The sequence below is a fragment of the Microbacterium sp. KR10-403 genome (assembly GCF_040196215.1).
In the GTDB taxonomy this organism is placed as follows: Bacteria; Actinomycetota; Actinomycetes; order Actinomycetales; family Microbacteriaceae; genus Microbacterium.
In genome coordinates, this window is record NZ_JBEGDC010000002.1 from 455918 (window position 1) to 512600 (window position 56683).

Annotated in this window: 50 protein-coding genes and 1 riboswitch (2 of these 51 cut by a window edge); of the genes, 25 read left to right on the plus strand and 25 right to left on the minus strand. The window is 70.4% G+C overall.

Going from position 1 to position 56683, the window contains the following annotated elements:
- Positions 1-469, minus strand: the 5' end (the start) of a protein-coding gene (locus ABMQ42_RS05755) for an aldehyde dehydrogenase family protein (protein WP_349721898.1). The gene continues 956 nt to the left of window position 1, outside the view; the window shows 469 of its 1425 coding nt (coding positions 1-469); its start codon is at positions 467-469; the stop codon falls past the left edge of the window.
- Between the two features lie 187 nt (positions 470-656).
- Here ABMQ42_RS05755 and ABMQ42_RS05760 point away from each other — a divergent pair, with 187 nt between their 5' ends.
- Positions 657-1046, plus strand: a complete 390-nt coding sequence (locus ABMQ42_RS05760; protein ID WP_349721899.1) for a hypothetical protein — start codon at positions 657-659, stop codon at positions 1044-1046.
- A 160-nt stretch (positions 1047-1206) separates the two neighbouring features.
- Here the strand turns inward: ABMQ42_RS05760 and ABMQ42_RS05765 are convergent, their stop codons facing one another.
- Positions 1207-1680: a cupin domain-containing protein gene (locus ABMQ42_RS05765; protein WP_349721900.1), complete on the minus strand. Its 474-nt coding sequence runs from the start codon at positions 1678-1680 to the stop codon at positions 1207-1209.
- A 262-nt stretch (positions 1681-1942) separates the two neighbouring features.
- On the opposite strand from ABMQ42_RS05765, the gene ABMQ42_RS05770 reads away from it, so the two are divergent.
- From ABMQ42_RS05770 to ABMQ42_RS05785, 4 genes are all read left to right on the plus strand, one after another.
- Positions 1943-2788, plus strand: a complete 846-nt coding sequence (locus tag ABMQ42_RS05770) for a helix-turn-helix domain-containing protein (RefSeq protein ID WP_349721901.1) — start codon at positions 1943-1945, stop codon at positions 2786-2788.
- 34 nt (positions 2789-2822) lie between these two features.
- Positions 2823-3473, plus strand: a complete 651-nt coding sequence (locus ABMQ42_RS05775; protein WP_349721902.1) for an HAD-IA family hydrolase — start codon at positions 2823-2825, stop codon at positions 3471-3473.
- A 153-nt stretch (positions 3474-3626) separates the two neighbouring features.
- Positions 3627-5240 carry an ATP-binding protein gene (locus tag ABMQ42_RS05780; RefSeq protein ID WP_349721903.1) on the plus strand — a complete coding sequence of 538 codons (1614 nt, stop codon included), beginning with the start codon at positions 3627-3629 and terminating at the stop codon, positions 5238-5240.
- Positions 5237-5941 carry a response regulator gene (locus ABMQ42_RS05785; RefSeq protein ID WP_349721904.1) on the plus strand — a complete coding sequence of 235 codons (705 nt, stop codon included), beginning with the start codon at positions 5237-5239 and terminating at the stop codon, positions 5939-5941. Before ABMQ42_RS05780 ends, ABMQ42_RS05785 begins: the two co-directional genes overlap by 4 nt.
- A 16-nt stretch (positions 5942-5957) precedes the next feature.
- Here ABMQ42_RS05785 and ABMQ42_RS05790 read toward each other — a convergent pair whose 3' ends face one another.
- Genes ABMQ42_RS05790 through ABMQ42_RS05830 form a run of 9 tightly spaced genes read right to left on the minus strand, consistent with a single transcriptional unit; the run spans position 5958 to position 17101 of the window.
- Positions 5958-7004 carry an Ldh family oxidoreductase gene (locus ABMQ42_RS05790; RefSeq protein WP_349721905.1) on the minus strand — a complete coding sequence of 349 codons (1047 nt, stop codon included), beginning with the start codon at positions 7002-7004 and terminating at the stop codon, positions 5958-5960.
- A 10-nt stretch (positions 7005-7014) separates the two neighbouring features.
- Entirely contained in the window at positions 7015-7734 is a 720-nt protein-coding gene (locus ABMQ42_RS05795) for a cupin domain-containing protein (RefSeq protein WP_349721906.1), read from the minus strand.
- Positions 7731-8927 (minus strand): MFS transporter, encoded by a 1197-nt coding sequence (locus ABMQ42_RS05800; RefSeq protein WP_349721907.1) that lies wholly within the window; start codon positions 8925-8927, stop codon positions 7731-7733. Before ABMQ42_RS05800 ends, ABMQ42_RS05795 begins: the two co-directional genes overlap by 4 nt.
- The gene (gene acnA / locus ABMQ42_RS05805) at positions 8927-11590 is read right to left on the minus strand and encodes an aconitate hydratase AcnA (protein WP_349721908.1); all 2664 of its coding nucleotides are present in this window, start codon (positions 11588-11590) and stop codon (positions 8927-8929) included. The genes ABMQ42_RS05800 and acnA overlap by 1 nt, the downstream gene beginning before the upstream one ends.
- Entirely contained in the window at positions 11583-11906 is a 324-nt protein-coding gene (locus tag ABMQ42_RS05810; protein WP_349721909.1) for a putative quinol monooxygenase, read from the minus strand. The genes acnA and ABMQ42_RS05810 overlap by 8 nt, the downstream gene beginning before the upstream one ends.
- Positions 11903-13009, minus strand: a complete 1107-nt coding sequence (locus tag ABMQ42_RS05815; protein WP_349721910.1) for an isocitrate/isopropylmalate dehydrogenase family protein — start codon at positions 13007-13009, stop codon at positions 11903-11905. The genes ABMQ42_RS05810 and ABMQ42_RS05815 overlap by 4 nt, the downstream gene beginning before the upstream one ends.
- Complete coding sequence (locus ABMQ42_RS05820) at positions 13006-14133, minus strand: ABC transporter ATP-binding protein (RefSeq protein ID WP_349721911.1); 1128 nt, start codon at positions 14131-14133, stop codon at positions 13006-13008. Before ABMQ42_RS05820 ends, ABMQ42_RS05815 begins: the two co-directional genes overlap by 4 nt.
- Positions 14126-15889 (minus strand): ABC transporter permease, encoded by a 1764-nt coding sequence (locus tag ABMQ42_RS05825; RefSeq protein ID WP_349721912.1) that lies wholly within the window; start codon positions 15887-15889, stop codon positions 14126-14128. The genes ABMQ42_RS05820 and ABMQ42_RS05825 overlap by 8 nt, the downstream gene beginning before the upstream one ends.
- A gap of 36 nt (positions 15890-15925) precedes the next feature.
- Complete coding sequence (locus tag ABMQ42_RS05830; RefSeq protein WP_349721913.1) at positions 15926-17101, minus strand: ABC transporter substrate-binding protein; 1176 nt, start codon at positions 17099-17101, stop codon at positions 15926-15928.
- 238 nt (positions 17102-17339) lie between these two features.
- Here ABMQ42_RS05830 and ABMQ42_RS05835 point away from each other — a divergent pair, with 238 nt between their 5' ends.
- The 6 genes from ABMQ42_RS05835 to ABMQ42_RS05860 all read left to right on the plus strand — a co-directional run bounded on the left by ABMQ42_RS05835 (position 17340) and on the right by ABMQ42_RS05860 (position 22951).
- Entirely contained in the window at positions 17340-18011 is a 672-nt protein-coding gene (locus ABMQ42_RS05835; RefSeq protein WP_349721914.1) for a GntR family transcriptional regulator, read from the plus strand.
- 34 nt (positions 18012-18045) lie between these two features.
- Entirely contained in the window at positions 18046-18513 is a 468-nt protein-coding gene (rraA, locus tag ABMQ42_RS05840; protein WP_349721915.1) for a ribonuclease E activity regulator RraA, read from the plus strand.
- Position 18514: 1 nt separating this feature from the next.
- A complete protein-coding gene (locus ABMQ42_RS05845) occupies positions 18515-19186 on the plus strand; it encodes an aspartate/glutamate racemase family protein (protein WP_349721916.1) in 672 nt (223 codons plus the stop codon).
- A complete protein-coding gene (otnK, locus tag ABMQ42_RS05850) occupies positions 19183-20442 on the plus strand; it encodes a 3-oxo-tetronate kinase (protein WP_349721917.1) in 1260 nt (419 codons plus the stop codon). The genes ABMQ42_RS05845 and otnK overlap by 4 nt, the downstream gene beginning before the upstream one ends.
- A complete protein-coding gene (gene otnC / locus ABMQ42_RS05855) occupies positions 20439-21131 on the plus strand; it encodes a 3-oxo-tetronate 4-phosphate decarboxylase (protein ID WP_349721918.1) in 693 nt (230 codons plus the stop codon). The genes otnK and otnC overlap by 4 nt, the downstream gene beginning before the upstream one ends.
- Positions 21132-21301: 170 nt before the next feature.
- On the plus strand, positions 21302-22951 hold the full coding sequence (locus ABMQ42_RS05860; RefSeq protein ID WP_349721919.1) for a thiamine pyrophosphate-binding protein: 1650 nt from the start codon (positions 21302-21304) through the stop codon (positions 22949-22951).
- A 6-nt stretch (positions 22952-22957) separates the two neighbouring features.
- Here ABMQ42_RS05860 and ABMQ42_RS05865 read toward each other — a convergent pair whose 3' ends face one another.
- Together ABMQ42_RS05865 and ABMQ42_RS05870 are read right to left on the minus strand one after the other, a co-directional pair.
- On the minus strand, positions 22958-23377 hold the full coding sequence (locus ABMQ42_RS05865) for a rhodanese-like domain-containing protein (RefSeq protein ID WP_349721920.1): 420 nt from the start codon (positions 23375-23377) through the stop codon (positions 22958-22960).
- A gap of 163 nt (positions 23378-23540) precedes the next feature.
- Positions 23541-25427 carry an FAD-dependent monooxygenase gene (locus tag ABMQ42_RS05870; RefSeq protein ID WP_349721921.1) on the minus strand — a complete coding sequence of 629 codons (1887 nt, stop codon included), beginning with the start codon at positions 25425-25427 and terminating at the stop codon, positions 23541-23543.
- A gap of 127 nt (positions 25428-25554) precedes the next feature.
- Here ABMQ42_RS05870 and ABMQ42_RS05875 point away from each other — a divergent pair, with 127 nt between their 5' ends.
- Positions 25555-26265 (plus strand): IclR family transcriptional regulator, encoded by a 711-nt coding sequence (locus ABMQ42_RS05875; protein ID WP_502884633.1) that lies wholly within the window; start codon positions 25555-25557, stop codon positions 26263-26265.
- A gap of 164 nt (positions 26266-26429) precedes the next feature.
- Here the strand turns inward: ABMQ42_RS05875 and ABMQ42_RS05880 are convergent, their stop codons facing one another.
- Positions 26430-27854, minus strand: coding sequence for an MFS transporter (locus ABMQ42_RS05880; RefSeq protein ID WP_349721923.1), 1425 nt, complete (start codon positions 27852-27854; stop codon positions 26430-26432).
- A gap of 318 nt (positions 27855-28172) precedes the next feature.
- Between ABMQ42_RS05880 and ABMQ42_RS05885 the strand changes: the two genes are divergently transcribed.
- From ABMQ42_RS05885 to ABMQ42_RS05925, 9 genes are all read left to right on the plus strand, one after another.
- The gene (locus ABMQ42_RS05885) at positions 28173-30149 is read left to right on the plus strand and encodes a hypothetical protein (protein WP_349721924.1); all 1977 of its coding nucleotides are present in this window, start codon (positions 28173-28175) and stop codon (positions 30147-30149) included.
- A 194-nt stretch (positions 30150-30343) separates the two neighbouring features.
- Entirely contained in the window at positions 30344-31840 is a 1497-nt protein-coding gene (locus tag ABMQ42_RS05890) for a fumarylacetoacetate hydrolase family protein (RefSeq protein ID WP_349721925.1), read from the plus strand.
- On the plus strand, positions 31833-32501 hold the full coding sequence (locus ABMQ42_RS05895) for a GntR family transcriptional regulator (RefSeq protein ID WP_349721926.1): 669 nt from the start codon (positions 31833-31835) through the stop codon (positions 32499-32501). The genes ABMQ42_RS05890 and ABMQ42_RS05895 overlap by 8 nt, the downstream gene beginning before the upstream one ends.
- Positions 32502-32510: 9 nt before the next feature.
- A complete protein-coding gene (gene hpaE / locus ABMQ42_RS05900) occupies positions 32511-34070 on the plus strand; it encodes a 5-carboxymethyl-2-hydroxymuconate semialdehyde dehydrogenase (protein ID WP_349721927.1) in 1560 nt (519 codons plus the stop codon).
- Between the two features lie 30 nt (positions 34071-34100).
- Complete coding sequence (gene hpaD, locus ABMQ42_RS05905) at positions 34101-35264, plus strand: 3,4-dihydroxyphenylacetate 2,3-dioxygenase (RefSeq protein WP_349721928.1); 1164 nt, start codon at positions 34101-34103, stop codon at positions 35262-35264.
- Between the two features lie 18 nt (positions 35265-35282).
- Positions 35283-36068 (plus strand): 2-oxo-hept-4-ene-1,7-dioate hydratase, encoded by a 786-nt coding sequence (gene hpaH / locus ABMQ42_RS05910; protein WP_349721929.1) that lies wholly within the window; start codon positions 35283-35285, stop codon positions 36066-36068.
- A complete protein-coding gene (locus ABMQ42_RS05915; protein WP_349721930.1) occupies positions 36053-36856 on the plus strand; it encodes an HpcH/HpaI aldolase family protein in 804 nt (267 codons plus the stop codon). The genes hpaH and ABMQ42_RS05915 overlap by 16 nt, the downstream gene beginning before the upstream one ends.
- A 38-nt stretch (positions 36857-36894) precedes the next feature.
- Positions 36895-37431, plus strand: a complete 537-nt coding sequence (locus ABMQ42_RS05920) for a hypothetical protein (RefSeq protein WP_349721931.1) — start codon at positions 36895-36897, stop codon at positions 37429-37431.
- An 80-nt stretch (positions 37432-37511) separates the two neighbouring features.
- On the plus strand, positions 37512-38162 hold the full coding sequence (locus ABMQ42_RS05925; protein WP_349721932.1) for a hypothetical protein: 651 nt from the start codon (positions 37512-37514) through the stop codon (positions 38160-38162).
- Positions 38163-38171: 9 nt separating this feature from the next.
- Here ABMQ42_RS05925 and ABMQ42_RS05930 read toward each other — a convergent pair whose 3' ends face one another.
- Positions 38172-38717 (minus strand): DUF4188 domain-containing protein, encoded by a 546-nt coding sequence (locus ABMQ42_RS05930; RefSeq protein WP_349721933.1) that lies wholly within the window; start codon positions 38715-38717, stop codon positions 38172-38174.
- Positions 38718-38787: 70 nt separating this feature from the next.
- Here ABMQ42_RS05930 and ABMQ42_RS05935 point away from each other — a divergent pair, with 70 nt between their 5' ends.
- Positions 38788-39387: a TetR-like C-terminal domain-containing protein gene (locus ABMQ42_RS05935; protein ID WP_349721934.1), complete on the plus strand. Its 600-nt coding sequence runs from the start codon at positions 38788-38790 to the stop codon at positions 39385-39387.
- Between the two features lie 10 nt (positions 39388-39397).
- Here ABMQ42_RS05935 and ABMQ42_RS05940 read toward each other — a convergent pair whose 3' ends face one another.
- Entirely contained in the window at positions 39398-40279 is an 882-nt protein-coding gene (locus ABMQ42_RS05940) for a bifunctional methylenetetrahydrofolate dehydrogenase/methenyltetrahydrofolate cyclohydrolase (RefSeq protein ID WP_349721935.1), read from the minus strand.
- Positions 40280-40468: 189 nt separating this feature from the next.
- On the minus strand, positions 40469-41743 hold the full coding sequence (gene glyA / locus ABMQ42_RS05945) for a serine hydroxymethyltransferase (protein WP_349721936.1): 1275 nt from the start codon (positions 41741-41743) through the stop codon (positions 40469-40471).
- Between the two features lie 40 nt (positions 41744-41783).
- A riboswitch (ZMP/ZTP riboswitch) is annotated at positions 41784-41866 on the minus strand.
- A 55-nt stretch (positions 41867-41921) separates the two neighbouring features.
- Between glyA and ABMQ42_RS05950 the strand changes: the two genes are divergently transcribed.
- Both ABMQ42_RS05950 and nagA read left to right on the plus strand, forming a co-directional pair.
- The gene (locus ABMQ42_RS05950) at positions 41922-43430 is read left to right on the plus strand and encodes a beta-N-acetylhexosaminidase (protein WP_349721937.1); all 1509 of its coding nucleotides are present in this window, start codon (positions 41922-41924) and stop codon (positions 43428-43430) included.
- Between the two features lie 2 nt (positions 43431-43432).
- Positions 43433-44578 (plus strand): N-acetylglucosamine-6-phosphate deacetylase, encoded by a 1146-nt coding sequence (gene nagA / locus ABMQ42_RS05955; protein ID WP_349721938.1) that lies wholly within the window; start codon positions 43433-43435, stop codon positions 44576-44578.
- A gap of 29 nt (positions 44579-44607) precedes the next feature.
- On the opposite strand, the gene ABMQ42_RS05960 is transcribed toward nagA, so the two are convergent.
- The 7 genes from ABMQ42_RS05960 to ABMQ42_RS05990 all read right to left on the minus strand — a co-directional run bounded on the left by ABMQ42_RS05960 (position 44608) and on the right by ABMQ42_RS05990 (position 54493).
- Positions 44608-46734, minus strand: coding sequence for an alpha-galactosidase (locus tag ABMQ42_RS05960; protein ID WP_349721939.1), 2127 nt, complete (start codon positions 46732-46734; stop codon positions 44608-44610).
- Between the two features lie 225 nt (positions 46735-46959).
- Positions 46960-47895, minus strand: a complete 936-nt coding sequence (locus ABMQ42_RS05965) for an N-acetylglucosamine kinase (protein ID WP_349721940.1) — start codon at positions 47893-47895, stop codon at positions 46960-46962.
- A complete protein-coding gene (locus ABMQ42_RS05970) occupies positions 47892-48848 on the minus strand; it encodes a glycoside hydrolase family 113 (RefSeq protein WP_502884627.1) in 957 nt (318 codons plus the stop codon). The genes ABMQ42_RS05965 and ABMQ42_RS05970 overlap by 4 nt, the downstream gene beginning before the upstream one ends.
- Entirely contained in the window at positions 48845-51304 is a 2460-nt protein-coding gene (locus ABMQ42_RS05975; RefSeq protein WP_349721941.1) for a glycoside hydrolase family 2 protein, read from the minus strand. Before ABMQ42_RS05975 ends, ABMQ42_RS05970 begins: the two co-directional genes overlap by 4 nt.
- Positions 51301-52167, minus strand: coding sequence for a carbohydrate ABC transporter permease (locus tag ABMQ42_RS05980; RefSeq protein ID WP_349721942.1), 867 nt, complete (start codon positions 52165-52167; stop codon positions 51301-51303). Before ABMQ42_RS05980 ends, ABMQ42_RS05975 begins: the two co-directional genes overlap by 4 nt.
- On the minus strand, positions 52164-53144 hold the full coding sequence (locus ABMQ42_RS05985) for a carbohydrate ABC transporter permease (RefSeq protein ID WP_349721943.1): 981 nt from the start codon (positions 53142-53144) through the stop codon (positions 52164-52166). The genes ABMQ42_RS05980 and ABMQ42_RS05985 overlap by 4 nt, the downstream gene beginning before the upstream one ends.
- Before the next feature lie 26 nt (positions 53145-53170).
- Positions 53171-54493, minus strand: a complete 1323-nt coding sequence (locus tag ABMQ42_RS05990; RefSeq protein ID WP_349721944.1) for an ABC transporter substrate-binding protein — start codon at positions 54491-54493, stop codon at positions 53171-53173.
- A gap of 207 nt (positions 54494-54700) precedes the next feature.
- Here ABMQ42_RS05990 and ABMQ42_RS05995 point away from each other — a divergent pair, with 207 nt between their 5' ends.
- On the plus strand, positions 54701-55762 hold the full coding sequence (locus tag ABMQ42_RS05995) for a LacI family DNA-binding transcriptional regulator (RefSeq protein ID WP_349721945.1): 1062 nt from the start codon (positions 54701-54703) through the stop codon (positions 55760-55762).
- Positions 55763-55774: 12 nt separating this feature from the next.
- On the opposite strand, the gene ABMQ42_RS06000 is transcribed toward ABMQ42_RS05995, so the two are convergent.
- A protein-coding gene (locus tag ABMQ42_RS06000) for a LacI family DNA-binding transcriptional regulator (RefSeq protein WP_349721946.1) crosses the window boundary here: on the minus strand, positions 55775-56683 show its 3' portion. The gene runs 132 nt beyond the window's last position; 909 of the gene's 1041 nt are visible here — the last part of the coding sequence; its start codon lies off the right edge, out of view; its stop codon occupies positions 55775-55777.

Consider the following 56683-nt stretch of genomic DNA (forward strand, 5'->3'; position numbering starts at 1 on the left):
TGAGCGGCCAGTTCCACGGACCGATCGCACCGACCACGCCCACCGCGCGGTAGTGCAGCTCGGCGTGGGTCTCGCCGTCGTCGACGAGCACCTCGGGCTCGAGCGGAGTCGTCGCGGCCGACCGCAGCCAACCCGAGCACGCGCCCAGTTCGAAGCGGGCGTTGGGGCCGTTCAGCGGCTTGCCCTGCTCGCGGGAGAGGATGCGCGCCAGCGTCTCGGCGTTCGCGTCGATCGCATCGGCGGCCTTCAGCAGCAGCTCGCGGCGCTCGTCGTGACCGCGGGCCTCCCACGCCGGCTGCGCGGCCTTGGCGCGCGCGATCGCGTCGTCGAGGTCGGCGACGGTCTGCTCAGGGGCGCGGCCGAGCACCTCGCGGGTGGCGGCATCGAGGATCTCACGGCCCGTGCCTTCCGGCGCCTGCACGCGGTCGAGCAGCGCGGTCTCTTCGGGGGTGAGCGGGGAATCGGACATCGGTGTCTCCTTCGTGACGACGTCGTGTGCGCACCGGCGGCGGGCCGCACCTGTTCTCATTGTCCGTCGCCGCAGGGCGGCGAGGTTGACTGCCAGCGCAGGGGCCTCGTCCGCCCGCGAACGGTCGCCCTAGAATGGGCGACGAAACGGGATGCCGTCGCCCGATCCGCTCGGAGGTGCGATGCGTGTGGCTCACCGCTCTGTGAACGCCAAACGTGCCCTGCAGATCGTCGGTGCGGTCCTCGCCGCTGCGGCAAGCATCGTGTCGGGCATTCTCCCGAGCTTCGAGAGTGTCACGACGGATTCCTCAGGCCACGAGACGATCACCACCCAGAGTCTTCTCCAGGTCCAAGGCCCGGCATTCCTGGTCGTGCTCTTGATCCCCGTCGTCGTCACGCTGATCCCGCTGTTCCTGCGCGGGCGCGCGTGGATAGTGGCATCCGTCATCGTGGCGGCCCTGCTCGTCGCATTCGCGATCGCCGGCGCGCTCAGCATCGGCGGGTTCTATCTCCCTGCAGCCGTCATCGAGACCGTGGCGACCTTCTTCCCCGTCCGCGGCAATCGGCGGACGTCATGATCGGATGGCCGAGAACACCACGGGCCCGCCGCTCTTCCGGAACGCCGTCTCACCGAGACAAGGGATTCCCGCCGAACCACGGGGCGACGCCCCAGGTCTCAGCAGAAATCCCCTGTCTCGGCGGCGGCGCAGCCGCCACCGCGGCATACCTGCGAGCCCCTCAGGCCTTCGGCACGTTCTCGTCGGAGTTGTAGTTGCCGTCGCCCGACAGCGAGATCGCGTTGAAGCGGATCGGGCGCGTGATCGTGCCCCAGTCCAGCGGGCAGTGCCGCGTGCCCGCGGGGATGTAGACGGCGCCCGAGCTGTTGATCGTGTACTTCTCGCCCTCGATCCACAGGTAGGCCTCACCGCCGAGGTCGTGCGGGTCGTCGGGGTCGCTGCCGAGGAAGACGAGCACCTCGTCGTAGTCGTGCTGGTGCTCGTTGACCCAGTGGCTGCCCTCTTCGGTGGGCAGGATCCACGAGTAGGTCATGTGCACCTTCGACTGGGGCACGTCTTCGGCGCGCATCAGCGCGAACGCGTCGCCGATGTGCGAGGGCCGGGGCTCTCCCGTGGCGACGGCGCCCTCGTTGACGAGGTCGTCGCTGGTGTCGCCCATGTGCCGCACGATGAGGTGCTCGTATGTGCCGGTCATCCGCTGTCTCCTTCAGAGCTGGTCTGTGTGAGAACCCACGGTAAGAAGAGGCGGGATGCCGCGGCCATGCACTCATGTCGGATGAAATGGCACTTCCACCCGCGAATGGCACTCCCGTACGCGCGACGGGGACTGGCGACGGGCTTGCATCTGCGCGCACGTCGCTCGTCGCAGCGCGCGGCATCCCTCCCACGCGACCGGTCGCTCCCGCAGAGTGGAGTGCGGGGACGTCATCGGCGACGCTCCCGGACGGAGGACCGCCGTGGCCAGGCGCACAGCATTCGCGGAGTACAACATCGAGCACCGCTGGACGACCCTGCGCGGTTCCGCGCTGGTGGGCTCGTTCGTGGAGGACGGGCCGGGTCCCCACACCACCGTGCCGCACCGCCACGATTTCGTGGAGCTCATCTGGCTGTCGTCGGGGTCGGGAACGCACACGATCGACACCTCGGAGTTTCCCGCGCGGCCGCGCACGCTGCACATCGTCGCTCCCGGTCAGGTGCACTTCTGGACGCCCGCGGCGACACCGCTCGACGGCACGCTGGTGCTGTTCCGCGAGGAGTTCCTCACCGGTCCCGGCGGGCTGCCCGCCCGCGTCTGGGACGGAGGGATGGCCGTGCCCGATGCGGCGACCGGCGAGCGGATCGATCGGATGCTCCGCGAGCTGGAGATCGAGCTGGCGGGCGCCGCGTCGGACCGTGACACCGTCGTGCGCTACCAGCTGTCGGCGCTGCTGAGCGTGTGCTCGCGCGCGATGGTGTCGCCCGCACAGCCTCGCCACATGCTGGCGGTCGCCTTCGAGCACCACGTGCATGCGCACCTGAGCGCCGCGCTGACGGTCACCGGCAGCGCGCGTGCGCTGAACGTCACGCCGAACCATCTGACCGAGGTCGTCACCGCCGACACGGGTCGTCCTCCGGGGGCGATCATCCGCGCCGCCGTGCTGCTGGAGGCGCAGCGCCTGCTCACCCGCACGACGATGAGCTGCGCGCAGGTCGCCGCCGCGCTCGCGTTCGACGACCCGTCGTACTTCTCCCGCTTCTTCCGTCGCGAGACCGGCGTGACGCCCTCCGTCTACCGCACCGAGCGCCGACTCACCGCCGCCTGATCGCGCCTTCAGCCCGGCACGAGAGGATGGGGGCATGCCGCAGACCTTCACCGCCCGCGCCGTGCTCCTCGACATGGACGGCACGCTCGTCGACTCCACCGCCGTCGTCGAACGACTCTGGCTCGAGTGGGCCGCCGAGCACGGGCTCGACGACGACCGGGTCCTCAGCGTGATCCACGGCCGGCAGGGCCACGAGAGCATGGCGATCCTGCTGCCCGACCGCGACCCCGCGATCAACCGCGCCGAGAACGCGCGAATGCTCACCGCCGAGGGCGTCGACACCGAGGGCGTGGTCGCTGTGCCCGGGGCATCCACTCTTCTCGACGCTCTTCTGAGCACCCCGCACGCACTGGTGACCTCGGCCGACGAGCGGCTGGCCACGGCGAGGATGGATGCCGCGGCACTGCGCGTGCCGGAGGTGCGCGTGACCGCCGAGCACGTGAGCCGCAGCAAGCCCGATCCCGAGGGCTTCGTGCGCGGAGCGGAGATTCTGGGCGTGGCCCCGCAGGACTGCATCGCGTTCGAGGACTCGGGCGCCGGAATCGCCGCGGCGCTGGCCGCGGGCACGACCGTCATCGGCGTCGGCGAGCGCGCCCGCGGCCTCGGAGCCGCCGCCGTCGTCGCCGACCTGACCGAGGTGCGCGCCCGCCGGGTGGACGGCGGCATCGAGATCTCGGTGGGCTGAGCGCCACAGAGGAACGCGCGTTTCGTGCGTTCTGTGCGCGGGCGCGAACGGGTCGCCGTCCAGCCGCCGGTGCGACAATTGCCCTCGGCGCACACCCGACCGCCGACGACCGGTGTGCACCCGAACCCGCCCGCGACGAAGCAGGAGAGACGGATGGCACGCAGCAGTATTCGCCTGTCGACGAACATCCTCCGCACCCAGATCGCCGTGCTGCTCGGAGCACTGCTGGTCGCGTTCGGGCTGTCGCTGTGGCAGTCGCACGAGCTGCTCGTCCACCAGTTCGAAGAGCGTGCGCTGGCCATCGCCAACACGGTGACCGTCGCCCCCGGCATCGCCGACGCGGTCGTGGCCGGCGATCCGAGCGGCGTCGTCCAGGCGCGCGCCGAGTCGATCCGGCGCTCGACCGGGGCCCTGTTCGTCGTGGTCACCGACGACCACGGCATCCGCTACTCGCACCCAGTGCCCGAACGGATCGGCGAGCACGTCTCCACCGACCCGAGCGGGGCGCTGTCCGGCAAGACGGTGGTCAACATGGAGCACGGCACCCTCGGCCTGTCGGCGCGCGCGAAGGTGCCGCTGCGCACCGACGCGGGCCGGATCGTGGGCGAGGTGTCGGTCGGCATCGACGCCGACGAGATCGCCGCGAGCCTCTGGCGGCTGCTGCCGTCCATCGCCCTGTATTCGGGCATCGCGCTGACGGTGGGGGTCGTCGGCTCGCTCTTCCTGGCACGGCGTCTCAAGCGACAGACGTTCGGTCTCGAACTGAACGAGATCGCGACGCTGCTGCAGGAGCGTGAGGCCATGCTGCACGGTGTCGCCGAGGGGGTGATCGGCATCGGTCCGTCGGGACGGATCGCCCTCATCAACGACGAGGCGAGACACCTTCTCGGCCTCGGCGATGCCGACGTCGGGGCACGCGTGGACGATACGACTCCGGCCGGACGCATCCGCGACATCCTCACCGGGGCGGTGGCCGGCACCGACCTGGTGGTGCTCACCGATGAGCACTGCCTCGTGATGAACCGGATGCCGGTGTCGATGCAGGGACGCGACCTCGGCCACATCGTGACGATCTCGGACCGCACCGAGCAGGAGGGGCTGCTGCGCGAGCTCGACAGCGTCCGCGGACTCACCGACGCCCTCCGCGCGCAGCAGCACGAGTTCGCGAACCGTGTGCACGCCCTCTCTGGCATGCTCGAGCTCGGCCGGTTCGACGAGGCCGTCGACTACGTTGCGGAGCTCTCGGCCACGGCGACCGATCTCGCGACGCGCCTGCAACGGCAGATCGCGAGTCCGCAGCTCGTGGGGCTGCTGGTCGCCAAGTCCGTCGTCGCGTCCGAGCGCGGGGTGATGCTCGTGCTCACCGACGAGTCGGACCTCGCCGAGGGCGAGGCCGACGCGCGGGCACTGCTGACAGTGCTCGGCAACCTCGTCGACAACGCCATCGACGCCGCGGTCACGGGACCCTCCCCGCACCGCGTCGAGGTCGACGTGCGGTGCATCGGCGACAGCGTGCGCGTGCGCGTGCGCGACAGCGGACCGGGAGTCGCGCCCGAGATCGCCGAGGAGGTCTTCGAGGACGGCTTCTCGACGAAGCCCGACGAGGGTCTGCGCCGTCGTGGTCTCGGTCTCGCCCTCGTGCATCGCGTCGTCGCGCAGCATGCCGGCCGGATCGAGGTCTCCTCCGGTCCCGGCGCCGTGTTCACCGTGACACTGCCCCGCGACGGTGCCGCGGGCGCCGCCGTGCCCACGGAGGCGACGGCATGACCGACGACGGCGCCCCCATCCGCACGCTCATCGTCGACGACGACTTCCGTGTCGCCGAGATCCACGCGGGCTTCGTGTGGAAGGTCCCCGGGTTCGAGGTCGTCGGCATCGCGCACTCGGCCGCCGACGCCCTCGAACAGGTGCACACGGCCCATCCCGATCTCGTGCTGCTCGATCTGTACCTGCCCGACGGTTCGGGGCTCGACGTCATACGCCGGCTGGCCGAAGAGCCCTCCCCGCCCGGCGTGATCGTCATCTCCGCCGCGCGCGACCTCGCCCATGTCCGCGCCGCGATCGCCCAGGGGGTGGTGCACTACCTGGTCAAGCCGTTCCGCTTCGCCGCGTTCTCCGAGCGCCTCACCGCCTTCCGCGATCTGCATCGCCGACTCGAAGACCTCGACTCCCGGCGGGCCGAGGCCGACCAGCACGAGGTCGACGGCCTCTTCCAGCTGATGCGCACCGGCACCATCGCCACCCCGCCGAAGGGGCTGTCGGCCGAGACGATGCGCGCGGTGCGCGATCTGCTGCGCACGACCGCCGGCGATGTGTCGGCATCCGATGTCGCGCAGTCCCTCGGCATGAGCCGACCCACCGCACAGCGCTACCTGTCGGCGCTCGCGCAGCAGGGCGTCATCGAGATGCGGTTGCGCTACGGCACCACCGGCCGCCCCGAGCACCGGTACCGCATCGCGGCGAAGTGAACGTCGCGATGCGGTCTCACCACGCGATGTCGACCCCGCAGTCGGTGGCGAGGGAATGCAGGTCCGCGACGGTCTTCTCCGGAAGACGGATGCCGCCGCCCGCCGCCCGATTCCGGTTCTCCAGCTCTCCCGGGTAGAGGATCTCGTCCACGCCCGGCGCGCGGCGCACGTTCTTGACCTGACCGATGAGCACGCCCATCCGGCGGTCGAACTCCGCCGGCGGCTGGAACCCCGCGATGTCGATCGCGATCGCGACGTGGCCGGCCCCGCTGTGCGCATCGGGCTGCCAGGGCCCACCCACGTCGAGCCCGTACGACGAGCCGGTGAGCACTCCCGAGAAGACATCCATCATGAACGAGATCGCGTACCCCTTGTGCCCGCCCATGGGCAGGACGACCCCGCCGTCCAGGGCCGCCGCGGGGTCCGTGGTCGGCCGGCCCGCCGCGTCCAGTGCCCAGCCGTCCGGCAGCTGTTCGCCCTTCTCGGCGGCGGCGTAGATCTTGCCGCGCGCGACACCGGTGTTCGCGATGTCGAGCACCGCGGCATCCCCTCGTCCGTCCGGCGTCGCGAACGACCAGGGATTCGCCCCGACCGCCTTGTCGAGCCCGCCCCAGGGCGCCATCGCGGGCGAGCCGTTGGTCGTGAGGATCGCCGCGCATCCGGCGGCCGCGGCCCGACGGGTGAAGTACGCGGCCGTGCCGAAGTGGTTCGAGTTGCGAACGCCGACCGCGCCGACCCCGTACTCCTTCGCGCGGGCCACCGCCAGGTCCATCGCCCGCGCCGTCACCACCTGGCCGACGCCCGCGTTGCCGTCGACGCTGACCAGCGCGCCGCGGTCGGCGAGCACGGTCAGGCGGGTGACGGGGTCGATGCGGCCGGTGCGAAGCCGCGCGGCGTACCAGGGCAGCCGCAGCAGCCCGTGCGAGGGGTGGCCCCACTCCTCGGCGACGACGAGCGAGTCCGCGACGAGCTCCGCGTCCTCGTCGGGAACGCCGAGTGCGGCCAGGATGCGCGCGGCGAAGTCCCGCAGCCGGTCGGGCGGAACGACGGTGTCGGTGTGCATGGCGTCCTCCTCAGAACCCCTTGATGATGAGACGGTCGTGGGTGACCTCGGGGTCGCCCACGACGAGGTCGTGGATGAGTGCCCGCCACCGCGGGTACGCGGTGCCGGAACGGAAGCCCTCGAGATGGTCGCCCACGCTGTCCCACTCGATGCACACCAGGTACGTCGAGGGGTCCTCGAGCGAGCGCCGCACCTCGAAGGAGCGGCAGCCGCTCGCGTCCTGGAACAGCGCCGCAGCGTCGGTCGCGGCCGCCTCGAAGGCGGGTTCGGCGCCCGCTCGCACGCGCACACGCGCCGTCTCACGACAGGCACGGCCGTCGGCGACGGCGCCCGCCTCGCCGTCGACACGGCGGACCTCACCGGTCGCCGCCACGCGACGGGTCGCGTCGACCGACGCGTACGTCCAGAAGATGGCCATGGGCTCGGTCGTCGAGTCGTTCTCGAAGTGATGGGCGATGTTCGCCGGCACGAAGGTGGTGTCGCGCCGGCCCAGCCGCGTGCGCACCCCGTCGATGTCGACGATGGCGGTGCCCTCGATGATCATCACGCTCTCCACGCAGTTGTGACTGTGGTGGGCGATCGACGCGCCGGGGGCGAACTCGGTGGTGCCGTTGAGGAACGAGGTCGCCCCGATCTCGCGGGTGACGAGCGGGACGGTCCGTGCTCCGCCGCCGCGGTCGATACCGGGCAGATCGGCGGGCACGAGGACGCGCGGCGGCCAGACGGTCATGACGGCTCCTTCTCTGCGACGGCACCGGCCTCGGGATCCGAGGGCACCCCGAGTCCCGAAGCAGCGGCGACGAGCAGCATGATGCTGCTCGCCCCGAGGACGCCCGCCGCTCCCGCGGCGGCGGCGAGCACGCCCAGCGTGGCCGGCAGCACCGTCTGCCCGAGACGGTTCGCGGCGAGCCGCATCGACATCGCAAGGGCGCGGGTGCCGGGCGGGGCGATGAGCGAGATCCACGACATCGTGATGGGCTGGCAGATGCCGATCACGAAGCCGTAGCCGCAGGCGAACGCGATCAGCACGCCGGCCGGCAGATCGAAGACGAACGCGCCGAGCATGAGCGCCGACGCGAGGATGCTGCCCACCAGCAGCCAGCGCCGCCCGAAGGCGTGCGAGAGCACCCCGAGGAACAGCCGCGAGAACATCGAGAAGCCCGACCGGGCGACGAGCATCGCGCTGATCACTATCGCCGGCAGGCCCCGCTCCTGCCCGACCAGCGGGGCGTACGCGATGAAGATGTCGACCGAGGCGAGGACGAGACTGCCCGCGATCAGCGCGTTGGGCAGCCCCTTCGTCGACAGCACCCCGCGGGCCGCGCGCAGCATCCCCTGCCGTTCCGGCGAGAGAGCGCGTGCAGGGCTGCGGATCAGCAGCGAGACGATGAGCATGAGCGCCGCGCATCCCAGGCTCACCGCGAAGATGAGCCCGACCGGCGGCATCTGGGGTGTGCCGCCGGGCAGCACGAGCAGTGCGGGCCCCACGGTCTGCCCGAACGCGACGGCGAAGCCGTAGATGCCGAAGGTCGTGTCCGAGCGCCCCGCGGTGGAGATCGCGCCGACGTACGACTGCTCGCCGAGCACCGTGAACATCTGCCCGCAGCCCAGCAACACCGAGGCCGCGATCAGGAACGCCAGCGATCCGTGGCCCGCGACCGCGACCCCCGCGGCGGCCGCGACGGTGACCGCGCCGATCACCATGCCGCGTCGCTCGCCGATGAGGTCGACCACGCGCCCGGCGGGCAGGGCGAGGAACAGCGCGGGGAGCGCGTAGAACGCGGAGAGCACACCGAGCGCGGCCGGCGACGCACCGAGCCCGAGGGCCGCGTACGACAGCGACGGACGCATGCCGAAGATGATGATCTGCATGAGGGCGGCATGGATCAGCAGCAGCACCAGACCACGCCGCCCGGGAGCCATCAGCGGCTCTCCGTCGCGACACCCGCGCGCGCCCGCTGGTGGCGCAGCACGAACGTCATCACTCCGCCGTGCCGGTACAGCTCGCGCTCTCTCGGGGTGTCCAGGCGCACGTCGACGTCGAAGGCACGCCCGTCGGCGCGGATCGTCACCCGTTCGGCGGCGGGGTCGGCCAGTCCGACCACGTCGATCGTCTCGTCGCCGGCCAGTCCGAGCGACTCGGCGGTGTCGCCCGGACGGAACTGCAGGGGCAGAATGCCCATTCCGATGAGGTTCGCCCGGTGGATGCGCTCGAACGACTCGGCGAGCACGACCCGCACGCCCAGGAGGGCGGGGGCCTTCGCGGCCCAGTCGCGCGACGAGCCGGTGCCGTATTCCTTGCCCCCGATCACGACGAGCGGGACACCGGCGGCCCGGTAGTCCTGCGCGGCGTCGAAGATCGTCTGCTGCGCTCCGCCCGCGAGGAAGTTGCGCGTGTATCCGCCCTCGACGCCCGGCAGCAGCCGGTTGCGCAGGCGCACGTTGGCGAAGCAGCCGCGCATCATCACCTCGTGGTTGCCGCGTCGTGACGCGTAGGTGTTCAGCGCCGCCGGTGCGACGCCCTGCCCGGCGAGGTACCGGCCGGCCACCGATGCCGCCGGGATGGCGCCGGCGGGCGAGATGTGGTCGGTGGTGATCGAGTCGCCGAGCAGCGCGAGCACCCGCGCCCCGCGGATGTCGCCGGGCTCCTGGGCGTCGGCGCCCATTCCGTCGAAGAACGGGGGATGCCGGATGTAGGTGCTGCCCGGATCCCAGTCGAAGACCGCCCCGTTGGGCGCATCGAGCCCCTTCCAGCGCTCGTCCCCGGCGAAGACGTCGCGGTAGGCGGTGGCGAACATCTCCGGGCTCAGCGCCTGCTCGACGAGGCGCGCGACCTCGTCCTCGCCCGGCCAGAGATCGGCCATCCGCACCGGCCGGCCCGCGGCATCCACCCCCAGCGGCTCGGTCGCGAGGTCGATGTCCATGGTGCCGGCGAGCGCGTAGGCGATCACCAGCGGCGGGGAGGCGAGGTAGTTCATCCGCACGTCGGGGTTGATGCGTCCATCGAAGTTGCGGTTGCCCGAGAGCACGGCGGCCACCGCGATGCCCTCGGCGCGCACGGCGTCCTGCACCGCGGGGATGAGCGGCCCGGACGCCCCGATGCACGTCATGCAGCCGTAGCCCGCGGTGGTGAACCCGAGCGCATCCAGCGGAGCGGAGAGCCCCGCCCGGTCGAGGTAGTCGGTGACCACGAGCGATCCCGGTGAGAGCGTCGTCTTCACCCACGGCCTGCTGCGCAGGCCGGCGGCGACCGCGTTGCGCGCGAACAGCCCCGCCGCGATCATCACCGCAGGGTTCGAGGTGTTCGTGCACGAGGTGATCGCGGCGATCGCGACGGCCCCATGGCCGAGGTCGACCGGCCCGCCCGGCAGCCCGACGGTGAAGCGCTGCGCCGGGTCGGTCGGTCCGTCGGGCACCGCCGGCAGCAGATCGGGCAGCGTGCGGCGGTGCGACGCGCGCGCCTCGCTGAGCGGCACCCGGTCCTGCGGGCGGCGCGGCCCCGCCAGCGACGGCGTCACCGTGCCCAGGTCGAGCTCGATGACCTCGGTGTAGGCGGCCTCGTGCTCGGGCCGATGCCAGAGACCCTGCCGCTTCGCGTACGCCTCGACGAGCGCGACGCGCTCGGGCGGGCGCCCGGTGAAGCGCAGATAGCGGATCGTCTCGTCGTCGATCGGGAAGTAGATGCACGTCGCCCCCGACTCGGGGCTCATGTTCGCGATCGTCGCGCGGTCGGCCAGCGAGAGGTGCGAGACTCCCTCGCCGAAGAACTCGACGAACGACCCCACGACCCCGTGCGCGCGCAGCATCTGGGTGACCGTGAGCACGAGGTCGGTGGCGGTCACCGCCGGTGGCAGCGCACCTGTCAGACGGAAGCCGACGACGCGGGGCACCAGCATCCCGAACGTCTCCCCCAGCATCACCGCCTCGGCGTCGATGCCGCCGATGCCCCAGCCCAGCACGCCCAGCCCGTTGATCATCGTGGTGTGCGAGTCGGTGCCCAGGCATACGTCGGGGAACGCCCGGCCGTCCCGGACCTCGACGACCCGGCCCAGGCGCTCCAGATTGACCTGGTGCATGATGCCCGAGCCGGGCGGCACGACCTCGAAGCCGTCGAGCGCGCGCTGCCCCCACTTCAAGAAGCGGTAGCGCTCGGCGTTGCGCTCGTACTCGCGCTCCACATTGCGCTCGCGCGCGTCGGCGGTGCCGAAGAAGTCGGCGATCACCGAGTGGTCGACGACGAGCTCGGCCGGGATCGACGGGTTCACCGTCGTGGGGTCGCCGCCGAGCGCCGCCATCGCGTCGCGCATCGCGGCGAGGTCGACGAGCGCCGGCACGCCGTTCGTGTCGTGCAGGAACGCCCGCGTCGGAGTGAGCTCCATCGCCGTGCGGAACGACCCCGGCGACCCCCACCCGACCAGCGCCTCGAGCTGCTGCGCGGTGACCCGGTGCCCATCCTGGTTGCGCAGGACGTTCTCCAGCAGGATGCGGATCGAGTACGGCAGATGATCGGGCGCGATGCCGTCGATCGGTGTGATCCGGTACGCGCCGAACGTGGTGGTCAGCAGCTCCTCCTGCACCTCAGGCATCGGGCACGTCCTCGGCGAAGGCGGGGACCGCATACGTGTTGCGCCGCCCGCCCGGGACGACGCATCGCTCGCACAGCGCCGTCCAGGCCGGGTAGTGCGCGGCGGCGCGGTGACCGGTGAAGAAGGCGTCCTCGTCCGTGTACAGCTCGTACAGCACGAACCGGCTCGCGTCGTCGCGCTCGCGCAGCACGTCGAACCGCAGGCACCCCGGCTCGGCCCGGGTCGCGGCCGCGTTGGCGCGCAGCCCCGCTTCGAACTCGGCGAGCGCCTCGGGGCGGACGTCGATCGTCACCAGCACCGCGAACACGCCGTTCACCGCGCGGCGTCTGAGGCGAGCGAGGCCGTGTCGATGGTGGATGCCACGGCCGCCGCGAACCCGCTCGTCGAGGCCGTGCCACCCAGGTCTCCGGTGGCGACGCCGCCGGCCACCGTCTCGTTCACCGCCTGGTCGATGAGGCGCGCGGCGCGCACGAGGCGCTCGTCGTCGTGCCGGGCGCCGAGCCACTCGAGCATCATCGCCGCCGACAGGATCATCGCGATCGGATTGGCGATGTCGCGCCCAGCGATGTCGGGGGCCGACCCGTGAGCGGCCTGCGCCATCGCCTGGGTGAGCGAGCTGTTCACCGAGGGCGCGATCCCCAGCGAGCCGGCGAGCTCGCCCGACAGATCGGAGAGGATGTCGCCGAACATGTTCTCGGTCACGATGACGTCGAAATCGGGCGCGCGGCGCACCAGATGCACGGTCATCGCATCGATGTGGAAGTCGTCGATCCTGACCTCGGGGTACTCCTGACCGATCTCGCGGCACACGTCGCGGAACAGGCCCGTCGTCACCGCGAGCACGTTCGCCTTGTGCACGATCGTGACGTGCTTGCGGCGCTGCATGGCCAGTTCGAACGCCGCCCGCGCGATCTTCTCGGTCGCCTGGCGGGTGATGATGCCGTGCGCGATGGCCACGTCGGGCGTCGGCATGAACTCGCCGGTGCCCAGGTACGTGTTGCGGTCCGCGTAGAACCCTTCGGTGTTCTCGCGGACGATCACGAGGTCGGTGCCCGGCACGAGCGCCGGAGAGCCTGCGAACGACTTGGCCGGCCGGATGTTCGCGAACAGGCCCGCGTGCTTGCGGATCGTGCCGCTCGGGTTCAGCGTCGACTTGTGCGGCTCGGGGTACGAGACGCTGTCGTGCGGGCCGAGCATCCACGCCTCGAGGCCGTCGAGGGCCGCCAGCGTCTCGTCGGGCACCGCTGCCCCGTGCGTGTCGATGGCGCTGCGGCCCAGCGGCAGCTCGACCCAGTCGATCGGTGCGAGTCCCACGGCGCGGGCCGCGGCATCCACGCACCGCACGGCGGCGGGGACGATCTCGGGGCCGATGCCGTCGCCGGCGAGCAGGCCGATGCGGTACGTGTCGTGGGTTGTCATGCTGTCACCTTCATCAGATCGAGGGCTTCGGTTCCGGGTCCGGACTCGCCGGGGAAGACGTGCGCGTCGTCGGGCCCGAAGACCAGGCGCACCGCGCCGGTCAGCGACCCGTCGGGCGAGACCACCTGCACCGCGACGTCACCCAGGCGCAGGATGTACTCGTAGCGCGAGCCGACATACGCCGTGGTGACGACCTCGGTGTCGAGCACGTTGAGGTCGCGACTGCCCGGCTCGTCGACGACGATCGCCAGACGCTCGGGCCGCACGGCGACGGTCACCGGGGCCCCTGGCAGCCAGTCGGTGTCGGTCGCGACCGTGACCGTGGTGCCGGTGGCCTGCAGACGCACCTGCACGTGATCGGTCAGCATCTGCTCGACGGTGCCGAGCATGAAGTTGCAGCTGCCGACGAAGGCCGCCACCGCGGCGGTGGCCGGGTGCTCGTAGATGTCCTTCGGCGACCCGATCTGGGTCATCACTCCGTCGAACATGACGGCGATCCGATCGCTCAGGGTCAGCGCCTCGTCCTGGTCGTGCGTGACGTACAGGGTCGTGATCCCGAGGTCGGACTGCAGTCGCTTGAGCCACGCCCGCGCCTGCTCGCGCAGCTTGGCGTCGAGGTTGGAGAGCGGCTCGTCCAGCAGCAGCACGGTCGGCGAGTACACGAGGGCGCGCGCCAGCGCGACGCGCTGCTGCTGCCCACCCGACAGCTGATGCGGGTAGCGGTCCTCCAGATGGGCGAGGCCGACCTTGTCGAGGGCCTCGTGGATGCGCCGGTCGCGATCAGCGCGGTCGGCGTGCCGGATGTTCAACGGGAACGCGAGGTTCTTCTTGATCGTCATGTGCGGCCAGAGCGCGTACGACTGGAACACCATGCCGAGATTGCGCTCCTCGGTGGGCACGTAGATCCGCTTCGAACGGTCCACGAGCGCGCGGTCGCCGATCGCGATGGCGCCCTCGGTGGGGTCCTCGAGACCTGCGATGCAGTTGAGGGTCGTCGACTTGCCGCAGCCGCTGGGGCCGAGGAGCGTGAAGAACTCGCCGTCCTTCACGTCGAAGTCGATGTCGTGCAGGACCGAGACGTCTCCGAACGTCTTGGCCATATGGGAGACACGGATTTCAGGCATCCTTCTTCTCTTTCATGAGGAGGTTCGCGAGACCGACGACGACGGCGGTGATCGCGATCTGAATGGTGGCGAGGGCGGCGACCGAGCCGGTGTTGCCCTGCACCCAGAGCTCGAGCATCGTGGTGCCGATGACGTTCGAGTCCGCGGACGACAGGAACAGCGCGGCCGAGTACTCCTTGAGCATCGTGACGAACACGAGCAGCATGGCCCCCGCGAACGCGGGCACGAGCAGCTTGCGCAGGATCCGCACGAATACGCCGACCCAGTCGGCGCCGACCACGCGCCCGGCGTTGTCGAGCTCGGTCGCTATCTGCATGAGCGCCGGCGAGATCGACCCGAACGCCGTCGGCAGCGCACGGAGACCGAACGCGATGATGACGGCCGTCAGCGTGCCCTGGATGAGATTGCCGCCGGGCATGATCGCGAAGGCCCAGAAGAATCCGATGCCGACGATGATCCCGGGGATCGCCTGCGGCGCGAGAGCGAGGTACTCCACGGCCCGCGCGAAGCGGAACGTCGATCTCTTGGCCACCACGACCGCGATCATCGCGAGGGCACTGACCAGGATCGCGCCGATGACCGCGATGATCACGCTGTTCCAGATCGACTGGATGTACGACTGGTAGGTGAACACGGTCTGGTAGTTCTGCAGCGTCAGGGTCTTGAACGGGCTCTGCAGCGGCGTGAAGATCAGCGTGAAGGACCGCAGCACGAGGCCGAGGATCGGGAGCGCGGCGCCGAAGACCACGTAGATGACGATGAGCGCCGTCGCGATCCACTTGAGCCAGCCCAGGTCGAGCTTGCGGGGCCGGGTCGCCTTGCCGCGCACCGACACGAAGCGCTGCGAGTTCTTCAGCACCTTCGCCTGGAGCGCGACCGTCGCGATCGTGACGCACAGGATGATGGTCGACGCCGACGCGAGGACGCCGTAGTCGGGATGGATGGACTGCAGCCCGTGCGTATAGAGGAACGTCGAGAACACCTCGATGCGCACCGGCGTGCCGTACAGCAGCGGAACGCTGAGGGTCTCAATCGACATGCTGAAGATCAGCACCGACGCGTAGACGATCGGCGGCCGCAGCAGCGGGACGATGATCCGGAAAAGGATGCGCAGCGGGCCCGATCCGCACACCTGCGCGGCGCTCTCCAGCGACGCGTCGGACTGCCGCAGGGCGTTGGCGCAGAAGACGTAGGCGATGGGAGCGAGGCCGACGGCCTCGGTCAGCGCCATGCCTGGGATCGAGTACAGGTTCCACGGCACGAAGCCGATCCACCGCTGCACCTCGACGCTGATGAAGCCGGCGGGGCCGTAGAGGGCGATCCAGCCGAAGCCCAGCAGCAGCGACGAGACGAAGAACGGCCATTGCATCGAGCCCGCCAGGATCCGCCCGAACGGCAGCTTCGTGCGGACCACGAGCACGGCCATCGGAATGGCGAACAGCAGCGTCAGGAAGGTGGTCAACACCGCGAAGATCGCCGTGTTGAGGATCACCTGGCCGAAGCCCGCCTCGGTGAACAGCTTCACGTACGCGTCGAACGAGAAGACACCGGTCGCGTCGTACAGCGGCTTGCTGCGCACGGATTGGTAGAGGATCGGGGCGATCGGGGCCACCACGAACAGCGCGACGATGACGAGCACCGCGTACTGCACGAGGCGGTCCCGCCCGACGCCGAAGACCCGGGGGTACTTCGGCGCCGGGAAGCCCGCCGTCCGATCTGACGCCGCCGTGTCGCGGGCGTTTGTCAGAGTTGTCATGACGTCAGTTCCGTTTCGGGATGTCGGTGACCGGGGTCACTTGCCGAGCAGGCCGTTCCACTTGTCGGTGAAGGCCTTCACGTCGGCGTCCGCGGTGATCTCGTACGGCACGCGGATGATGGCGTCCTCACCCGCCTTGTCGACGATCTCCTGGTAGGTGTGCCGCCCCTCGACCTGCTTGACGCTGTCGCGGTATGCGGTCAGTCCGCCCTCGGCGACCGCGTTCTGGCCCTCCTCCGAGAGCACGAAGTCGAGGAAGAGCTTCGCCGTGTTCGCGTGCGGCGCCTTCGGCGCGATGCCGATGCCGCGGCCGAGCACCACGGTGCCGTCCTTGGGGAAGATGAACTTGAAGATGCCCGAGGCCTTCTCCTCCTGCGGGAACGCCACGGCGCTGGAGATGAAGAAGCCGGCGAGGTACTCCCCCGAGGTGATCTTGTCGATCTGCGTGCCCGACGAGGTCTCGGGGCGGGCGGACGGCAGGATCTTCTCGAGCGTGGTCCACGCGTCGGGGTCTCCGTCCACGAATCCCTTCGAGACGGTGAAACCGAACGACCCGCTGACGTCACGCGTGGTGATCTTGTTCTTGAACTTCGCGGGGTCTGCCTGCACGAGCTTGGCGAGGTCGGCGACGCTGGTCAGGTCGCTGCCCAGCAGCGAGGAGTTGTACGCGAGGCCCACCGGGTCCATCGACATGGCGGCGACGCCGGGCATCAGCTGCGCGTAGTCGGGCAGCTTCGCCATCTCGGGCGAGGTGTAGTCCAGCACGCGATCGGGCTCGCTGGCGTACTTCGCCCAGGCCTGCACAGCGTTGGTCACGAGGATGTCGGCCGGGGCGTTGCCCGTCGACATCTCGCTGAGCTGCTTCTGGAAGACCTCGTCGCTGTCGAGGTTGTTCGCCGAGATCTTCGTGACGAACGGATACTTCTTCTGGAAGTCGCGGAAGATCGGCGCCCAGTTCTCCTGGTCGGTGTTCGAGTAGATCGTCAGCTCGCCGCCCTCCTTCTTGGCGGCGTCGACGATGGTGCCGTAGTCCGACGGGTAGTAGCTCGGCCACGTGCCCTGCTCGATCTTGTTCACCGGCGCCTTCGAGCCGGAATCTCCGGAGCATGCGCTCAGCGAGGCTGCGAGCCCGAAGACCGCCACCGAGGCGACGGCGAGCGTGGACCAGCGGCGCACGCGGTTCGGCTGTGACGAACGCGACAGACGGTTCATGGTTTCACTCCCTTGTGATGCACGGTCGGGGCGACGGTCACCGCCCCGGAACGCGAACAGACTACGGTTATAACTAAACCTCGTCAACAGCCTCCAGAGTTTCGTGTATTTTCCGCTACTTTCGTGCGTTTTGCTCACGACCCCCGGGAAATCAACGATCTTGAGCACTCACTCGTTATAACCAAGCTCCATCGTATGTTATAACGGAGGAACAACTTCTCCCGACGATGGGCCCCCGATGAGCGCACTCACCTCCGACTACTCGGTCAAGAGCGACTTCGCGTACGCGGTCGTGCGCGACCGCATCCTGACGCATGAGTACCCTCCGGGGGGCACCTTCAACCAGGCGAGCCTGGCCCTCGAACTCGGCATCAGCACGACCCCGCTGCGCGAGGCCCTGCGCAAGCTGCAGTCCGAGGGCCTGGTCGAACTGGGCGCGCATCGGGATGCCGTCGTGACCCGCCTCAGCGTCGAAGAGGCCCGCGATCTGCTCGAGATGCGCCTGGCCCTCGATCCGCTGGCGGCGGGCCTCGCGGCCGAGCGCCGCACCCGCGACGACATCGCCGCGATCCGCGCCGCCGCCGACATCCACGCCCTCCCCGGTCATCCCTCGATCGATCAGCTCGTCCGGCACCGCCGGTTCCACCAGGCGATCTACCGTGCGTCGCACAACGACGTGCTCGTCTCGACGCTCGATTCCCTGTGGGACAAGTCCGACCGCTATCGCCTGGCGGGTCTGCGGCGCGATCGCAGCGACGACGAGCTCCATCAGAAGGACGCCGAGCACCACCGCATGATGATGTGCGTCATCGCCGGCGACACCGCCGGCGCCACCGAGGTGATGCGGCTGCACATCGAATCCAGCCTCGCGGTGACCGCTGCGCAGCTGCTCAGTGACGACGATGCATGAGACGACGAGACCCGAACCGACGAAGGGGAACGACATGACGACATCCACGGCCGATCTGTGGGACGAGCGCGGAGCCGAGCTGGCCTCTCTGACCACCCAGTTCCGCGACTTCGGGGCGCAGCCCCGTTTCTCGGGTCCCGCCCGCACGGTGCGCTGCCTGGAAGACAACGTGGTCCTCGCGAATCTGCTCGAGACGCCCGGCGACGGTGCGGTGCTGGTCGTCGACGGCGCGGGGTCGCTCAGCTGCGCGCTGATGGGCGACCGCATCGCGGGGCTCGCTGTCGCCAACGGATGGAACGGCGTGATCATCAACGGTGCGGTGCGCGACAGCGTTGCTCTGGTCGCGCTGCCGATCGGCATCAAGGCGCTGGGCACGAACCCGCGCAAGAGCGGCAAGGGCGGCGTGGGCGAACTCGACGTCGAGGTGCGCATCGGCGGTGCGGCCATCCGGCCGGGGGCGATGGTGCACGCCGACGAAGACGGCGTCGTCGTCGAGCTCTGACATGACCGCGTCGGCACCCCAGATCGCCCTCGTGGGCGCCGTGGCGGCCGCCGCGCCGCCGGCGCAGGCCGCCTTCTCCACGGCGTTCCCCGAGGCGCGCACCTGGAACATCCTCGACGACCGCCTCATCGCCGACGCGCTCGACGCGGGCGGCGTGACCGACGAGCTGGCCGGTGACATGGCGTCGCTCATCGACTACGCGGTGTCGCGCGGCGCCGACGGCGTCCTGCTGACGTGCTCGATGTACGGCCCGGTCGCGCACGCCGCGGCGGCGCGCCTGCCCGTGCCGGTGCTGGCCTCCGACGACGCCGCGTTCGCCGACGCCGCCCACGGCGGCTTCTCGCGCATCGCCCTGGTGGCCTCGCTGCCGCTGCCCCTCGCCGATGCCCGCACGCGGTTCGACGCCTTCCTCGCCGAGCGCGGCGTACGTCTCGACATCGTCGACGTGCTGGCCGAGAGGGCTGCGGAAGTGAGGGGGGATGCCGCGGCCCTGACCGCTGCCGTCGAGGCCGCCGTCCGCGGCATCCCGAACCTCGATGCCGTACTGCTCGCGCAGTACTCCGTCTCGCCGGCCGCCGAAGCGCTGGGCGAACGGCTGGGGATCCCGGTGCTCGCCGGCCCCGTCCGCGCCGCCGCGCGGCTGCGCGAAGCACTGCTGCCGGAGGCATCGTGATCGGAGCGATCGCCGACGACCTCACCGGGGCGACCGACATCGCCGCCGCCTTCCGCTCGGCAGGGCTCCGTGTCGGGCTGTACTTCGACGGCATCGACGCCGACGCCGACGTCGCGGGACTCGACGCTGCGGTGGTGGGCCTCAAGACCCGTACCGTGCCCGCGGCCGATGCCGTCGCACAGTCGTCGCGGGCGGCCCGGGCGCTGCGCGCACACGGCTGCGGCCAGATCTACTTCAAGTTCTGCTCGACGTTCGACTCGTCGCCGGCCGGCAACATCGGGCCGGTGTCCGACGCCCTCGCCGACGACCTCTCGGCCGGACCGGTCGTGTTCGCCCCGACCACGCCGGTGCAGCGTCGCACGGTCTACCAGGGGCACCTCTTCGTCGGCGACATGCTGCTCTCGAACTCGCCGATGCGCGACCACCCGCTCACCCCGATGACCGACCCCGATCTGCGGCGTGTGCTGCAGGCGCAGACGGCACGGCGCGTGGGGTCGATCCCGCTGCAGACCGTCCGCGAGGGCGGGTCAGCAGTCGCCGCCGAGCTGGCCAGGCTCGATGCGCTCGGCATCGACGATGTGATCGTGGACGCCGTGGACGACCGCGACCTCGACGCGATCGCCGCCGCCGTGCGCACGAGCCCGCTCGTCACCGGCGCCGCCGGACTCGCCTGCGCGCTGGGCCGCGCGCATGCCTCCGCCGCGACGAGGGCCGACGACGATCTCGACACCGACGCGCGGCTGAGCACCGCCCGCACCGTCGCCGCGCTCGCCGGCAGCTGCTCGGCGCGCACCCGCGAGCAGGTCGCCCGCTGGCGGGAGTCGCGGCCGGCGTTCTGGCTCGACCCGGTGGCCACGCCCGACAGTGCCGCGCTCGCCGACGGCGCGCTGGCCTGGTTCGACGCGGTGCCCGACGGCGGCGCGCTGATCTACTCCACCACCGACCCTGAGACGCTCCACCGCGCTCAGGCCGCGCTCGGCACCGCGCGCGCCGCCCAGATCGTCGAGACGGCTCTCGGACTCGTCGCGGTCGGCCTCGTGCGCCGAGGCGTCGATCGGCTGATCGTGGCGGGCGGCGAGACGTCGGGCGAGGTCGTGCGCGCACTCGGCATCGGCCAGGGCCGGGTCGGAGCCGAGGCGGCCCCCGGCGTGCCGTGGATCTTCACCGATGCGCCCGCTCCTCTCGCCGTGCTGCTGAAGTCGGGCAACTACGGCGACGCCGATCTGCTGGTGCGGGCCGCCCAGGTGCAGCCATGAGCACGGATCCGATGAGCCCGGACCCGACGAGCCCGGACCCGATGAGCCCGGATCCGATGGGCGAAGAAGACGCGATCCGCCACACGCTCGTCGCGGCCGCGCACGCCGCGTTCGCCCGCGGCCTCACGCACGGGTCCACCGGCAACATCAGCGTGCGGGTCGGGGACCGTGTGCTCATGACACCGACCGGCGTGAGCCTGGGCACGGTCGCCCCCGACCACTTGTCGGTGGTCGACCTGTCCGGCCGGCACCTCGGCGGCCCGCCGCCCACGAAGGAGTCGTTCCTGCACCTCGCGATGCTGCGCGCACGGCCCGGCGCCGGCGCGATCGTGCACACGCATTCCACGCACGCGGCCGCCGTGTCGTGCCTGGCCGATCTGGACCCGGCCGACGCGCTGCCGCCGTACACGGCCTACTACGCGATGCGTGTGGGCACCATGCCGCTGATCCCCTACTTCCCGCCCGGCGACCGCGGCCTCGGCGACGCGGCGGAGCAGCTCGCGCGCGACCATCGCGCGCTGCTGCTGGCCAATCACGGGCCGATCGTGGCGGCCGCGGGGATCGGAGCGGCGATGGACGCCGCGGAGGAGATCGAGGAGAACGCCCGCCTCTTCTTCCTCCTCGCCGGCCACCGCACCCGCCCGCTTTCGCCGGAACAGGTGGCCGCGCTGGCGCCGATCGGGCACTGACCGCGACGTCAGACCGTCCCCGGCGCCGATATACTCGCACTGTCCGGCCGGCCCGCGCGATCGCGCGGCCCACGCCCGGCCGGTGCTCGAAAAAGGGGCACGAAGCGCGCGACGCCGCGGGCGAGACACATACGGATCCTGAAATCTCCGTGTCTCGAAAGGCCTTCGCCATGCCCACCGTCTCCGCCCACGTCGCCGCGACCCTCGCCCGCCACATCGACCACGTCTTCGGGGTGATGGGCAACGGCAACGCCTACTTCCTGGATGCACTCGAGCACCAGACCGAAGCGACCTACACGGCCGTGCGCCATGAGGCCGGCGGGGTCGTCGCCGCCGACGCGCACTTCCGTGCCTCGGGCCGCATCGCGGCCGCCACCGCGACCTACGGCGCCGGCTTCACGAACACCCTCACGGCCCTCGCCGAGGCGGTGCAGGCACACGTGCCGCTCGTGCTCGTCGTCGGCGACGAGCCGACGAGCGGCCCGCGCCCCTGGGACGTCGACCAGATCGCGATGGCCTCAGCGGTCGGCGCCCGCACTTACACCGTCGGACGGTCGGATGCCGCGGCCACGACCGTCATCGCGATCGAGCACGCTCTCGCCTACCGGGTCCCGACAGTGCTCGCGATCCCCTACGACGTCGCCGCCCTCGAGGCGGGTCCCGTGCCGGCGGCCCCCGAGCCGGTGCTGCCCGCTCCCCTGCGACCCTCGCCGTTCGCCGCCGCCGAGATCCGAGCGCTCGCGCGGACGCTCGCCGGGGCCGAGCGACCCTTCCTGCTCGCGGGTCGCGGGGCGTGGCTGGCCGGCGCCGGTGAGGCGCTCGGTGTTCTCGCCGAGCGGACCGGCGCGGTCACGGCATCCACCGCCCTCGGCCGGGGCGTCTTCCCCGACGCGCGCTACGACCTGGGCGTGACCGGCGGCTTCGGCGCCGACGGCGCGATGGCCCTCGTGCGCGAGGCCGATGTCGCCGTCGTGTTCGGGGCATCCCTCAACCAGTTCACGATGCGGTTCGGCGACCTGTTCGCGCCGGGCACGCGCGTCGTGCAGGTCGACACCGCGCCGACCGCCACGCATCCGCACGTGGGCACGTTCATCCGCGGCGATGCGGCGGTCGTGGCATCCACCCTCGTCGACGAGCTCGACGCGCTCGGTGCCGCACCCAGCGGATGGCGCGAGCAGATCGACCTCGCGGCGCTCACGACGCGCGAGAGCGGCGACGATCTCGCCGCCGACGGACGCCTCGACCCCCGCTCGGTGGCCCGCCGCATCGGCGAGCTGCTGCCGGAGGACCGGGTCGTCGTCTCCGACGGCGGGCACTTCATCGGCTGGGCGAACATGTACTGGCCGGTCGCCGCACCCGACCGCATGATGATGGTCGGCACGGCGTTCCAGTCGATCGGGCTGGGCTTCCCGTCGGTGGCGGGCGCCGCAGCCGCGAAGCCCGACTCGACGGTCGTGCTCACCACCGGCGACGGCGGTGGGCTCATGGCGGTCGCCGACCTCGAGACCGCCGTGCGCACGGCCGGCGGGCGGGGCATGGCCGTCGTCTGGAACGACGGCGCCTACGGCGCCGAGATCAACCTCTACGGGCTGAAGGGGCTGGCCACCGGTCCCATGCTGATCCCCGACGTCGACTTCGCCGGCCTCGCGAGCGCACTGGGCGCCGAGGGCGTCGTGGTGCGGGAACTCGCCGATCTCGACCGGCTGGCCGCGTGGGCCGCACGACCGGCGGCCGAGCGCCCCTTCCTGCTGCTGGACTGTCGCGTCTCACCGCACGTGATCGCGCCGTACCAGCAGGAGGTCATCCGCGTGAACTCGTGACCTCGGTCACCCTGCCGGCACCGTCAGCGGGTCGGGCGCGCGGCGCGTGCGCCCGTCATCCGTGACGACGGCCAAGCCCTCGCGCGCCCAGTACTCGAAGCCGCCGATCATCTCGCGCACGCGCGTGTAGCCGAGGCGGGCGAGGGTCAGCGCGCCGCGCGTGGCGCCGTTGCAGGCGGGACCCCAGCAGTACACGACGATCTCGGTGTCGAGCGCCGGAGCGACCTCGGCGATGCGGTCGGGCAACTGCGGGTGGGGAATGTGCACGGCCCCGGGAATGCGTCCTTGGCCCCAGGAGGCGGCGTCGCGCACGTCGATCACCACAGGTGCGGCACCCGCGGCGCGGGCTGCCGCCAGGTCGGAGGGGTCGGTCTCGAAGGCGAGCTTGGCCGCGAAGAAGTCGGCGGCAGAGAGGGGCGGTGTCATGCCCCCAGCCAACCGCAGCACGTGCCGTCAGCAGAAGGGTCGACCCCACCGCGAGACCGGGGATTCCCCGCGAGCCACAGGGCGACGCCCTCGGTCTCACGGAGAATCCCCGGTCTCGACGAATGCGCGGTGCGCACACGCACCGGCGCCGACACGAGCCGGGTCAGGATGCCGCGGGCACCATGTTCTGCGCGAAGAAGGCCGCGAGCTCGTCGGTGGCCTGCAGCGGCAGCACCGCGGCCACATACTGGTCGGGGCGCACGACGACCACGACGCCGTCACGCGAAAGCCCGCGCTCGGCGAAGATGTCGGTGCCGGAGCCTCCGGCGTAGACCTTCTCCCAGTTCATGAGCCCGAGCGAGCCGCAGCGCGGGCGGAAGACCTCGGGCGCGGCCAGCGCGTCGATCTCCTCGAACGACTGCGGGTAGACGACCTTCACGTCGAAGACGGCGTCCTCATCCGCCCCGGCCGGCGTGTACCGCACGATCGGCGAATCGGGCGAGCTCTGCATCCACTCCGCCCAGTCGGAGAGCGCCGAGGCCTCACCCTGCGCCGCCGCGTCGGCGAACGCGTAGACGCGCCAACGTCCGTCGGCGAGGTGATGGTGGCCGAGGTGCTCGATGTTGCCGTCGGCGACGCGCACGACCTCGGCCGACTTGAACCGCTTGCCGATCGGGAATCCCACCGCGAGGTCCTGGTGCGCAGCATCCCCCGTGATCATCGACGGGGTGTACTGGGTCATGAATCCCGACGGGAACTCGCTGGTGGCCATGTAGAAGTTCGCCAGCTCCTGCGGGTCGTCGATCTCCTCGGGCTTGCGGGCCATCAGCGACGACCACTGCCGGTCGAAGTCGATGAGCTGCTGGGCGACCGGCTGCCGCTCGGCCGAGTACGTCGACAGCAGCGACTCGGGGCTGCGGCCGGTCAGGACAGACCCGAGCTTCCAGCCCAGGTTGAAGCCGTCCTGCATCGACACGTTCATGCCCTGACCCGCTTTGGCCGAGTGCGTGTGGCAGGCGTCGCCCATGAGGAACACGTGCGGCGCGTGATCGGCGTCGACGTCCACGTCGTCGAACTTGTCGGTGACCCGGTGGCCGACCTCGTAGACGCTGTACCAGGCGGCCTGCTTCACCTCGAGCGTGTACGGGTGCAGGATCTCGTTGGCCTTGGCGACGGTCGTCTCCAGCGGCGTCTGGCGCACCTGGTGATGGTCGTCCTCGGGCACCTCGCCGAGGTCGACGTACACGCGGCACAGGTACCCGCCCTCACGCGGGATGTGCAGGATGTTGCCGGCCTCGGAGTTGATCGCGCACTTGGTGCGCCAGTCGGGGAAGTCGGTCTCGACCGTCACGTCCATGACGCCCCAGGCGTGGGCGGCGAACTTGCCGATGTGCTTGCGGCCGATCGACTCGCGCACCTGGCTGCGGGCGCCGTCGGCGCCGCCGACGTACTTCGCGCGGATCGTGCGCTCCTCGCCCTCGCGCGCGCCCGCGACGTAGCGCAGCTTCACCTCGACGGGGTACTCCCCCGTCTCGTGCACGGTCAGGTCCACGAACTCGATGCCGAAATCGGGCGTGATGCGGCCGGGGCCGCGAACCGCTGCCTCGGCGAAGTAGTCGAGCACGCGCGCCTGGTTCACGATCAGGTGCGGGAACTCGCTGATGTCCTTGGCATAGTCGGCCTGCCGGGTGGTGCGGATGATGTTCTCGGGATGCTGCGGGTCGGGCGTCCAGTAGTTCATCCAGGCGATGTTGTATGCCTCGGCGACGATGTGCGGACCGAAGCCGAACGCCTGGAACGTCTCGACGCTGCGGGGCTGGATGCCGTCGGCCTGCCCCAGTGCGAGGCGCCCGTCGCGCCGCTCGATCATGCGCGTCGTGACGGTCGGGAACTGCGACATCTGGGCGGCCAGGAGCATTCCCGCGGGACCCGAGCCGACGATGAGCACGTCGACCTCGTCGGGCAGATCGGCAGGGCGGTCGATGCCGGTGCCGGCGGCGGGGAGCACGCGAGGCTCGCCGGAGACGTAACCGTTGTGATGGAACTGCATGGATTCTCCTCGGCGTTGAGGGTGTCGCCGCTGACATCGGTGTTCTATATTGGAACGCGACACTCTACTATTGAACACGATCGTATACGAACGGCGGGCATCGGGCAAGACCCGCGATCGGAGGAGCATGGCCGGCACCACCACGGACGCCCCCGCCAGCCAGACGCTGAGCCGCGGCATCCGCATTCTCGAGATCCTCAGCGACGCGGGCGAGCCCCTCGCGATCGACGAGGTCGCGCACCGTCTCGGCGTGCACCGCTCGGTCGCCTACCGTCTGGTGCGCACCCTCGAGCACCACGGGCTGACCTCGCGCACCGACGCCGGACGCATCGAGCTCGGCGCACGCCTTGCGGCCCTTGCCGCCGGGGTCGCGCGCGACCTGCAGTCCGAGGCCCTGCCCGAGCTCACCGCCGTCGCCAACGACGTCGGGCTCACCTGCTTCCTCGTGGTGCTCGACCGCGACGAGTGCGTGACCCTGACCAGCATCGAGCCCCGGCACGCCGGGGCATCGGTCGCGCAGCGACCCGGGTCGCGGCATCCCCTCGGCATCGGCGCACCGGGCCGCGCGGTGCTGAGCCTGCTCCCCCGCGCGCAGTGGCCCGACACGATCACCCCGCAGATCGAGCAGCAGCTGCGCACGGCCGAGGCCGTCGGCTACATGGTCAGCAACGACGAGGTCATCCCGCACCTGCACGCGGTCGCGGTGCCGCTGCCGCTGCGCGGCCACGCGCCCGCGGCGATCGCCGTGGTGTCGCTGGGCGACCAGCGCCGCGCGGCCGATCTCGCGGCGCGCCTGCAGCAGGCGGCCGACGCGATCCGCACCTCGATCGGCGGCTGAGCGCCGCCCCGCGCGCTCCCCGGTGAGACCGCATCTGACGGACGAGGCAGCGGTTGCTTCCCGCACTCTCACCCACCCGTTGCAGTCTCACGGCTCGGGAAGGGTGAGGGGCGGGATGCCGCGGCCGGCCCGGCCCGCGGCATCCCGCCCCTTCACCTCTCGCGTCAGGCGCGCTTCATGCCGTAGATCTGCCCGCGGGCCTGCTCTTCCTCGTGCTCGGGGTCGAGTGGGATGCCCGTGCGGTCACGCAGCAGCAGCGTCGCGATGAACGCCAGGACGACGACACCCGCCAGATACCAAGTGATGCCCATCGTCGACCCGGTCGCCTGGAAGATCGCCTGCGCGATCAGCGGCGAGAACGCGCCGCCGAGCACAGCGCCCAGTGCGTACGAGATCGACACCCCCGAGAACCGGATCGAGGCCGGGAACAGCTCGGCGTACAGCGCCGCCTGCGGTCCATAGGTGAGCCCCAGCCCGACGGTGAGGATCACGAGCGCCGCCAGCAGCGACCAGAGCGTGCCGATGTTGGTCAGCGGGAACAGCAGGAAGACCCCGATGAACAGCGAGATCCAACCGACGATGTAGGTGTTGCGGCGGCCGATCTTGTCGGAGAGCCATCCGCCGAACCAGGTGAACACGAGCCAGGTCACTCCCGACACGGCGACGATCCAGAAGACGGGGCCCGGGTCGAGCTGGAGCGGACCCTTGGGGTCGGTCGCGTAGTGCTGCACGTAGCCGCCGGTGGTCATGTAGCCGACGGCGTTGTTGCCCGCGAAGACGAGGGCTGCGACGACGACGAGCAGCAGGTGGTGACGCAGCAGCTTCACGATGGGCATGCGCGTCTCGGCCTTGCGCTCGGCGATCTCCTCGAACACCGGGCTCTCTTCGACGCGACGACGGACCCAGTAGCCGACGCCGATCAGCACGATCGACAGCAGGAACGGGATGCGCCAGCCCCACTGCCCGAAGGCCGTGTCGGCGAGCGGGATGTCGCTGCCCGCGGGCACGCCCGGGAAGATCGCCTCGACGACCGCGAGCACCATCGAGGCCAGCAGCAGACCGATCGGCACGCCGATCTGCGGCGACGCGCCGAACAGGCCGCGCTTCTTCTTCGGAGCGTGTTCGACGGCCATCAGGACCGCGCCGCCCCACTCGCCGCCGGCGGAGATGCCCTGCACGACGCGGAGGAAGATGAGCAGGATCGGCGCCCACACCCCGATCGCCGCGTGCGTGGGCAGCAGGCCGACGAGGGTCGTGGCCGCACCCATGAGCAGCAGGGTGAGCACGAGCATCGGCCGGCGGCCGATCTTGTCGCCGAAGTGCCCGGCCAGGAACGCGCCGAGAGGCCGGAAGAGGAAGCTGACTCCGACGCTGAAGAACGAGACGATCTGCGCGAACTCCTCGCCCATCGGCTCGAAGAACAGTGCGGCGAACACGGTGGCGGCCGCGAACGCATAGATGAAGAAGTCGTACCACTCGACGGTGGTGCCGATGACGGTGGCGAAGACGACTCTGCGACGATCTGCCGGCGACGCGATCGTGCCGGTGGGGGTCAGGCCCGGGGACTGATCCGGTGAGGGTGCACTCATTGGAGACTCCTGTGTCTGGTGGGACCACTTTGTCCTACAGGTGGAGAAACACCGCCCATAGTAACAGGATTATATACGATTTCAGATACAACGCAAGGGCCGCGACCTCCTTCGCCGCGCCCGCGATGCCCGCGGCATCCCCTCCCCTACAGCTCTCGCGGTCAGCGTGCCGGCTCTTCCTGCCACGAACCGGGTATCCGCCGCGGCGATCCCTCGCATCGGCCCGCATCCCTTCCTGCCGCTGCGCCGCGGTTGATTGACTCCCACCCGCACGGGCGACGACGCCCGTGCGCGGATCAAAGGAGACATGTGATCGTCATGACACGCACCGAACAGCCCTTCGCCGCGGCATCCCCCGCCGCGCCCGCATCCTTCCTCCGGCGCCCGCGCACGGCCGCGACGCTCGCCGGCGTGCTGGCCCTCGGCCTGTGCGCGCCGGCGATGGCGGCGCAGGCCGCTCCCCTGACGGCCACGCACCGGCACGCCGTGACGAAGGTCGTGGCCGCGGGAACGACCTGGACCGTCGAGCAGACCACCACCCTGTCGAAGCTCGTCGTCGAGGACGGCGCCCAGGTCGTGGCCCCCGACGGCAAGAGCATCACGCTCACCGTCGACGGCGTCGAGACCGGGCAGAAGCTCGTGACCACCGCGGGCGTCGACACCGCGATCCAGCCGGGTACATATCGCGGCGACGTCGTGCTGACGATCGCGACGGCGACTTCGACCGAGTGGTTCGGCACCGTCTTCCCGCTCCGGCAGGCGCTGTACGTGGACGACGGCGTGGTCGCCGACAAGTCGGCGACGGCGGCGGTGAAGGGCGGGAAGGTGACGGATGCCGCGGCCCGCGGCATCCACCTGCTGTCCACCGGTGAGGACTTCAACGGCGTCTGGGCCGCGGGCGGCGACTACACGATCGCGGACGCGGTCGTGCGCATGACCGGCAACGGCCGCTACGACTTCGCCGGCGCGGGCGCCTCGATCGTCGGTACCGGCGACGACACCCGCCTCGTCGTCGACCACGCCGACATCAGGAACACCGGCGCCGTGCGCACCGCCGTGATCGCGACCGACGGCGCGAACGTGATCGTGAAGGACTCGACGATCGCCACGCACGACGGCACGCTGCCCAGCGACTTCACGCCCACGCTCTTCCCGGGGCAGATGCGCACCGCGCCGTGGATGCTGGGCGTGACCGGCAATGTGCGCGCGACCAACCTCGTCGGGCCGAACACGACGGCGACGTACATCGACTCGTCCGTGTACTCGACCGGGTGGGGCGTGCTCTCGACCGACTCGACGCAGAACGGCAAGCTCACCGCGATCAACACCAAGGTCAAGACCGGCTCGACCGGGTACGGCACCTATGCCGACGGGCAGACCGTGCTCGACCGGTTCCTCGGCACGAGCTTCGACGTGGCCGACTACGGCGCGATCTCGACCGGGGGCACCATCGAGTTCGGCGACTCGACCCGCTCGGCGGTGGCGGCGCTCGATGACGAGCTCGACCTCGGCCTGACCGCGCGCGAGCTGCGCGCGATCCGCACGCAGCGCACGACCATCGACTCCGACCGGTTCGGCGTCATGTGGCACGGCGGCGGGCAGCCGAACATCGACGCGGGCACGGTCAGCATCGACGGCGGCACGCAGATCCGCACCGGCGAGACGACGTTCGTCGACAAGGGCCTGCAGGTCGTGGTGAACGTCGACGGGTCCGACGGCGCGAGCCTGAAGACCGGCAACGGCGTGCTGTTCCAGCTCATGGAGAGCGACGACCCGGGCCCCGTCATGGTCGACGGTGCGCTGGTCAACAAGGGCGTGTACCACGAGCCGACCGCCGCGATCGAGAAGAACGCGTCGTTCGACACGACGGTCGCGCACGAGACCGATGCGGTCACGAACTTCTCCGACATCGCGCTGCGCGGCGACTTCTACAACGGCATGCGCGACGGGCGCAACCTCGTCGTGAACCTCGACCACTCCTCGTTGCGCGGCGTGGTCAGCTCGTCGACGACCAAGCACGCGATCGACACGATCACCGACGCCGACTGGAAGCAGATCAGCGAGGTCACCAACACCGTGAGCCCGGCGGTCAACAACGGCGCGATCCTGGCGCTCACCGACGGCGCGAGCTGGACCCCGACCGGCACGTCGTACCTGACGAGCCTGTCGATCGACGCAACCTCGCACGTGGCGGCCGCGCGCGGCCGGCACCTGACGGTCACCGTCGACGGTGTGCCCACGACGCTGCGGGCCGGACACACCTACACCGGCCAGATCACGGTGCAGGTGCGCTGAGCCGCGGCATCCCTCTCCCCCTCGCCGCCCCGGCGAGAGTACATCTGACGGACGAGAGTGCGGGTATTCCCCGTGCTCTCGTCCGTCCGTTGTTCTCTCGCGACCAGAGCGACGCGAAGGAGCGGGCGAATGCCCCTTGCCAAGTCGTCTGGGATTGTATACGATTTCAGATATCTCACCAGGCGAGGGAGCTCATGAGCACTGACAGTACACCGACGACGGATGCCGCAGACCCGCGTTTCGCCGGCCTTCCGGGCCGACCGGGCAAGATCGTCGCGATCCACCTGAGCTACGCGTCGCGTGCTGACCAGCGGGGCCGGCGCCCGGCATCCCCCTCGTACTTCTTCAAGCCGTCGAGCTCGGTCTCGGCCACCGGCGCGCAGATCGAGCGCCCCGCGGGCACCGAGCTGCTCGCCTTCGAGGGCGAGATCGCCCTCGTCATCGGCACCCCCGCGCGCCGCGTGCCGCTCGCGCAGGCCTGGGACCACGTCGCCTACGTCACCGCCGCGAACGACTTCGGCGTGTACGACCTGCGGGCGAACGACAAGGGATCGAACGTGCGGTCCAAGGGCGGCGACGGCTACACGCCGATCGGCGCGCACCTCATCGACGCCCGCACGGTCGACCCGTCGGCGCTGCGCCTGCGCACCTGGGTCAACGGCGCGCTCGCGCAGGACGACACGACCGGCGGCCTCATCTTCCCGCTCGCGCAGTTCGTCGCCGACCTCTCGCAGCACTTCACGCTCGAGCCCGGCGACGTGATCCTCACCGGCACACCCGCCGGCTCGTCGGTGGTCGTGCCCGGCGACGTCGTCGAGGTGGAGGTGGATGCCCCCTCCGCCGCGGGCGCGCCGAGCTCGGGGCGTCTTGTGACCACCGTGGTGCAGGGCGCGCACGGCTTCGACGCCGCGCTCGGCTCACTGCCCGCCGCCGACGACGCGCAGCGCGAGGACGCCTGGGGCTCCCGCGAGGCGGCCGGCCTCGCACCGGCGTTCACGCTGACGCCCGAGCTGCGGGCGAAGCTCGAGAAGGCCCCGGTCGCCGGCCTGTCCGCGCAGCTGCGCAAACGCGGGCTGAACACCGTGCTCATCGACGGGCTGCAGCCCATGCACCCCGAGGCCAAGCTGATCGGCACCGCGAAGACGCTGCGCTTCGTCCCCGGCCGCGAAGACCTGTTCACGGCCCACGGCGGCGGCTACAACCCGCAGAAGCAGGCCTTCGACGCGGTGAAGGAGGGCGAGGTCATCGTCATCGAGGCCCGCGGAGACGCCACCGCCGGCACGCTCGGCGACGTGCTCGCGATCCGCGCGAACGCCGCGGGCGCCGCGGGGATCGTCACCGACGGCGCCGTCCGCGACTACGACGCGGTCTCGGCCGTCGGCCTGCCGGTCTTCTCGAAGGGCTCGCACCCCGCCGTCCTCGGCCGGCGTCATGTCGCCTGGGACCGCGATCTGACCATCGGCTGCGGCGGCGCGACCGTGCAGCCGGGCGATGTGATCGTCGGCGACGGCGACGGCGTCATCGTGATCCCACCGGCGCTGGTCGAAGAGGTCGTGGACGCCACCCTCGCCCAGGAGGACAAGGATGCCTGGATCGCCGACCGGGTCGCCGAGGGCAACCGCATCGAGGGCCTGTTCCCGATGAACGCCGAGTGGGCACGGCGCTATGCGCAGGAGACCGAGCATGAGTGACACCGCGATCGCCAGCAAGTCCGAGCGCGCGTACGACTACATCCACGAGCGCATCACGCGCCACCAGTACTCCCCCGGGTACCGGCTGGTGCTCGGCACCATCGCCGACGAGCTCGACATGAGCGTCGTGCCCGTGCGCGAGGCCATCCGCCGCCTCGAGGCCGAGGGATACGTCACGTTCGAGCGCAATGTCGGCGCGCGCGTCGCGGTGCCCGACGAGAGCGAGTACGTCAACACCATGGAGGTGCTGAGCCTCGTCGAGGGATCCGCGATCTCTTCCGCCGCGCCGCTGCTGACCGGCAGTGATCTGGCCGAGGCCCGGCAGGTGAACACGCAGATGCGGCAGCTCATCGAGCACTTCGACCCGCACGAGTTCACGCGCCTGAACCAGCGCTTCCACACGATCCTGTTCGAGCGCTGCCCCAACCCGCACCTGCTCGAGCTCGTGCACCGCGGCTGGCGGCGCCTGCCCGGCGTGCGCGACTCGACCTTCACGTTCATCCCCGAGCGCGCCGGCCATTCGGTCGACGAGCACGACGAGATCGTGCGGCTCATCGAAGACGGCGCCGACCCGCTCGAGATCGAGCTGGCCGCGCGCAACCACCGCCTGCGGACCCTGGACCAGTTCCTCGAGGCCCGCCACCCCGACACCCACCACTAGGGAGAACCCATGACCGACACCGCTGTCACCGCCCGGCACGTCCCCGCGGACCTGCCCACCCGCCTGCAGCACTACATCGACGGCGAGTTCGTCGACTCGCTCGACGGCGACACCTTCGACGTGCTCGACCCCGTGTCGAACGATGTCTATCTGAAGGCGGCCTCCGGCAAGAAGGCCGACATCGACCGCGCCGTCGCCGCCGCCAAGAAGGCGTTCGACGAGGGCCCGTGGCCGCGCATGCTGCCGCGTGAGCGCTCGCGCGTGCTGCACAAGATCGCGGACATCGTCGAGTCGCGCGACGCACGCCTCGCCGAGCTCGAGTCGTTCGACTCGGGTCTGCCGATCACCCAGGCGCTCGGCCAGGCGCGGCGGGCGGCCGAGAACTTCCGCTTCTTCGCCGACCTGATCGTCGCCCAGGCCGACGACACCTTCAAGGTGCCCGGCCGCCAGATCAACTACGTCAACCGCAAGCCCATCGGCGTCGCGGGTCTGATCACGCCGTGGAACACGCCGTTCATGCTCGAGTCGTGGAAGCTGGGGCCGGCGCTGGCCACCGGCAACACGGTCGTGCTCAAGCCGGCCGAGTTCACGCCGCTGTCGGCGTCGCTGTGGGCCGGCATCTTCGAAGAGGCGGGGCTTCCCCGCGGCGTCTTCAACCTGGTCAACGGCTACGGCGAAGAGGGCTTCGCCGGCGACTCGCTCGTCAAGCATCCCGATGTGCCGCTCATCTCGTTCACGGGTGAGAGCCGCACCGGACAGATCATCTTCGGCAACGCCGCACCGTTCCTCAAGGGCCTGTCGATGGAGCTGGGCGGCAAGTCGCCGGCCGTCGTCTTCGCCGACGCCGACCTCGACGCCGCCATCGACGCGACGATCTTCGGCGTGTTCTCGCTGAACGGCGAGCGCTGCACGGCCGGCAGCCGCATCCTCGTCGAGCGCTCGGTCTACGACGAGTTCGTCGAGCGGTACGCCGCGCAGGCGAAGCGCGTCAAGGTGGGCTACCCGCACGAGTCAGACACCGAGGTGGGCGCGCTCGTGCACCCCGAGCACTACGACAAGGTCATGAGCTACGTCGAGATCGGCAAGCAGGAGGCACGTCTGGTCGCCGGTGGCGGACGCCCCAAGGGCTTCCCCGAGGGCAACTTCATCGCCCCGACCGTGTTCGCCGACGTCAAGCCCGATGCCCGGATCTTCCAGGAGGAGATCTTCGGCCCGGTCGTGGCAATCACCCCGTTCGACACCGATGAAGAGGCGCTCGAACTGGCCAACGGCGTCAAGTACGGCCTGGCCGCCTACGTCTGGACCAACGACCTCAAGCGTGCCCACAACTTCGCGCAGGCGATCGACGCCGGCATGGTGTGGCTCAACTCGAACAACGTGCGCGACCTGCGCACCCCGTTCGGCGGCGTGAAGGCCTCGGGCCTCGGGCACGAGGGCGGCTACCGCTCGATCGACTTCTACACCGAACAGCAGGCCGTGCACATCACGCTGGGCAAGGTGCACAACCCGACCTTCGGCAAGCAGGAGCACCACACCGAGGTCGACCTCGACGACCCCGACCCCCGCTGAACTCATCCCTCCCAAGGCAAGGACGCTGAAATGACCGACCGCAAAGACATGACCCTGACCTCCTCGGGCTTCTACGTATCCCAAGAGGCCCCGATCAGCTGTGACAACCCCACTCCCACACCGTCGGCCCCGGCCCCCGACATCCTGCGCTGCGCGTACATGGAGCTCGTGGTCACCGACCTGAAGCGCTCGCGTGACTTCTACGTCGACGTGCTGGGCCTGACGGTGACCGAGGAGGACGAGAGCACCGTCTACCTCCGCTCGCTCGAGGAGTTCATCCACCACAACCTGGTGCTGCGCCAGGGCCCCGTCGCGGCGGTGGCCGCGTTCAGCTACCGCGTGCGCACGCCCGAGGACCTCGACCGCGCCGTCGCGTTCTACGAGGAGCTGGGATGCCGCGTCGAGCGCCGCGCGGAGGGCTACACGAAGGGCATCGGCGACTCGGTCCGCGTGACCGACCCGCTCGGCTTCCCCTACGAGTTCTTCCACGACGTCGAGCACGTCGAGCGCCTCGCCTGGCGCTACGACCTGTACACGCCGGGCGCCCTGGTGCGTCTGGACCACTTCAACCAGGTCACCCCCGACGTGCCGCGCGCGACGAAGTTCATGCAGGACCTCGGCTTCCGCGTCACGGAGGACATCCAGAACGAGCAGGGCACCGTCTACGCCGCCTGGATGCGCCGCAAGCCCACCGTGCACGACACCGCCATGACCGGCGGCGACGGCCCGCGCATGCACCACGTCGCCTTCTCGACGCACGAGAAGCACAACATCCTCGCGATCTGCGACAAGCTCGGCGCGCTCCGCCTGTCGGACTGCATCGAGCGGGGACCGGGCCGCCACGGCGTCTCGAACGCGTTCTACCTCTACCTGCGCGACCCCGACGGGCACCGCGTCGAGATCTACACGCAGGACTACTACACCGGCGACCCCGACAACCCGGTCGTCACCTGGGACGTGCACGACAACCAGCGCCGCGACTGGTGGGGCAACCCGGTCGTGCCCTCGTGGTACACCGACGCCTCGCTGGTGCTCGACCTCGACGGCAACCCGCAGCCGGTCGTCGCCCGCACCGACGCGAGCGAGCTCGAGGCCACCATCGGCGCCGACGGCTTCTCGTACACCCGCAGCAAGGACGACGAGTCGATGCCGGAGTGGAAGCAGGGCGAGTACAAGCTCGGCCACCAGCTGTAGGCGAAGAGGGAGAACAGGATGCTGGACCCCGAGACCATCGCCCGGATCGCCGATGAGCTGGCCGAAGCCGATCGCGCGAAGAGCGTCATCCCCCGGATCACCGCGCGCTACCCCGATGCCACCATCGAGGACTCGTACGCGATCCAGGGCGTGTGGCGCGACACCATGCTCGAGAGCGGCCGGCGCCTGGTCGGCCGCAAGATCGGCCTGACCTCCAAGGCCATGCAGCAGGCCACCGGCATCACCGAGCCCGACTACGGCGTGATGTTCGACGACACGGTGTACAGCACGGGGTCGGTGATCGAGTTCGATCAGTTCTCGAACGTGCGCATCGAGGTCGAGCTGGCGTTCGTGCTCAAGGATCCGCTCGAGGGTCCGCACTGCACGCTGTTCGATGTGCTGCGCGCGACCGAGTACGTGACTCCCGCGCTCGAGGTGCTGAACTCGCACATCGAGCTGGAGGGGCGCACGATCGTCGACACCATCAGCGACAACGCCGCCTACGGCGGAATGGTGCTGGGCGGCATCCCGATGCGTCCCGATCAGATCGATCTGCGCTGGGTCTCGGCGATGCTGTACCGCAACGAGCAGATCGAGGAGACCGGCGTGGCCGCAGGGGTGCTCAATCACCCGGCGACCGGCGTCGCCTGGCTCGCCAACAAGTTCCACCAGCACGACGCACGGCTCGAGGCCGGCGAGATCATCCTGGCTGGGTCGTTCACCCGCCCGATGTGGGTCTCGAAGGGCGACAGCGTGCTGTGCGACTACCGAGAGATGGGGACCATCACATGTCGCTTCGTCTGACCGGAACCTTCCGCGATGCGCTGGCCGCGGCATCCCGCCCCCTCGTGGGCATGTGGGCGTGCACGGGCAGCCCCGTGCTCGCCGAGGTCGACGCGGGTTCGGGCCTGGACTGGCTGCTCATCGACGGCGAGCACGGGCCCAACACGCTCGAGTCGATCCTCGTGCAGCTGCAGGTCGTGGCCGCGTACCCGATCTCGCCGCTCGTGCGCGTTCCGTGGAACGAGCCCGTGTTCATCAAGCAGGTGCTCGACATCGGCGCGCAGAACATCATCGTGCCGATGATCTCGTCGGCCGCCGAGGCCGAGGCCGCGGTGGCGGCGACGCGGTATCCCCCGGCGGGAGTGCGCGGCGTCGGCAGCGCGCTGGCGCGCAGCGCCCGCTGGAACCGCGTCGACGGCTACCTCGGCGACGGATCGTCGCACGTGTCGCTGACCGTCCAGATCGAGAACGGCGCGGGGGTGGATGCCGCGGCCGAGATCGCCGCGGTCGACGGCGTCGACCAGGTCTTCGTGGGACCCTCCGACCTGGCCGCCTCGATGGGACTGCTCGGGCAGCAGACGCATCCCGACGTGGTGGATGCCGTGCACCGCACCTTCGCGGCGGTGAAGGCCGCCGGCAAGAAGGTGGGGGTGAACGCGTTCGACCCGGCCGCGGCCGAGGCCTACGTCCAGGCGGGTGCCGACTTCATCGCGGTCGGTGCCGACGTCGCGATGCTCGCCCGCGCGTCCGAGGGCCTCGCGGCACGGTTCATCCCCGCGGCAGACCGCACCGAGCGCGCGTCGTACTGACGGGTGCGCGCCCGGGGCACGCGTGTCATCCTGAAGCCATGAAGAAATGGATCGTGCGGTTCGTCACGCTGCTGGTGTTCAACATCGTGGTGCTGCTGATCATCGGCTGGCTCACGCCCGCGCACGTGGGCTGGGCGGCGCTGTGGGCGGGCGTCATCATGACGGTGCTCGTGATCTGGGTGAAACCGCTCGTCTCGCGCTGGTTCCGCTCGATGGCGGCGAAGTCCGCGAGCGAGCGGACCAAGCTCGGCGAGAAGCTCGTACAGGCGCTGCTGGCGATCGCGGTCGCCTTCATCGTCTGGATCGGGACGGTGCTGTTCTCGGGCGTCTCCGTGTCGGGGTGGTTCTGGGGCTGGATCGCGCCGCCGATCATCCTGCTGATCGGATGGGCGGTGTATGACGTCATCGACGACCGGGTCGAGGCCGGCGCCGGGGCACTGTACGACCGGGCCACCGGCGGCGAGGCCGTGGATGCCGAACCCGCGGCGCCGACCGAGGCGGAGAAGCTCGGGCGCCGCGAACTCGACGACGGCCTGACCGACGAGCAGCGCAAGCTGTTCGACGACCTGGGCTAGCCAGCGCTCGCGGCGCGCTTCACGACGCGCGAACGGGCGGTGGTGCTGCCGAACGGCCCCTTCGGCACGAAGATGGACAGATGACCACCGACAGCCGAGATCCCGCGGCACCGGTCGCGCCGACCGCACCTGCGGCATACGCACCGGAGTCGATCCGCACCGGGGCCGTGATCGGCTTCCGCGGTGACACGCTCGTGATCGAAAGCCGCGACATCGTCGAGGCCGTCGAGAAGACGCTGGTGAATCCGGTATCCGCTGTTCCCCGGCGCGACCACTGGCTGCTCGACGGGGTGCCGGCGCTCTCCCGCGGCGAAGCGTGGATCGTCCCGCTTGCCGGGACCGCAGACCCGGACGGGGACTCCGCCGACGCTGATGCGCTGCGCTCCCGCATCCACCACATCTGGTCGAACGTGCGCAGCGACGGCGAGTACCGGCACGGGTCACCGCTCGGCGTCGACCTCGAGGAACCAACCGGCGAGCGGACGCCCTATGCCTCCGAACTCCTGCGCACGGGCGCTCGAGCCGCCTCGTGGTGGGGATCGGGCGGCTCCGCCGTCGTCCAGGTCGTCTACGGCGATCCGCTCCCCTCGCCAGTGACCCTGATGGCCCTCCACGTCGTCCCGATCGGCTGGGTGTCGACGGTCACCCCCGCGAAGAAGTGGCCACCGCTGGACCTGAGCTGGTCATGGTCGGACGTCGTGGCCTTCGCGGAGCGCGCGCAGACCGGCTGAGGGCACCGGTCAGGGCCGCTGCTGCGCCGCGGTCGCCGCGGTGCAGGCGCTTCCCGCTCCCCCACGCTGAGAGCTCGTCCGGTCACGGCCCAGCCGCTGCCGCGCCGTGCGCTCCCCCGCACCGACCGGGTGGTGCCCGGTCGCGGCGGCGAGTCCGAAGTCGGGCATGTCGACGTAGACGGCCTCCATATCGCGCACCGGCACCTGGTACGTCTCGTGCCACACGCCGACCGCGCCGTCGCCGGCACGTCGCGCGTAGTCGCGCCACGCTTTCAGGTGCGGGGCATCGGGGTCGGCGGCGAACCGCTGCAGATGCTCGGGGCTCTCCCAGTACGAGAGCAGGATCGTCGTACGTCCCACCCATGACTCGAAGCCCAGCATCCCGCTCTCCGGATGCCGGCTGAGATGGCGCAGCATCCGCGGCATCTCCTTGGCCACCCGGCTCACCCGCCGTGTCTGCCACCACTTGTTCGCGCGCATGCCGATCAGGAAGACCGTCACGCTCTCGCCCTCGGGCCGCGCGGTGTAGCGCCCGGGAAAGACCTCTCGCTCCATGCTGTCCACTCCAATCGAAACCACGTTATGTAACGTTGTTACGCAACGACGTTACGGTATTCTCGGACACATGGCAAGACCTCCGCTCTATGACGACGCCCTGCGGTCCCGGCTGCTCGCGGCCGCGACCGATCTCGTCGAGCACAACGGTGTGGCAGCCATCGCGCTCCGCGAGGTCGCGGCCGCGGCCGACACGTCGACGTCGGCCGTCTACACGCTGTTCGGAGGCAAGACGCAACTCGTCGCGGCGGTCATGGATGCCGCATTCGCATCGTTCGGCGCGGCGCAGCGCGCAGCCGCACCCGACGGGCTGCGGGCGCTCGGCATCGCGTACCGCACGTGGGCGCTCGCGCATCCGGAGCTGTACCGGATGATGTTCTCGGCGCCCGGCGCGTCGGCCCCCGACGAGGGGTCCGGGGGTGCCGATCGCGAGCCCGACGCGAGCGACCTCGCGATGGCGCCGTTGCAGGAGGCCATCGCACGCGCGCAGCGTGCCGGCGGCATGGCCGACGTTCCCGTCGGCATCGCCGCGACCGCGATCTGGGGTCAGGTGCACGGCATCGTCAGCCTGCAGCTGGCGGGGCTCGGCCCGGCCGGACTCGACTGGGACGCCGCCTACACGACGGTGCTCGACACCATCACGCGCGCGTGGTCGCCCCCGACGCCGTGACGGCGAGACGTCAGCCGGCGGCGCGCTCGGCGGCCTCGACGACGTTGGTCATCAACAGCGCGACGGTCATGGGCCCCACGCCGCCCGGATTCGGCGAGAGGTAGCCGGCGACCTCGGCGACGGCCGGGTCGACGTCGCCGTAGACCTTGCTCTTGCCGGTCTCGGGGTCGTTCTCACGCGTCACGCCGACATCGAGCACCGCGGCGCCCGGCTTGACGTCCTCGGCGCGCACGATGTGCTTGACACCGGCCGCCGCCACGATCACGTCGGCCTGCCGCAGGTACGACGGCAGGTCCACTGTGCCGGTGTGCGTGAGCGTCACCGTCGCGTTGATCTCACGACGGGTGAGCAGCAGCCCGATCGAGCGGCCGATCGTCACACCGCGCCCGACGACGACGACGTGCTTGCCCTTCAGATCGTAGTCGTTGCGCAGGAGCAGCTCGATGACGCCGCGCGGCGTGCACGGCAGCGGTGTCGTGATGGGACCGTTGACGTTGAGCACCAGACGGCCCAGGTTCGTCGGGTGCAGGCCGTCGGCGTCCTTCGCGGGATCGATCCGCTCGAGGATCGCGTCGGTGTCCAGGTGCTTGGGCAGCGGCAGCTGCACGATGTAGCCGTGGCACGCGGGGTCGGCATTGAGCCGATCGATGGCCGCCTCGACCTCTTCCTGCGTCGATTCGGCCGGCAGCTCGACCTGGATCGAGTTCATCCCGATCGCCTCGGACTGCCGATGCTTCATGCCCACGTACAGCTGCGACGCGGGGTCGGCGCCCACGAGCACCGTCGCGATGCCGGGCGTGACGCCGCGGGCCTTCAGCGCCGCGACCCGCTCGGCCAGTTCGTCCTTGATTGCCGCGGACGCGGCCTTTCCGTCCAGCTTCACTGCCGTCATCGTCGTCTCCTCGAGTACGCGTTCGTGTTCGTCGTCCTCCCCCACCGTGAGAGTGCACCTGGTGGACGAGAGATAGGGAAGCAACCGCTCCTTCGTCCACCAGCTGCACTCTCACCGAGAGAGGACGGAAGGGGGTGGATGCCGCGGCCGCGGCGCGAGCGCCGGGTGCCGGCCGCGGCATCCGGAGTGCTACTGCTGCAGGTCGGGGTACAGCGGGAACGCCGCCGTCAGCGCCGCCACGCGGGTGCGCAGCGCGGCGATGTCTGGGTTGGGCTTGAGTGCCTGTGCGATGACGTCGGCCACCTCGGTGAACTCGGCGTCGCCGAAACCACGGGTCGCCAGCGCCGGGGTGCCGATGCGCAGGCCGCTGGTCACCATCGGGGGCCGCGGATCGTTCGGCACCGCGTTGCGGTTCACGGTGATGTGGATCTCGTGCAGCAGGTCTTCGGCCTGCTTGCCGTCGATGGGCGCATCGCGCAGGTCGACCAGCACGAGGTGCACGTCGGTGCCACCCGAGCGGACGGCGACACCGGCATCCTTCACATCCTGCTGCGACAGCCGGTCGGCGATGATGGCGGCGCCCGAGAGCACGCGCTCCTGGCGCTCCTTGAACTCCGGCGTGCCGGCGATCTTGAACGCGGTGGCCTTCGCGGCGATCACGTGCATGAGCGGGCCGCCCTGCTGCCCCGGGAACACGGCGCTGTTGATCTTCTTGGCGATGTCGGCGTCGTTGGTGAGGATGAAGCCCGAGCGGGGGCCGCCGATCGTCTTGTGCACGGTCGACGAGACCACGTGCGCGTGCGGCACCGGGCTCGGGTGCACACCCGCGGCCACGAGACCCGCGAAGTGCGCCATGTCGACCCACAGGTAGGCGCCGACCTCGTCGGCGATCTCGCGGAAGCGGGCGAAGTCGAGGTGGCGGGGGTACGCCGACCAGCCCGCGATGATCACCTTGGGCTTGTGCTCGACGGCGAGGCGGTGCACCTCGTCCATGTCGATGAGGCTGGTGGCGGGGTCGACGCCGTAGGCGACGATGTCGTACAGCCGGCCCGAGAAGTTGATCTTCATGCCGTGCGTGAGGTGGCCGCCCTGGTCGAGCGAGAGGCCCAGCAGCGTGTCGCCGGGGCGGGCGATCGCGTGCAGCACCGCGGCGTTGGCGGTGGCGCCGGAGTGGGGCTGGACGTTGGCGAACCCGGCACCGAACAGCTCCTTGGCGCGGGCGATGGCCAGCTCCTCGGCCACGTCGACCTCTTCGCAGCCGCCGTAGTAGCGGCGGCCCGGGTAGCCCTCGGCGTACTTGTTGGTGAGCACCGAGCCCTGCGACTGCAGGACAGACACGGGCACGAAGTTCTCCGAGGCGATCATCTCGAGGTAGCCGCGCTGACGCTCGAGCTCACGCTCGAGCACCTGGGCGATCTCGGGATCGACCTCGGACAGGGGTGCGTTGAAGTAGCGGTCGGTCATGGCGTCTCCTCGACTCGGCAATGCACAGCGGATCGGAAATCACATCGGCCCAGGCGTGCGGTCGAATGCCGGTCGGTCGCTCCCCGGTGGTGGTCCACCTCAACGCCAGTCGCGACCATCCGAGCATACCCGATCCCACCCCTGGCACACCGCCCGGGAGTTTGTTAGCGTTCCTTACATGACAACCCTGGTCCCGGCCCCGGCCGCACAGACGGTGGATGCCGCCGCCACGCCGTTCACCCTCTCCGAGACGTCGCGCATCGTGGCCGGCCCCGACGCCCGGGCCACCGCGGGGCTCGCGGTGACGGCACTGTCTCCGGTCGCCGGCCGCGCGCTGGAGATCGCCGCCGAAGGCCGGACCGGCGCTGATGTCGTGCTGGAGATCACCGGCACCGGCGCCGCGGAGTCGTACCGGCTGACCGTCGGCGCCGACGGCGTTCTGATCGCCGGCGCCGATGCGGCCGGGGTCTTCTACGGCATCCAGACACTCGTGCAGCTGTTGGCGACATCCCGCACCGTCCCCGCGCAGGTCATCGACGATGCACCGCGGTTCGCCTACCGCGGGGTCATGCTTGACGTCGCACGTCATTTCTTCCCCGTGGAGGTCGTCGAGGACTACATCGACCGGGCCGCATCCCTCAAGTTCAACGCACTGCACCTGCACCTGACCGACGATCAGGGCTGGCGCATCCGCATCGACGCGCGCCCCGCGCTCACCGACGCGGCCGCGGGCACCGCGGTGTTCGGCGACGCCGGCGGGTTCTACTCGAAGGACGACTACGCGCGGATCGTCGAGCATGCGGCGGCCCGAGGCATGACCGTCGTGCCCGAGATCGACGCCCCCAGCCACACCCACGCGATCAGCCTGGCCTACCCCGAGCTGATGGAGCCTGTCGTGATCTCCGACCGTGTGCGCGAGGTCGTCGACATGTTCGGCGGCGGACTGCCCCAGCAGGGACGCCCGTACACCGGCTTCGCCGTGGGCTTCTCGGCGCTGAAGGCGCACGACGAGGCGACCTATGCGTTCCTCGCCGACGTGTACGGCGAGCTGGCGGCGATGACCCCCGGCCCGTACCTTCACGTGGGCGGCGACGAGGCCCTGGGCATGTCCGACGACGACTTCGCCACGTTCATGGACCGCGCGACGGCGCTGGTCGCCGACCTCGGCAAGATCCCGATCGCATGGCACGAGGCCGGGTCGTCACGCGGGCTCGCGCCGACCACCGTCGGGCAGTACTGGGGCTTCGTCACACCCACCGACGGCATGGACGAGAAGACCCGCACCTTCGTGCGCGCCGGGGCGCAGGTCATCCTCTCCCCCGCCGACGCGATCTACCTCGACATGAAGCTCACCGCCGACAGCCCGACCGGGCTGACCTGGGCCAATGGCCCGACCAGCGTGCACGACGCCTATGCATGGGAGCCGACACAGATCATCGACGGCATCGGCGAGGCCGACATCCTCGGCATCGAGGCGCCGCTGTGGACCGAGACCGTGCGCACGCCGGCCGACATCGACTCGCAGGCCTTCCCGCGCATCGCCGCGGCCGCCGAGACCGCATGGTCGCCGGCCGACTCTGACGTGCGCACCTGGGAATCGTTCCGCTCCCGGGTCGGCGCCCTCGGCCCGCTGTGGCGCGCTCAGGGCATCGCGTACGCACCCGCCGCCGAGATCGACTGGGCCTGACCATGGGCGTCGATCGCGTCATCCACTCCGCCCGGCTCGTCGACGAGGGCCAGACCACCGACGACGCGTGGATCGCGTTCGACGGAGCCCTCGTGGCCGGTCTGGGCACCGGGGACGACTGGCGCGAGCTGGCGCCGCGTGATGCCGAGGACGCCGGCGGCACGTGGCTGACGCCCGGCTTCGTCGACATCCACGGGCACGGCGGCGGCGCGGCCGCGTACGACGACGGCGTCGAGGCGATCGCGACGGCGCGTGCCGTCCACCGCGCCCACGGCACGACCCGCGCGGTGCTCTCACTGGTCACGGCCTCGATCGACGACCTGGTGACGCGGGTGACGACGATCGCGCAGCTCGCGGCGGATGATGCGACGATCCTCGGCACGCACCTCGAGGGCCCGTTCCTCGACATCGGGCACAAGGGCGCCCACACCCCGTCGCTGCTGCGGACGCCGGATGCGGCATCCATCGACCGCCTGCTCGACGCCGGCGCCGGCACGATCCGGCAGATCACCCTCGCGCCCGAATTGCCGGGCGGACTCGAGGCGGTACGGCGCTTCACGACCGCCGGCGTCGCCGCGGCGGTCGGGCACACCGATGCCGACGAGGCCACGGCTCAGGCGGCGTTCGACGCCGGGGCGACCATCCTCACGCACGCGTTCAATGCGATGAACGACATCCACCACCGTGCCCCCGGCCCCGTCCTCGCGGCACTGGGCGACGACCGCGTCACGCTCGAGGTCATCGCCGACGGGGTGCACGTGCATCCCGATGTGATCCGGCTGCTGACGACGGGCGCGCCGGGCCGGGTCGCCCTCATCACCGACGCGATGGCCGCGGCCGGCGCCCCCGACGGCGCATACTCGCTCGGTGGACTCGCCGTGACCGTGATCGACGGCGTCGCGCGGCTCACCGAGGGCGGGACGATCGCGGGTTCCACCCTCACGCAGGACGCCGCCATCCGCCTCATGGTGCACGAGGTCGGGATGCCGCTGCCCGCCGCCGTCGCCGCCGCCACCGCCGTGCCGGCACGGGCCGTGGGCGTCGCCGACCGGTTCGGTTCGCTCACCCCCGGGCACGCGGCCGACGCCGTGCTGCTCGACGAGCATCTGACCGTGCAGCGGGTCTGGGTGGACGGCGCACCGGCCTAGCCGCGCACGCCGCCCGCGCCGCCCGCGCGTCAGATCGCGGTCACCTCGAGCACGAACGCCTGCACCGGCCACAGCGTGGGCAGCTGCAGGCCGATCTCGCGCAGCACCGCGCCGGGCAGCTCGATCTCGCCCGCCGAGAACCACGGCGGGGTGATCCACCCGTGCTGCGCCGGGCCGATCTCGTCGCACACGCGCACGCGATAGACCCGTTCGGCCGACAGCTCCGGCAGCCGCAGCCGCTCCGCGCGGGCGTCCTCGAGAGAGGAGACCGTCGCCGCCACGACCACGGCGGCCGCGGCATCCGGCGCCGTGAACGCCGTCACCCGCCACGCCGGGTCGCGCAGCACGGGGTGCGAGGTGCGCGCGGTGTGCACGACGGCCCGCAGCCGCTTGTACAGCGCGGCGAACGCGGCCACCCGCTCGCTCTCGGCCTCCTCGAGCGCGAACAGATCGGACTCGAAGCCGGCCGACCCCATGAGGCTCGTCGCCATCCGGTACGACAGGTCGGTGGCACGCCCCGAGCTGTGCGACACCGCCGGACCCACGTGCGCGCCGACGAGCTCGGGCGGGAGCAGCAGCCCCGTCCAGCGCTGGATGTCCTGCCGCTCGACGGGGTCGTTCGAGTCACTGGCCCAGACCCGGTCGCACACCGAGAGCGCGCCCAGGTCGGTACGGGCGCCGCCCGACGAGCACGACTCGATCTCCAGGCCCGGGTGCCGCCCCTTCAGCTCCGCCACCATCCGCTCGAACGCGAGAGTCTGCTCGTGCACCCCGGGCCGGCCGTCGTGCACGCTCTCGACCAGGTCGCGGTTGTGATCCCACTTGATCGCGTCGATGTCGAGCTCGCCCACCAGGGCGTCGATCTGGCCGAAGACGTGCGCGTAGGCATCGGGGTTCGCCAGGTCCATCACGTACTGCGTGCGCCACGACAGCTCGGCCGGGTGGTCGAGGTGCCGCGGATCGTGCAGCAGCCAGTCCGGGTGCGCCCGCGCGACGTCGGAGTCGAGACTGACCATCTCGGGCTCGAACCACAGCCCGAACTGCATGCCGAGTCCGTGCACCCGATCGGCCAGGGGCGTGAGCCCCTCGGGCCAGACGGTGCGGTCGACGACCCAGTCGCCGAGGCTCGTGGTGTCGTCGCGGCGACCGGCGAACCAGCCGTCGTCGAGCACGAACCGCTCGAATCCGAGCGACGCCGCCCGCTCGGCGAGCGCCAGGAGCCGGGCCGGGTCGTGGTCGAAGTACACGGCTTCCCAGGTGTTCAGCGTGAGGGGTCGCGGAGAGGCGGGATGCTGCGCCCGCGCCCGCAGCATGGTGTGCGTGCGGGCGGCCAGGCCGTCCATGCCGTCTGCGGAATACACGAACGCGACCGGTGGCGCGGTGTACTCGTCCCCCGCCGCCAGCGTGATCTCACCCGGTCGCAGCAGCTCGCCGGCGCCGATCCGCGTGAGCTGGTCGGTGATGCGGTCGAGCCGGTACGACGTGTCGGCCGGCCACGCGGCGTGCACGCCCCACACCGACCCCGAGGCCCACTGCGGCTCGCCGATGCCTGCGACCAGCATCGTGGTCGCGTCGTGACCGGGCCGTCCGCGCCGGGTCTGGCGCACCGTCGCGCCGGGAGGCATGACGGTGACCACCGGGCGCTTCTCGCGCGTCCACCGGCCGTCGAAGGTGAGCGTGTGGGAGGTCGTCGTGGGCACCGGGAGGCTCGGTTCGAGCCAGTCGACGTCGACCGGGGCATCACCGTCGTTGCGCAGCGCGGTGCGCACCCACACCAGCCCGCCCGCGGCGATCTCGATCACGACGCGCAGCCGCAGTCGGGCGGCGTCGTCGACGGCCTCGACCGTGCACTGCTCCGCATCGTGCGACAGCGCGTCGAGTCGCCAGCGTGTGCGCAGCAGCACGCCGTCGCGGCGCAGCTGCAGCCCTGGCCGCCCGCTGAACCCGTCGCCCTCGTCGGGCAGGATCGTCGCGTCCCAGGCGGCGTCGAGCGTGCCGGGCGCGGTCTGTCGATCCAGCGCGACGTCGAGTGCACTCAGCGCGCCCTCCGCCCCGAGCGCGGCACCCCAGTGCACAATGCGCGGCAGGCCGTCATGGGTGGTGTCCACCACCACTCCGACACCGTCGCGCTGCAGCTGGAAGGGGGTCGTGTCCATGTCTCTCCTCGGTGGATGAGGGCGGATGCCGACCGGGCGGTGCCGGCATCCGCCCTCGGCTCAGTGAACGGTCAGATCGTCGATCGCGAACGACCCGGCGTTCAGGTATACCAGCACATCATGCACTGATGTCTGCGCGGTCGCGTCGCGCCCGAACGTGTCGAGCGGCCGCCACGGTCGCGTCGGAAGGCGATCCCGGCAGCCCGATCCGGGATCCGCCGTCGCCTACGCAATCTGCTCCTGCACAGCCGCGGCGACGGAGACACGGCCGTACAGCGGGTGCTCGCGGCGGAGCCCCAGCAGCGTGACGGCGCCGTCGAGCCCGTCGCCCGCCGGCGCCCACAGGTCGATTCCGGGACGGGCTTCGGCCATCAGCTCGGTGAACCGCGTGAGGATCAGGTCCGATCGGAACACGCCGCCGACGGCGCTCACAGGGCGCGTCGCATCGTCGCCCGGATCGGCCACATTCGCCAGCGCGGCCGTGACCGAGTGCGCGAGCTCGCGCGCCGCCGCCAGACAGATGCGTGCGGCGACCGCGTCATCGGCGGCGGCATCGCTGACCGCCTCCGCGAATCCGGCGACGACCCGCACCCGGTCGGGGTCGGCCTGCAGCTGCGTGTACGCCTGAGACGGGTCGGGCCAGCGCTCGCGCATGAGGTCGGTGAGAAGTGTGGGGGTGCTGCGTCCGTCGAACGCCCTCATGGCGGCATCCAGTCCTTCACGACCGATCCAGTACGCGCTGCCCGCGTCGCCCATGATGTTGCCCCAGCCGTCCACGCGCGAGACCCTCGTGCGCCCGACGGCGAGGGTGACCACGCCGGTGCCCGCGGCGACCACCGCCCCGCGCCGCTCGCCCAGCGCCCCGAGGTACGCGGTGACCGAGTCGTGCGCGAGCAGCACGCGCGCGTGCCCGCCCAGCGCCCGCTGCAGCGGTGCGGCATCGGCTTCGTGCGCGGTGAGCCCCGACACCCCCGCGGCGAGCGCCAGGAGCGGTTCGCCCTGCGGCGTCAGAGCGCGCACGAGGGCGGCGATCTGCGGCACGACCGGCCGGTCGGTCCGCACGCCCGGCAGCGTCTCATCGCGCACGCCGTCGCGCGTGCGGACCTGGACCTTCACACCGGTCTGCCCGGCGTCGAGGGCGATGACCGTCCCCCTGCTCATGCGCTCTCCTTCGCCCAGGCCGTGTACTGCGCGGTGAGGTGATCGCCCGCCGGCTTGCCGTACGGGCAGTAGTCGTCGTTCTCGGCCGCGTCGGCGAGGGGATACAGCCGTGCCGGCCAGTCCCACAGCATGAGTCCGCGCACCCACGTGCGGGCGCGCACGGCGTCGAACATCGCACGGTAGTACCGCAGCTGCTCGTCGCCCGACGGAGCGCCCACGAGGCTCCAGTCGTTGGGCCTGGCGGGCGACCCCTCGCGAGACGGGCAGCCCGCCTCCATGAAGAAGAAGGGCATGCCGGTGGATGCCACGGCCCGCTCGATCCGGTCGAGCTGGGTCTCCCACTCGTCGATCGGGTAGTACCCGCTGGACGACATGATGTCGACGGCGTCCCACCAGGTGACACGGTCCTCCTGATACTTGTCGCAGTTGTAGGTGATCGGCCCCCGGTACACCGCACGGACCTCGGCGATGAGCCGCCGCCAGTGGGCTTCCTGCCCGTCAGCGCGCACCATCTCGCAGCCGATGCAGAGCATCTCGCAGCCTTCGGCCTCGGCGATGCGGGCGGCATGCACGATGAAGCGGTGGTACGAGGCGAACCACTGCGACCACGTCGGTTCGCCGGGCACATCCTGGTCGAAGAAGCCGATGTGGGCGCGCCAGGTGCCGTCGGCGACGTTCACCACCGGCTTCAGGCACACCTTCAGCCCCAGGTCGTGCGCCGCGCCGATCGCCCGGACGATCTCGGCGTCGGTGACGGTCGGCTCGCTCTCAAACGGGATCTCGGTCGAGAACGGCGTCGCCTGCTCGGCCGCGTACGCCAGGGCCGTCCAGGTCACGCCGTGCGCGGCCATCGCCCGCATCGACGCGTCGGCCTCGGGCGTGTCCCAGGTGCCGCGGGTGCCGACCCATCCCCACGTCATGCCGCAGACGGGCTCGCTCAACAGTCCGCTCACCGCAGCTCGTTCCCACTGCGCAGCACGCGCGCGGCCGCGGTCGCGTCAAGGGCGTCGACGCCGCGCACGCGGAAGACGGCCTGCTCCTCCGGCAGCAGCGTGACCAGCCCGCGGTCGACCGTGGCGGTCGGCGCGAGCGTGTCGACGAGCAGCGTGGCGTCGCGCAGCAGCGCGTCGGCGGTGACCGTCACGTCGAATCCGTCGTCGGCGGACGCCACCGCGACCCGCGTGCGCGGGGCCTCCAGTGCACTGTCACGCGGCTCGGCGAAGAACCACACGCCGCGGGTGTCGAGCGCTTCGGCGACGATGAGCTCGGCCGCGGCATCCCCCGCCGTCCCCACCGTGGCCGAGATCGGCAGCGTCAGCGAGGTGCGGGGGGCGAGGGATGCCGCCACCCGCATCTGCGCGAGCAGGCTGCCGTCGAAGCCGCGTCGGGTGATGACGACGTCACCCTCCCAGGGCTCGTCGGTGTCGTTGCCGAGCACGGCGACCAGGCCGGAGCCATCGGGTTCGACGACGACGACGCGCGGCGCGAACGCGTTCTGCAGGGCGAAGAACAGGGGCTTCTCGTGCCCGTCGCCGTCGATCGCGGCCCACGAGGTGACCGGCCAGCAGTCGTTGAGCTGCCAGACGATCGCACCCGAGGTGTGCGGGGCGTGGGCGCGGAACCAGTCGAGGGCCGCGGTGACCGCGTTCGCCTGGTTCAGCTGCATCGCCCAGTGCCAGCGCTCCATCTCCACCGGCACCCGGTGGTGCGCGACCAGTCCGCGGCTGAGCTTCGTGTTGCCCTCGAGCGCCTTCTGGTGCACGATCATGCCCGGCGACTCGGGGGTGAGCGGGTCGTCGCTCAACGATCGGGTGAGGGTCGACCAGGCGGGCGGGCCCTGCCAGCCGAACTCCGCGACGAAACGCGGCGTGTGCTCGCGGTACGTCGGCCAGTCGCGCTGATTCCACTGCTCCCAGAGGTGCACCGATCCGTGCGCCTCGTCGTTGGGGTGCACCGTCTCGTCGGGGCTGAACGGGCTGGCGGGGATGTACGGCACGTGCGGCGCACGCTCGGCGACGACCGCGGGCAGCAGCTCGCGGTAGTAGTGCTCACCCCAGGTGCGCCCGTCGAGCAGCTCCTTCCAGCCCCAGTCCTCGTGCCCCCAGATGTTCTCGTTGTTACCGCAGAACAGCGCCAGCGAGGCGTGGTGGGCGATGCGTGCGACGTTCTGCCGCGCCTCTGCCTCGACCTCGCCGCGCAGCGGCTCCTCCTCGGGGTACGCCGCGCACGCGAACAGGAAGTCCTGCCAGGTCAGCAGCCCCAGCTCGTCGCAGACGTCGTAGAAGTCGTCGGACTCGTAGACGCCGCCGCCCCACACCCGGATGAGGTTCACGTGGGCGGCGCGCGCCTGCGACAGACGGCGCGCGTACCGCTCGCGGTCGACGCGGCTCGGGAACGCGTCATCGGGGATCCAGTTCACGCCCTTCACGAACACCGCACGGTCGTTGACGACCAGCTGGAACGGGGTGCCCGCGGCATCCGGCGTCGTGTCCCACCGCAGCGTGCGGAAGCCGACCCGTCGCACGGTCTCGTCGACCGTGTCGGCGCCCGCCTGCAGCGCCACCTGCACGTCGTAGAGCGGCTGGCCCCCGTGGCCGGCGGGCCACCAGCGCTCGACATGGTCGAGCTCGACGACCGCGCGCGCATCGGTGCCGTCGGTCGGAACGTCGACGGCGAGGGATGCCCCGGCCACATCGACAACGAGCCGCAGCGGCGCCTGGTCGGCCCGGGTGACGGACGCGGTGACCTCGACCCGCCCGCCGGCGCCGTCGGGCGTGGCGACCACACGCACGTCGTCCAGGCGCGCGGTCGCCCACGACTCCAGCCGCACCGGGCGCCAGATGCCGCTGGTCGCGGTGGCGATGCCCCAGTCCCAACCGAAGCTGCACGCGGACTTGCGGATCGCCTCGTACGGGGTCGGGTACGGCCGCGGTCGCGGACCGTAGACGAGACTCTGCGCGTCGGCGAACCTCACCGGGCTGCGGAAGGCGACCCTCAGGCCGTTCGCGCCCGCCGTCAGCACGTCGGTGATGTCGATGCGGTGGGTGCGGTGCTGGTTCTGCACCCGGGCGATCTCGACACCGTTCAGCGTGACCGTGGCGACGGTGTCGAGCCCCTCGAACACGAGCTCGTGCCGGCGCCCGTCGAGGGCGGCGTCCGACACCTCGAACGTCGTCTCGTAGGTCCAGTCGGTGAGGCCGATCCACGCCAGCAGCGCCTCGTTGTCGTCGAGGTACGGGTCGGGGATGAGCCCGGCACGCATCAGGTCGAGGTGCACGACTCCCGGCACGACGGCCGGGACCGCGGCATCCCGCACCAGATCCGGCACGGGGCCGGCGGAGGCGTGGACGGTCCATCCCTCGTGCAGGGGACGGCGCAGGACGAGGGGTGCTGGTGAGACGAGGGTCACTTGACGGCTCCGGAGGTGAGGCCCTTGTAGATCCACTTCTGCAGGAACAGGAAGGCGATCAGGGTCGGGATGATGACGATGATGGTTCCGGCGGCGATGATCTCCCAGTGCGCGCCGTAGGGGCCCTTGAACCGGAACAGCGAGGTCGAGATGAACCCCTGCGACGGCAAGTAGAGGAAGGCCGAGTAGAACTCGTTGTAGATCGCGATGCCCTTGATGATGATCACCGTGGCGATCGCGGGCTTCAGCAACGGCAGCACGACCCGCCAGTAGATCGTCCAGCGGTTCGCGCCGTCGATCATCGCGGCCTCGTCGAGCGAGATCGGGATCGACTGCATGAACTGGATGAACAGGTACAGGGCGATGACGTCGGTGCCCATGAACAGCAGGATGAGCGCGGCCTTCGTGTCGTAGAGGCCCAGACCGTTGATCAGCTGGAAGGTGGCGACCTGGCTCGTGACGGAAGGGATCAGCGTCGCCACCAGGAACAGTCCCATCACGAGCTTCTTGCCGCGGAAGGCGAAGCGATCCAGCGCGTAGGCGGCCATCGTGCCGATGAACACCGTGCCCACCAGCGAGACGGCCAGCACGATGGCCGTGTTGACGAAGCCCTCGAGCATCGCACCGTTGGTGAACGCGGTCACGAAGTTGTCGAAGTCGAACCAGTTCGTGGGCGGCGTGAAGGGCCCGGTCGAGGCGTACTCCGTCGAGCTCTTCAGGCTCGCGAACAGCACGACCGTCAGCGGCAGCAGCGTCACAACGCTGGCCACGATGAGGCTGGTGTACTTCGCCGTCTGCGCCGACATCGAGCGCAGACGCATGCCGAGGGTCAGACCGTTGCGCGGCCGGGTGGCGATGCTCATGTCAGGTCCACTTTCTCGTCGGGGAACACTTTTCGCTGGATCCACGTCACGATCAGCACGATGAGCAACAGCACCACGGCCATCGCCGAGGCCAGCCCCACCTGCCGGAACGTGAACGCGGTCTGGATCGTCTCGATGACGAAGGTCGACGAGCCGTTCGCACCCCCGGTCATGATGAACGGGATCTCGAAGACCGAGAGGCTGCCCGAGATCGCGAGGATGAAGCTCAGCCCCACCACACGTCGGATGCCCGGGAAGATGATGGCCCAGAACTGCTGCCACCGCGATGCTCCGTCGAGGTCGGCGGCCTCGTACAGCTCGTGGGGCAGCGATTGGATGGCGCCGAGGAACAGAACGAAGTTCATGCCGGTGTAGCGCCACACACTGGTGCCGGCCAGCGACCAGTTGACCAGGCTTGGGTCCCCCAGCCACTGCGGCGGGTCGCCCACGCCGAACCACGACAGCACGGTGTCAAGGGTTCCGCCGGGCTGGAAGAGGTAGAGGAACACGAAGCCGATCGCGACGCCGTTGATCAGGTAGGGGAAGAAGAGGATGCCGCGGAAGAGGTTCGAGAACCGGGTGCGGAAGCTGAGGATCGTCGCGAAATACAGCGCGATGGCCATCTGCAGGAACGAGGCCGCGAAATAGTAGAGGCTCACGAAGAAGACCCGGAAGATGCTCGGGTCGGTGAACACGTCGATGTAGTTCTGCAGCCCGACGAGGTTCTTCGTCTGGTCGATGCCGTCCCAGTCGGTGAACGAGTAGTACCCGAGGTTCAGCGCGGGCCAGTACGTGAACAGCAGCAGCAGGCCGACGCCGGTCGCGAGGAAGAACCACGGGGTCAGCCGACGCAGAAGGCTGCCCGAGTGCCCGCCCGGGCGGCCGGTTCCGCGGCCTCGCCCGCGGAACCGGCGCGTCCGATCGGACGCGGTGAGGGCGGCAGTGGCCGTCGGATGGTCCGTTCTGGATGTCTGCATCACCATGTCTCCGCCGCCCTCATCTCTCACTTGACGAGCTTCTCGACGGAAGCACCCCAGGCCTTGTTCAACTCGGCGAAGTAGCTCGCCTTGTCGCCGTCGGCCGCACCGCGCGCGATGTCGACGAGCTTCTGCCGGTAGATCTGCCCGTTGATGTCGACCTTCGAGTCGTTCGCGATGTCGCTGAGGAGGCTCTCCTGTCCCTCAGGTGCCGGGGTGAGCTCCATGAGCTCGACGCCCGCCGTCTCGAAGTCCTGCAGGTTCTTGGGCAGGTCAGCATCCTTCAGCGTCGAGATCATGCCCTGGTCGTCGGTGTAGCCGGACTCGTCCACCAGGAACTGGATGAACGCCCAGGCGGCCGCCTTGGACTTCGAGTACTTGCTGACGGCGAGGTTGTAGTCGCCGCCGATCACCGCGTACTGCTTGCCGTCGACGTTGGCCGGGAAGGCCATGTAGCCGATGTCGTCGGCCGATGCGCCGTTGTCGGCTGCCGCGGACTGCATCTGCGAGATCGCCCACGAGCCGAGCGTCATCGCGGCGATCTTGCCGGTGCCCAGGTCGACCTTCGACTGCTCCCAGTTGGTGGTCAGCGGGTCCTTCTCGGTGAACCCGCCGGCGACGGAGTCGTACAGCAGCGAGTCGATCGCGTAGACGTCGGTCCCCTCGGTCCAGGGCGCCTTGTCGTGCGCCATGTCGGTCTGGGCGTCGGGGTTGTGGGTGATGGCACCCAGGTTGCCGAAGCTCTGCGACAGCGGCCAGCCGTCCTTGTAGTTCGTGTAGAGCGGAGTGGCGTCGGTGTTGTCCTTGATCTTCTTCAGGTCGGCGAGCCACTCGTCCTCAGACGTCGGCAGCGTGGTGATCCCCGCCTCCTGCCACACCTTCTTGTTGTAGACGATGCCGTTCGCGTTGCCGCCCCACGCGATGCCGTACTGCGTGCCGTCGTAGCTCGCGCCCGACAGGAACCGGTACTTGCTCTCGAAGTCGCTGGTCTTGCCGAGCGGCTCGAGGAACTGGCTGAACTGGCTGGGCTGGATCGTGGGGATGCCGATCACATCGCCGAAGTTCTTCGTGCTCATGCGCGTGAGCATCTCGTTCGCGTAGTCCGTGATGCCCTCGACCTTCACCATGACGTCGGGGTACTTCTTGTTGAACTCCGCGATCCACTTGTCGTATGTGCCGTCCTGCACCAGGTCGGTACGCCAGGTGACGACCTTGATGTCGCCCGACGGCGTGCCGTCGATGGTGTTGTCGGCGCTCGTCGCCGACGAGCCGCCCGAGCACGCGGTCAGGCCGATCGCCGTAACCGCGGCGACGCCGACAAGGCCGAGCACTGCCTTGCGTCTTGCCATGTGATTACTCCCTTGTATCCGGCCCCGCCCGCAGATCGTTCCGGCGGGGTTGTCGGCGACAACGCTAGGGCGTAATCTGCGGAAAGTAAAGCGCTTTATGTCATCGTTGTCCTCTTGTGTCCAAGGCCTCACAAGAGCGGTCGATATCGCGGTGACCTGGGGTTCGAATGCACAGATTCCAAGAACGGAGCCGGAAATGTCCGTCGAATGTCCTACGCCGTCATCGGCGTCATCGCCCGCGCTTCACATGGCGCCCAGGCCATGACCGTGCAGACGCGCGCCACCCTCGACGACGTCGCGAAGCTCGCGGGCGTCAGCGCGAAGACCGTGTCGCGGGTGTACGCCCAGCGCGAGAAGGTCTCGGCGGAGACCGTCGAGCGCGTGCTGTCGGCGGCGAAGCGACTGCGCTTCCGCCCGAACTCACTCGCCCGCAGCCTGCGGCGCGGCGGCCCGTCGAAGACGATCGGGTTCATCATGGGCGAACTGCTCAACCCCTTCTACTACGGCATCGCCGCCGGGATCGAACGCGAACTGGCCGCGCACGGCTCACCGCTCATCGTCGCCACCACCGACGACTCCCCGGACGGGGAGGAGCACGTCGCCGACGCGCTCCTGGCCCAGCGCGTCGGCGCCCTGCTGATGATCCCGGTCGGCGATGACCAGTCCTATCTGGAAGGCGAGCGCCAGCTCGGCACACCGGTGATCGCCATCGATCGGCCCGCGCGCAACCTCGTCGCCGACGCGGTCGTGCTCGAGAACCGCGCCGGTGCCCGCACGGCGACCACGGCCCTGCTCACGCAGGGCCACCGCGAGATCGCCTACGTCTGCAATCCGGCGTCCGTGTACACGCAGCTGGAACGGGTGCAGGGGTATCGCGACGCGCTGCGGGATGCCGGGATCGCCGTCGACGGCAGGCGCGAGGTGCTCCTCGACGACATGTCGCTCCCCCTCGAAGACACCGTGCGCGAGCTGCTCTGCGCGGCGGACGCCCCCACGGCCATCGTCGCGGGGAACAACAGGGCGTGCGTCGCGGCGCTCCGCGCGATGCGCGGCCTGCGGCATCCACCCGCCCTCATCGGATTCGACGACTTCGACACGGCCGATGTGCTCGGCGTGTCGGTGATCGCGCATGACCCGGTCGAGATGGGACGGACCGCTGCACGGCTGGCACTGGAACGCATGGCAGACCCCGCCGGGTTCACGACGCGGGTCGAGCTGCCCACCTGGCTCATCCGCCGCGGCAGCGGCGAGCGCCCGCCCGAGCGATGATCCTCCGGCCCGTCAGCGGGCCGGTGCCGCCGTCGAGCCCCGCTCGCGCAGCGCGGGCGTCGAATCCAGGAAGGCACCGGGCTTCGCGCCGTCGATGACCTCGAACAGCCGCCGCGCCACGTGCGCGCCGAACGCGACGACGTCGTGACTCAGCGCCGTCAGCGGGGGGAAGGTGTGCTCGCAGAGCACCGAGTCGTCCCACGCGATGATGGACACGTCGTCGGGTACGCGCAGGCCGCGCTCCCACACCGCCGACATGCCGGCGACGGCCATGATGTCGTTGTCGTAGACGAACGCCGTCGGCGGGCCATCGGACCGGAGCGCCTCGCGGGTCGCGACAGCACCGCTCTCGGGCGTGTAGTCGGTGCGCAGCAGGACCGGCTCGAGGCCCAGAGCCGTGGTCTCGTCGGTGAAGGCGGCATCGCGGATGCGCGTGTGCGCGAGCGGCGCGAGACCCGACACACGCGCGATACGCCGGTGTCCCAGGCCCGCCAGCGAACGCACGGCCTCGCGCATCGATGAGGCGTCGTCGGTCCAGACGGTGGTCAGCCCACCCGACACCGACGGGTCGCCGACCACGACGCACGGCAGTGCCCCGTGATCGAGGAACAGCGGGACACGCGGGTCGTCGAGGGTGACATCCACCAGGAAGACCCCGTCGACACGACGGGAATTGCGCCACTTGCGGTGGGTCGCGATCTCCTGCTCGCGCGAGGGCACGACCTGCAGCAGCAGGCTGTACGAGCGCGAAGCGAGCTCGGATTCGATCCCGGCGAGGAACTGCATGTAGAACGACTCGACGCCCAGGGTGCCCGGGTCGCGGGCCAGCACCAGGCCGAACGTCTCGGTCTTCGCCTCGGCGAGCGACCGCGCAGCGCTGGCCGGGGCCCAGCCCAGTTCGTCAGCGACCTCGAGTACGCG

What these genes read in the sequence shown, in the direction of transcription:
- ABMQ42_RS05875 (WP_502884633.1), top strand. Translation starts at nt 25,555, where the DNA reads ATGGCCGGCACCACCACGGACGCCCCCGCCAGCCAGACGCTGAGCCGC.
- ABMQ42_RS05835 (WP_349721914.1), top strand. Translation starts at nt 17,340, where the DNA reads ATGAGCGCACTCACCTCCGACTACTCGGTCAAGAGCGACTTCGCGTAC.
- ABMQ42_RS05820 (WP_349721911.1), bottom strand. Translation starts at nt 14,133, where the DNA reads ATGCCTGAAATCCGTGTCTCCCATATGGCCAAGACGTTCGGAGACGTC.
- rraA (WP_349721915.1), top strand. Translation starts at nt 18,046, where the DNA reads ATGACGACATCCACGGCCGATCTGTGGGACGAGCGCGGAGCCGAGCTG.
- ABMQ42_RS05800 (WP_349721907.1), bottom strand. Translation starts at nt 8,927, where the DNA reads ATGGCTCCCGGGCGGCGTGGTCTGGTGCTGCTGCTGATCCATGCCGCC.
- ABMQ42_RS05880 (WP_349721923.1), bottom strand. Translation starts at nt 27,854, where the DNA reads ATGAGTGCACCCTCACCGGATCAGTCCCCGGGCCTGACCCCCACCGGC.
- hpaE (WP_349721927.1), top strand. Translation starts at nt 32,511, where the DNA reads ATGACCGACACCGCTGTCACCGCCCGGCACGTCCCCGCGGACCTGCCC.
- ABMQ42_RS05965 (WP_349721940.1), bottom strand. Translation starts at nt 47,895, where the DNA reads ATGAGCAGGGGGACGGTCATCGCCCTCGACGCCGGGCAGACCGGTGTG.
- ABMQ42_RS05915 (WP_349721930.1), top strand. Translation starts at nt 36,053, where the DNA reads ATGTCGCTTCGTCTGACCGGAACCTTCCGCGATGCGCTGGCCGCGGCA.
- ABMQ42_RS05785 (WP_349721904.1), top strand. Translation starts at nt 5,237, where the DNA reads ATGACCGACGACGGCGCCCCCATCCGCACGCTCATCGTCGACGACGAC.
- hpaH (WP_349721929.1), top strand. Translation starts at nt 35,283, where the DNA reads ATGCTGGACCCCGAGACCATCGCCCGGATCGCCGATGAGCTGGCCGAA.
- hpaD (WP_349721928.1), top strand. Translation starts at nt 34,101, where the DNA reads ATGACCGACCGCAAAGACATGACCCTGACCTCCTCGGGCTTCTACGTA.
- ABMQ42_RS05920 (WP_349721931.1), top strand. Translation starts at nt 36,895, where the DNA reads ATGAAGAAATGGATCGTGCGGTTCGTCACGCTGCTGGTGTTCAACATC.
- ABMQ42_RS05815 (WP_349721910.1), bottom strand. Translation starts at nt 13,009, where the DNA reads ATGACAACCCACGACACGTACCGCATCGGCCTGCTCGCCGGCGACGGC.
- ABMQ42_RS05790 (WP_349721905.1), bottom strand. Translation starts at nt 7,004, where the DNA reads ATGCACACCGACACCGTCGTTCCGCCCGACCGGCTGCGGGACTTCGCC.
- ABMQ42_RS05830 (WP_349721913.1), bottom strand. Translation starts at nt 17,101, where the DNA reads ATGAACCGTCTGTCGCGTTCGTCACAGCCGAACCGCGTGCGCCGCTGG.
- ABMQ42_RS05990 (WP_349721944.1), bottom strand. Translation starts at nt 54,493, where the DNA reads ATGGCAAGACGCAAGGCAGTGCTCGGCCTTGTCGGCGTCGCCGCGGTT.
- nagA (WP_349721938.1), top strand. Translation starts at nt 43,433, where the DNA reads ATGGGCGTCGATCGCGTCATCCACTCCGCCCGGCTCGTCGACGAGGGC.
- ABMQ42_RS05930 (WP_349721933.1), bottom strand. Translation starts at nt 38,717, where the DNA reads ATGGAGCGAGAGGTCTTTCCCGGGCGCTACACCGCGCGGCCCGAGGGC.
- ABMQ42_RS05780 (WP_349721903.1), top strand. Translation starts at nt 3,627, where the DNA reads ATGGCACGCAGCAGTATTCGCCTGTCGACGAACATCCTCCGCACCCAG.
- ABMQ42_RS05985 (WP_349721943.1), bottom strand. Translation starts at nt 53,144, where the DNA reads ATGCAGACATCCAGAACGGACCATCCGACGGCCACTGCCGCCCTCACC.
- glyA (WP_349721936.1), bottom strand. Translation starts at nt 41,743, where the DNA reads ATGACCGACCGCTACTTCAACGCACCCCTGTCCGAGGTCGATCCCGAG.
- acnA (WP_349721908.1), bottom strand. Translation starts at nt 11,590, where the DNA reads ATGCCTGAGGTGCAGGAGGAGCTGCTGACCACCACGTTCGGCGCGTAC.
- ABMQ42_RS05845 (WP_349721916.1), top strand. Translation starts at nt 18,515, where the DNA reads ATGACCGCGTCGGCACCCCAGATCGCCCTCGTGGGCGCCGTGGCGGCC.
- ABMQ42_RS05765 (WP_349721900.1), bottom strand. Translation starts at nt 1,680, where the DNA reads ATGACCGGCACATACGAGCACCTCATCGTGCGGCACATGGGCGACACC.
- ABMQ42_RS05940 (WP_349721935.1), bottom strand. Translation starts at nt 40,279, where the DNA reads ATGACGGCAGTGAAGCTGGACGGAAAGGCCGCGTCCGCGGCAATCAAG.
- ABMQ42_RS05895 (WP_349721926.1), top strand. Translation starts at nt 31,833, where the DNA reads ATGAGTGACACCGCGATCGCCAGCAAGTCCGAGCGCGCGTACGACTAC.
- ABMQ42_RS05795 (WP_349721906.1), bottom strand. Translation starts at nt 7,734, where the DNA reads ATGACCGTCTGGCCGCCGCGCGTCCTCGTGCCCGCCGATCTGCCCGGT.
- ABMQ42_RS05960 (WP_349721939.1), bottom strand. Translation starts at nt 46,734, where the DNA reads ATGGACACGACCCCCTTCCAGCTGCAGCGCGACGGTGTCGGAGTGGTG.
- ABMQ42_RS05775 (WP_349721902.1), top strand. Translation starts at nt 2,823, where the DNA reads ATGCCGCAGACCTTCACCGCCCGCGCCGTGCTCCTCGACATGGACGGC.
- ABMQ42_RS05935 (WP_349721934.1), top strand. Translation starts at nt 38,788, where the DNA reads ATGGCAAGACCTCCGCTCTATGACGACGCCCTGCGGTCCCGGCTGCTC.
- ABMQ42_RS05995 (WP_349721945.1), top strand. Translation starts at nt 54,701, where the DNA reads ATGTCCTACGCCGTCATCGGCGTCATCGCCCGCGCTTCACATGGCGCC.
- ABMQ42_RS05890 (WP_349721925.1), top strand. Translation starts at nt 30,344, where the DNA reads ATGAGCACTGACAGTACACCGACGACGGATGCCGCAGACCCGCGTTTC.
- ABMQ42_RS05925 (WP_349721932.1), top strand. Translation starts at nt 37,512, where the DNA reads ATGACCACCGACAGCCGAGATCCCGCGGCACCGGTCGCGCCGACCGCA.
- ABMQ42_RS05860 (WP_349721919.1), top strand. Translation starts at nt 21,302, where the DNA reads ATGCCCACCGTCTCCGCCCACGTCGCCGCGACCCTCGCCCGCCACATC.
- ABMQ42_RS05825 (WP_349721912.1), bottom strand. Translation starts at nt 15,889, where the DNA reads ATGACAACTCTGACAAACGCCCGCGACACGGCGGCGTCAGATCGGACG.
- ABMQ42_RS05885 (WP_349721924.1), top strand. Translation starts at nt 28,173, where the DNA reads ATGACACGCACCGAACAGCCCTTCGCCGCGGCATCCCCCGCCGCGCCC.
- ABMQ42_RS05950 (WP_349721937.1), top strand. Translation starts at nt 41,922, where the DNA reads ATGACAACCCTGGTCCCGGCCCCGGCCGCACAGACGGTGGATGCCGCC.
- otnC (WP_349721918.1), top strand. Translation starts at nt 20,439, where the DNA reads ATGAGCACGGATCCGATGAGCCCGGACCCGACGAGCCCGGACCCGATG.
- ABMQ42_RS05870 (WP_349721921.1), bottom strand. Translation starts at nt 25,427, where the DNA reads ATGCAGTTCCATCACAACGGTTACGTCTCCGGCGAGCCTCGCGTGCTC.
- ABMQ42_RS05980 (WP_349721942.1), bottom strand. Translation starts at nt 52,167, where the DNA reads ATGAGCATCGCCACCCGGCCGCGCAACGGTCTGACCCTCGGCATGCGT.
- ABMQ42_RS05865 (WP_349721920.1), bottom strand. Translation starts at nt 23,377, where the DNA reads ATGACACCGCCCCTCTCTGCCGCCGACTTCTTCGCGGCCAAGCTCGCC.